The organism is Mesorhizobium sp. M0663 (assembly GCF_040320585.1).
Taxonomy (GTDB): Bacteria; Pseudomonadota; Alphaproteobacteria; order Rhizobiales; family Rhizobiaceae; genus Mesorhizobium.
The window spans coordinates 53,854-111,524 of the sequence record NZ_JAMYPX010000009.1 but is presented as its reverse complement, the minus strand read 5'-3'; the positions used below and the strand labels follow the sequence as shown (position 1 = coordinate 111,524).

Below are 57,671 nucleotides of genomic sequence, written 5' to 3'. Positions count from 1 at the left end.
TTACCGACCGGCTCACATTCTCTGTCTTCGGCTCGGCTGTAAACGAGGTCCAGCGCCTCCAGACCCTGACCAAGAAATATCCGCACAGCGTTCTCGCCAGCAAAGACTTCGCCAGCTATTGCGGCGCCAACAACTGGCTGGCGCTCGGCATGGAGGAACTGGCGGGCATCAGGCAGAAGCTAACGGTGCTTTCACCCGATTTGTCGGGTGCTCTCTCGCTCGACGAAGACGGTGCGCTGGAGCCGATTTACGACCGCATATCGGACGCCGAGCAGGTCATGCTGCTTCATCGCAATGCCGCGCGGCCGTCCGCGGGCGACCCGAGGAAGCTCCAGTAACCGCCACGCTCTGATCCGAACGCGTTTGGTATGCAGTCCGGTCGCCGGTTCCGCCAGGGAACTGGCGACTGTTCGAATCCAAGTTGCTCTAGGCTGGCAATGCGATAGTCTCGCCTTCTGGACCTGCCAGAGTGGGGGCTGGTGTGAGAATGAATTTGGGCGTTGATCTGCTGCGGATCGAGGATGTTGGCATCTCTTTTGCCATTATAGGGGGACCGTTGCATGCCGTCAGGCGTGCAAATCTTCGCGTCCTGCCCGGCAAGGTTACCGCGCTTGTGGGCGAGTCCGGTTCCGGAAAATCGGTTCTCAGCCAGGCAGTGATGGGCATTTTGCCGAACACAGCCCATGTTCGCGGCCGTATCCTGTTTTCCGATCCTGAAAAGCCCGGCACGACGCAGGATATCCTGCAGATGCCGCGTGACGGACCCGAAATCCGGGCGTTGAGAGGCAGCCGCATCGGCAAAATATTTCAGGAGCCGATGACATCACTGTCGCCGCTGCATACGATCGGCAATCAGGTGAGCGAATCCCTGCAGATTCATACGCCCATGGCTTGGGTGGAGCGCAAGGCGCGGACCGAGGAAATGCTCGGACTTGTCGGCTTTCCCAACCCCAAGCGCGCCTATGACATGTATCCCTTTGAACTTTCGGGAGGATTGCGTCAACGCGCCATGATCGCCATGGCGCTTATCTGCCGGCCCGCGCTGTTGATCGCCGACGAGCCGACGACGGCGTTGGACGTCACCATCCAGGCGCAAATCCTGCAATTGCTGCGCGAGCTTCAGACGAAGCTGAACATGGCGATGCTGCTGATCACGCACGACCTTGGCGTAGTCGCCAACGTCGCCGACGAGGTGGTGGTCATGTACCATGGCGAGATCATGGAAGCGGGACCTGTGGAGGCGATATTCCGCCGGCCGGGCCACCCTTACCTGAAGGGCCTGATGGCAGCCGTTCCGCATTTCGACCTGAAGCCCGGCGAAAGGCTAAAGGCGCTCCGCGAGGTGCCGGTGAATGTCGGGAACCTGCTCGGCAAGCAGACGGCGCCGGCATCGAAGGGGCCGGACGACATCCTGCTGTCGGTCAGGGATCTGACAAAGACCTTCACGATCCGCAAGTCCGGATGGTTCGGCGGAGATCATCAAACCTCTGTTCGCGCCGTGGACGGCGTGAGCTTTGATATCAGGCGGGGTGAGTGCCTGGGTCTTGTCGGCGAAAGCGGCTCCGGCAAAACCACCGTCAGCAAGATCCTCATGCGGGCTGTCACCCCTAGCGGCGGCTCTGTGATCTTCAATGGCCGCGATGGTCCGATCGACGTCTTGGAAGCCGAGGGAGACGCCCTGCGCATGCTGCGCGCGAAAATCCAGATGGTCTTCCAGGATCCGGTTTCGTCGCTTTCACCCCGCATGACGGTGGAGAACATTTTGAGCGAGCCGCTGGAAATCCATCGACGTGGCAATGCCGCGTCCCGACTCGCCACGGTCAAGAGCCTGATGCAGGCAATCGGGCTCGACCCGCGCTTCATAAAGCGTTATCCGCATAGTTTCTCCGGCGGGCAGCGTCAGCGTATCGGCATCGCGCGCGCGTTGGCGTTGGGGCCTGAACTCCTGATCTGCGACGAGCCGGTTTCGGCACTCGATGTCTCTGTCCAGGCGCAGATCCTGAACCTTCTGAAGGACCTGCAGAAGGAACTGGGCCTGACCTACCTGTTCATATCCCACAACCTGGCGGTGGTGGACTACATGGCAGACCGCATCGCGGTGATGTGCGGCGGGCGTATCGTCGAGCTCGCGCCGCGCGAAATTCTGCTTAGGAAACCGGTCCACCCCTACACGCGCTCACTGGTCGCCGCAGTACCTTTCCCCGATCTCGACAGGCCGATGGATTTCAAGACGCTGAAACTCAGCGGCGCTTCCGACACCAGCGCATGGGGACCGCAATTCCGCGACGAGGGCGACGAGGACATGCTGTCGCCGCTCGATCTTGGCGGCGGCCACCTCGTGCTGGCCCGAAGTTCGGCCGATGTCAGCGAGCTACGCCATTGATCAGCCGGCGCACCGTCCTTGGACTCATGGCTTCGGCATTTCTGCCGGGCACGTTGCGCGCCGGCGATCTGGAGCCGGAATTTCTTGAGCCGCAGCTGAAGGCCAGAGCGCTGCCGGCACTCGCCGAACGCCTGCCCAAGCGCCCGCGCGCGTTGAATCTCGCTGCGATGGGCCGGCAGCCCGGCCAATATGGCGGCACGCTGCGCACGATCATCGGCAGCCAGAAAGATATCCGGATGATGACGATCTACGGGTACGCTCGCCTGGTCGGCTATGACGAAAAGCTTAACCTGCAAGCCGACATTCTCGAAAGTTTCGATGTAGCGGATGATCGTGTCTTCACTTTCAAGATACGAGAAGGACATAAATGGTCTGACGGTAGCCTGCTGACGTCGGAGGATTTTCGCTATTGCTGGGAAGATGTCTGGCTGAACGATGAGCTTTCGCAAGGCGGGCTTGCCCCGGCCCTGCTGGCGGACGGCAAGCCGCCACGCTTCGAGATCGTCGATCCGTTGACGGTCCGCTATAGTTGGGATGCGCCCAATCCCGACTTCCTGCCCAAGCTCGCCGCTGCTTCGCCCCTATCGCTTGTTCTGCCGGCCGCCTATCTCAAGCAGTTCCACAAGAAATACCAGGATCCATTCCGGCTCGCCGGCCTAATGAAGGAGAACCGGGCCCAGAAATGGACGCTCTTGCATATCCGCATGTCGCGGCAGTATCGCCCGGAGAACCCGGAACTGCCGACGCTCGATCCCTGGCAGAACCGGACCAAGCCGCCGGCTGAGCAGTTCGTCTTCGAGCGGAACCCGTTCTTTCATCGAATAGACGAGAATGGCCGGCAACTGCCCTATGTCGACCGGATTGTCATGAATGTCAGCTCGTCGGCGATCATTTCCGCCAAGACCGGTGCGGGCGAGAGCGACCTGCAAGGCATGGGAATTGACTTCACCGATTACTCCTTCCTGAAGGATGCGGAGAAGCGCTACCCGGTGAAGATGCATCTCTGGAAACGCACACAAGGTTCGCGGCTGGCGCTGCTGCCCAATCTGAATTGTGCCGACCAGGTGTGGCGTGGCCTTTTTCGTGACGTGCGCGTGCGCCGCGCACTTTCGCTCGCTGTGGACAGGCGCGAGATCAATTTGGCTGTGTTCTACGGATTGGCGCAGGAAAGTGCCGATACGGTCCTGCCGGAGAGCCCGCTCTACCGGCCGGAATTCGCGAAAGCCTGGGTCGCCCATGATCCCGACCAGGCCAATGCCCTGCTCGACGAGGTCGGGCTTCGGGCGCGTGACGATGACGGCCTGCGGATACTTCCCGACGGACGCTCGGCGCAGCTCGTAGTGGAAACGGCCGGCGAAAGCACGCTGGAAACCGACGCGCTCGAGCTCATCACCGATCACTGGCGCAAGATCGGCATCGCCCTGTTCATCCGGACTTCGCAGCGCGACATCTTCCGCAGCCGCGCGCTTGGTGGCCAGATCATGATGTCGATGTGGTCGGGCATCGACAATGGCGTGCCGACCGCCGACATGAACCCCTACCAACTGGCCCCAACCGTCGATGACCAGCTGCAATGGCCGCTCTGGGGTGCTCACTACTTGTCCCGTGGCAAGGTCGGCGAAGCGCCCGATCTTCCGCCCGTGGTCGAGTTGATGGCTTTACTCAAGCGCTGGAACGCATCGACCGAAGCCACGGAGCGCGCCGATATCTGGAATTCAATGCTGTCGATCTATACCGATCAGGTGTTTTCGATCGGCACGGTAAACGGAACGCATCAGCCGGTTCTGGCATCCTCGCGGCTGCGCAATCTGCCTGACAAGGCGCTCTACGGCTACGACCCGACCGCCTATTTCGGTGTCTATATGCCGGATACATTCTGGCTTGGAGAGTCCTGAGCGTGCTTCGATATTTTGTCTGGCGCATCGCCGTGATGGTTCCAACGCTGCTGGTCATATCGGCACTGGTGTTCACGATCATCGAACTTCCCCCAGGCGACTATTTCGACAGCTATGTTGCCGAGCTTCGGGCTCAGGGCGAAGCGGTGGATTCCGATCGCATCGAGATGATGCGCAAGGAATATGGTTTCGACAAGCCACCGGTCATTCGCTACTTCTACTGGGTCGGCGGGATGCTGCACGGCGATTTCGGCTATTCCTTCGAATATGAGCTGCCGGTTCGCGACGTCGTCGGGGACCGAATGTGGCTGACGGTGCTGGTTTCCTTCGTCACGATCATCTTTACCTGGCTCATCGCCTTTCCGATCGGCATGTACTCCGCCACGCATCAATACAGCTGGGGCGACTACGGCCTGACTTTCTTCGGCCTTCTCGGCCTTGCGATTCCGAACTTCATGCTGGCGCTGATCCTGATGTATTTCGCCAACATCTGGTTCGGCACGTCTATCGGCCATCTCATGGACCAGCAATATCTCGGCGAGCCGATGAGCTGGGCCAAGGCGAAGTCGATCCTCGCCCATCTCTGGATTCCGGTCTTGATCATCGGCACCGGGGGCACGGCAAGCATGATCCGGCGACTGCGCGCCAATCTGCTCGATGAGCTACATAAGCAATATGTCGTGACCGCGCGCGCCAAAGGCCTTCATCCCTTCAGGGCGCTGGTCAAATATCCGCTGCGCATGGCGCTCAATTTCTTCATTTCAGATATCGGCTCTATCCTGCCGGCCATCATCTCCGGCGCCGAAATCACGGCAATCGTGCTGTCTTTGGAGACGACCGGGCCGATGCTGATCAAGGCGCTGCAAAGCCAGGACATGTATCTGGCAGGGTCGTTCCTGATGTTCCTCGCCTTCCTGACGGTCATCGGCGTCCTGATTTCCGACCTGGCGCTGGCGCTACTTGATCCGCGAATTCGTTTGCAAGGCGGCAGCACCAAATGAACACGCAATCGCCGCTGCCCGCTCCGGGCGCCCCACTGCAACACTACGTTTCCATCGCGCCCTTTGACCTGCAGTCGGTCGAGGCGATGACGCCGGAGCAGTCGAAGGTCTTTCAGGCGTCGCAGCTGCGGCTGATGTGGTGGAAATTCCGTCGGCACAGGCTTGCCCTTGTATCCGGCATATTCCTGGCAGCGCTTTATTGCGGGATACTGATCTGCGAGTTCCTGGCGCCCTACGATCTGCACACGCGCAACATGGACTACATCTATTCGCCGCCGCAGCGGGTGCACCTGTTCCACAACGGCCAGTTCGTCGGGCCGTTCGTCTATGGCCGCCAGATGACGCTGGATATGGACACGCTCAAGCGGAACTACGTCGAGAAACAGGATGATGTTCAGCGGATCCGTTTCTTCTGCAAGGGCGACAGTTACCGGTTCTGGGGCCTTATCGAAGGTGACAGGCATTTTGTCTGCCCCGCCGAAAACGGCCAGCTCTTTCTGGCCGGCACTGACAGGCTGGGGCGCGATGTGCTCTCGCGCATCATCTATGGCGCACGCATTTCACTGACAATCGGCCTCGTCGGCATCAGTTTCAGCTTCCTGCTCGGCATTGTCATCGGCGGACTGGCCGGCTATCACGGCGGTATCTTCGACCTGATCGTCCAACGGATAATCGAAGTTCTGCAATCGATCCCCAGCATTCCGCTATGGCTGGCTCTGGCGGCGATCATGCCGATAACCTGGAGTCCGATCCTGATCTATTTCGGCATCACCGTCATCCTCGGGCTGCTCGACTGGACCGGACTGGCGCGGGCCGTGCGTTCAAAGCTTCTAGCCTTGCGCGAGGAGGATTACGTTCTGGCCGCGCAATTGATGGGCGCCAGAAGCAGCCGCATCATCGGGCGGCATCTCATTCCCGGCTTCATGTCGCATCTGATCGCGACGGCGACGATCTCCATACCCGGCATGATCCTGGGCGAGACGGCGCTGAGCTTCCTCGGGCTCGGCCTGAGGGCACCGATAACCAGCTGGGGCATCCTGCTCACCGAGGCGCGCAGCGTCAGCGTGATCGCGTTCTATCCATGGCTGCTTTTGCCGATGCTCCCCGTCGTTCTCGTCATCTTGGCGTTCAACTTCCTCGGCGACGGGTTGCGGGACGCCGCGGACCCGTACAAGTGACAGCGCTATTCCGCCGCGCGCAGTGCCGCCGACTCCACCCGTATGATCCTTGTCGGCAACTGTTCGCTTGTTGCAGTGTTCATCGTCCGCCTCTACACGCGGCAAGACTCGATCGGGGTTTAATACGTCGGCCTCGGGTTTCAGCCGCGAAACGCTCTGGTCGGGGGCAGTTGATTTCGTGAACTGGTTCTGGACATACAATCGCACATGAGTCGCCTTGACAGTTTCATCCGGAGGATGACCGCACAGCGCGACATACTTGATCATGTCTGCGCCGAGGTGGCGAAGATGGAGGGGCCTGTGCTCGAGCTCGGCCTCGGCAATGGCCGGACGTTCCACCATCTGCGCGAGCGCCTGCCCGGACGCCGGATCGTAGCGTTCGACCGCGCACTTGCCGCACACGCCAGCTCAATTCCCGAAGCTGAAAACCTCGTGCTCGGCGAAATACGCGAGACGGCGAGCAGGTTCATTGGCATCGACGCCGCTCTTGTTCATGCCGACATCGGCACCGGCTATGAAGATTGCGATGCAGTGACCTCTACCTGGCTTCCCGATCTGACCGCGCGCCTGCTTCGCGTCGGCGGCATCGCGGTCAGCGGCACGCCGCTAGATCACCCGCAGTTGCAACGCCTCCCGCCGCCACCTTCGGTTCCCGCCGATCGTTATTTTATCTGTAGGCGCGTGTGAGGGGCCGGGACGAGCCAAATCTTCAGGGGCCAAGCCTTCAGGGGATCGTGTATACTGCTATCTCCCGGCCAATGCCGCGCAGCGAGACCTCGTGGGGCACGGGCGTCAGCGCGTTCCTGTGTAAGAGATCGGCGGTGAGATTGTCGTCGACCACCGCTCGAGTGGCGAAGATCGCCTGTGCGTTGGCAAGGTTCTGGACCCGCGAAGCAATGTTGACCGTCTGGCCGAAATAGTCCTGTCGCTCATTCATAGACACGGCGATGCAGGGGCCGGCATGGACTCCGATCTTGAGCAGCAGATCCTCGCGCCCGCTCTTGTCGTTGAGCGTACGCATGGCATCGCGCATCCTGAGGGCTGCAGCAATCGCACGATCAGGCGTCGCGAAGGTCGCCATCACCGCATCACCGATCGTCTTCACCACCGCGCCTGCCTCCGCCGTGACGATCTCGTGCAGAACCTGGAAATGCTCGCGCACGAGATCGAAGGCTGAAAGGTCGCCCACCCGCTCGTAAAGCTCGGTCGATCCGCGCAGGTCGGTGAACAGGAACGTCAGGCTGGTGATCTTCAGGCGCTGGTTGATGTCGAGTGTATCCGTGCGATAGAGATCGCGGAACGTCTGGTTGGTGAGCAGGCGCTTGGCGGTCAGGAAGGGCCGGCGTTTTCCCAGGAAATCATGCAATGCCTGGCCGGCGATGAAGACCGTCGGCAGCACGCGGGTGTCGGTCCGGTTTTCCAGCGAAATGCGCAACGGGCCGGGTTGCATCTCCAGCGTCTGGTTCTGGACATGGTCGCGGTCGAAGGCCAAAGAGAGGCTCCGGCGCTCCTTTGTTGGTTCGCCCTTCCCGTCGATGAACTGCGCTGAATGGGTGACCGGCTCGAAGACGATGATGAATTCGGACGGAAGCTGTATGGGCAGAACCGCCTTTTCACCGGGCGCAAGCTCGATATCCTCCAGCGAGAACGCTTCTAGCTTTTTCGCGAAATCCTCTTCCGGCAGATCGACGCCGGACGCCCAGTAGATTTGGCGGAAATATTCCGCCACCGGCAGTTCGTGTGGATTGTGGGCGGCAATCCTGCGCACGCGGGGACTGACGGTGAATGTCACCTCGACCATCTCGTCGAGGGTCGGTGAATAGCCCTCGGAGCACAGCGCGCAGGTGTATTCGTCCTTTTGCAGGGTTTTCAGCGTGGCGTTGGTGTCGAGCACGCCGCCACAGCCGGGGCACAGTACATTCCAGGAAATGTCGAAGATACCCACCCGCGCCGCATGGAGAAAGGCGCTTATTGCGCGCTCCTCGTCGAGGCCATGCTTGCTGGCGAAGGCTGGCGCATTGATGCGGCAAAGTTCGCGGTCCTCGCCCTCCGCGATGGTTCGCTTGATCGCGTCGATCGCCTGCGGATCGACATCGGCCGATTGTCGCAGAAGTGAGAACAGATCCTGAGCTTCGTTCATCGTGCAGGCTCCGGAAAATGCACCCCGAGGCGTTTTGACCGGACCGGTCTTTGGTCCGAGTGCTCCATCTTACTTCGAAACGGACCGTACGGCCATTCGAATGGATAAGCCTGGTGACCGTTCAATTTCCATTCGGCGGATTTTAACCGGCCGCAAGCAGCACTATGATGGTCCATGGAGCATTCATCTTTGGGATTTTCTCCCATGCCGACATCCGACAATCCGCCATTTCCCGCGGCCCTGCGCCTTTTTTCTGCGGTGGTCATCATCGTCCTGATCGTAGGCGCCGGCCTGTTTTTCATGCCTGCGCTGGTGAAACCGGGCTGGCCTTGGGCCGTCACGCCGTTCAATGCGCGCTTCCTCGGTGGCTTCTACACCGCCGAAATGGTCGTGATGGCGGCACTGCTGGTCTGGAATCGCTGGTCGCCCGGCAGGCTCGTGCTCGTCATGGCCTTCATCTTCACCGTCATCGTGTCGGTGGCTTCGTTCATCAATCTCGGCTATTTCAACTTCGAGCGCAAAGCACCCTGGCTGTGGTTTTTGGTCTATCTTGCTTCGGTCGCGGTATCCGGGCTGTTCCTGTGGCGGGCCAGGGCCCGTCCTTCTGCAAAAGGCGTGACCTTAAATCCCGCATGGAGCGGCTACATGCCGGCGGAATCCGCGATCCTTGGGCTCTATGGCGTCGGCCTGTTGCTGTTTCCCCTGACATTCAGTGGCATCTGGCCATGGCCGATCGATGCCTTCCACGCTCAGGTCTACAGCGCCATCTTCCTCGCCGGTGCGGGCGGTATATATCTCGTCTGGAGAAGCGCGCCGCGCGAGGAACTGCTGGTGCTCGGGTTGGCGCAGTTTCTGGTTGGCCTGCTTGCCATCCTCGGCGTCGTCATCACCGACGCTGCTGTGCACCGGATCGACTGGACGGCGACCGGGACATTGTGCTGGCTCGCCCTTTTCGGCTGGATAGGCATCAGCGGCGTCTTCAAACTCTACGCCGCCTCCCGGTATTTTTAGCTCGCAATCGGCATCATAGGTCAGAGACGGCTGGATTTTCAGGTGGCGTCCGGTGCATCGTACCGGGCCGATTGCCTTCGCCGGGAACGCCATGACCAGCACGACCTCGCCACCCTCCGAGAAAATCCAGCCGCTGCTGCGGTCCGTCCGGCCAAGCGATGCGGAGGCGCTTTGCGCTATCTTCAACATGCCGGGCTTCCGCTGGGGCACGTTCAGGATGCCTTTCGAGATGGTGGAGCAGGTGGCGCGGCGCATTGCCAAGTCCGGCCAGGAAACCACCTGGATCGTTGCCGAGCTGGACGGCAAGGTCGTCGGCCATGGCAGCCTGGTCGTGCAGGGTTCACCGCGCCGTTCGCATATCGGCGAGATCAATGTTGGCCTTGACGATGCCTTTGTCGGCAAAGGTATCGGCTCTGCCATACTTGGCGCGCTGCTTGACGTGGCCGACAACTGGCGCGCCCTGAAGCGGGTCGAATTGACCGTCTATGCCGACAACGAACCGGCCCTCCGTCTCTACAAGAGCCACGGCTTTGAGATCGAAGGCCGGCATGTGAAGGCCGGCTTTACCGACGGGCAGTACCACGACCTCCTGAGCATGGCCCGGCTGCGGTTCTAAGATCCGCTGTTTGGCGTTAGCTGTTTAGCCAGTCTGACAATTCGTGCGGAGCGAACAGGTGATTGCTCATGGAGAGCTGCGTAGGATACGGCCATTTCGTCTCACGCCATCTTAATCGAGTTGACGATCTATGTGTGGGCCGGCCGCATCCAGCAAGTCTGGTCTCGCTTGGCGTTTGCACCGCAAGCGGCTAGACGGGACCAATGACCGCCGTCTTTGACCCAAGCCCTACCCCTCCGGTGGAAATTCTGGCTGTGCTGTCGCTGCTCTGCCCGGAGGTCGTGCGCGACATCGAGCAGAACTGGAATGCACCGGTTTCCGACTACGCCCGCCATCTTTGGCGGCCGGTGGCAAGGCCTGCATCGGGCCCGGCGATCGCTGCCCGCTCGATCCTGCGCGAAGTCCTGCATCAGCGCCTCGGTAGGATCATGCAGCCTGACGAGATCGGCAAAGCCCTCGACGAGTTCGAGCACAGACCGGTGATTCAGTCCGGCCTGCACTGCCTGCTTCTGATGGACCGGATCACCTTCGATGCCCTCCTGCTTGCCTGGCTCGGCGCGGTCGAAAACGGGCTGTCGGCCTTCGTCGGCTTCATGGGAACGACAATGACCATGGAGACAGTTGGCCGGGAGGGGCCGGGATGGCTCGACGTCGGCGACGACAAGATCAACCTGTTTGGCATGGGGCGCCACAAACTGTGCCGCAAAAGCGCCTGCGTGGCCGGTCCCGTCTCCCTCAACAAGCGCGCGCTCGAAGCGGTGGGCGACGAAACGGATGCCAGCCGCTGGCTGGGCACACTGCTTGCCAGCCAGGACAAGGTGTTTGAAACCGCCGCCGATGCGCTGACTGCCCTGAACCAGGATCTGGTCGCCAATTGGGATCGTGCCGGCATGGCCCTGCCGGTTTTCATCGATGATCGGGCCGCCGCGGCTGCCATGGCGCGGCATCTGGAATATGACGGCAGCCTTCTTTCCAGGCTGCTCATTGAACCCGCAAGACGCCAGCGTCTCGAACATGCCTGGCAAGAGGCCGCATCGAGCCCATTTGGCAGATTCCTGCCCAATGCCACGGACTATTTCTGGGGAATCCGCGAGGAGCGCGTGCGCAAGCTCGTTCTCGAGAACGGGCACCTGATCGAGCCTGACAGGCCGCAAGGTCTTTCCATCCCGTTCGAGCGGCCACATCTCAGGCGGGCGCTGCTGGAAGGCGTGCTGCTGCCGAACTTGTTCCTGACGTTCCTCGTCCTTGCCATATTGCCGCGCGTGCGGGTCGTGGGCGGCCTGAGACAGATTGGCTACGTAGCGCTTTTCCACTCGATCCTTCTGGCCGTGCTGGACGAAAACGCGCCGGAAGAGCGCGATCTGGCCGCGGAGCTGCAGGTTCGGGAAAATGCCTGGGGCATGCGGGTCATCGATGAAAAGATCTCAGTCCGCGAGCAGCTTGCCGGCCTGCCGGAAGTGGCGCTCTTCCCAAACCTGCTCCGGCAATACCGATTGCGGACATTTGCCGAGACGACCGACGACCTGAAACTGGTTCGCGAAAACGCCAGATGGCGCAAGATCGGCCAGGCAGAGATCAAGCCGACCTGAGACTAGTGCGCAACCGCAAGCGACGGCGATCTATCGGGGAGCCTCTAGCGTCTGATCCGGCCGCCTAGGCCTCACCTGTCATTGCACCGCACCGCCCCTTGCGGAGCCCATCCACCACGTGTTCGAAATCGACCGGTTCTTGTAGGGCAAGACTTTGCGACGGTATTCCAACGAATAGTCGGGATTGACGCGAAGCACCTCCTGCCATGCCGCGCGGGCTTCGGCGAAACGGCCCAGATGGCCGTAGCTGCGGGCCGGAAGCGCGCGAGACGTCGGTGACAGCGTTGCGAGTCAGCCCGTTGCATCAAGAGGTCAACGGCCTCTCATCTTCATGATAGCAGGAAGACGGAGGGTAAGAGGGAACTTTCGCAGACGACGGCCACGCAGCCGCCCGAATGGGCAGCGCTCTGCCACCGGACCCACACGGATCGCTCGCTGCCGCTTGCCCGTCGACGACTATCGGTGCATCCTTGTGAATAGTCTGGCCGTGAAGTGCGGGCGAGATCACGCCGTCACGGCCACTAGTGAGGTCTTGTTCGATGGACTGCTCGGGCTGCGGTTTCGAGATTGAGGGCGGTTACGCCTTCTGTCCGAGGTGTGGCAGGCGCCAGCCCGTGCCATGCGCCAGTTGCGGCTACACCTGCGCACCTGATTTCGAGTTCTGTCCGAAATGTGGGGCAAGCGTCGGTGCGCCCGCAAAAGCCGTCGAACGGCCTGCTCCGGCACCAAGCCGGACCATTGTGCCGCCTTCTCGAACTCCGTCGCTGCTTCCGAACATCGAAAGCGAAGAAGGGCTGCATCCCGTCTCTGACGCCGATCGCCGGACGGTAACGGTCCTGTTCGCCGACCTTTGCGGCTTTACGACACTCAGCGAGCAGCTCGACCCCGAGGTCATGCAAGCGCTGCAGAACAAACTGTTCAAGGAATTGACGGCGGCCGTGCGAAACTTTGGTGGTTTCGTCGACAAATTCATCGGCGATGCACTGCTCGCTTTGTTCGGTGCGCCGGTCGCGCATGAGGACGATCCGGAACGTGCGCTTCGCGCCGCTCTCGACATGATCGCCCGGACGGCGCGGCTCGGCGAAAGCACCCCCCACTCCGGCTCGCCTCTGTTACTCCACATCGGCATAAACACTGGTCCGGTCGTTACTGGCGGATTGGGCATCGGCACCGCCAGATCCTATTCCGTGACCGGCGACACAGTGAATACGGCGCAACGCCTGCAATCGCTGGCCGCACCGGGTGAGGTGCTGGTAGGCGAGCTCACTCACAGGCTGACCCGGCATGCCTTCTCTTACGAGTCGCTGGGTGATGTCGTGTTTCGCGGCAAGGCTGGCAGCGTGCTCGTTCATCGACTGGACGCACCGCTAGCGGTGCCGCGTGCAGCGCGCGGGCTCGAGGCGCTCGGCCTCAGTGCGCCGCTAATAGGTCGTGGTGCGGAGCTCAATAGAATGATGGCGAGCCTTGACCAGGCGTGCGGCGGCTCGGCCCAACTTGTCCGCCTCGTCGGAGAAGCCGGCATCGGGAAATCGCGGCTGATGAAGGAGTTCGTCGCCCGCGTCGGCGACGAGGAGCGTTTTCGCAACGTTGCCGTGCGGCAGGCCACGTGCTCACCGCGGGGTGAACAATCTTTTGGCGCCTTGGGCGCAGTGGTGCGCAGCGCTGCCGGGATGATGCAAAACGACAATGGGGACGAAATGCGGGGGAAGCTCGCAGGCTTGCTTGCCGATCTCGGCCTGCAGGGCGAGGAGGCGAAGCGGCTGATGCCTTTGCTCTACCATGTGCTTGGCCTTGGCGACCCCGATGCCACCTTGCAGCATGTCGAGCCCGAGCAGCTGCGGCGGCAAATTCTCTACGCAGTCCGCACAATCATCGAACGGCGGCTTGCGTTGTCGCCGCTATTGATTGTCGTCGAAGACCTGCACTGGGCCGACGCCGTGTCGCTCGAGGCACTACGTTTCGTGATGGACAGATTGGAACGCACGCGGTTGATGTTGCTGGTCACGCATCGTCCGGCGCCGGACAACGACCAGCTCGACTCAAGTCGGGTCAGTCACACAGCGCTCAGGCTTCCGCCACTCAACAATGATGACGGACGCAGCCTGCTGGCAGCGCTTTTCGGCGAGAGTTGGGTAAGCTCCGCGGGAGGGCTTGTCGACCAGATCCTCGAGCGCGCGGGCGGCAACCCCCTTTTTGTAGAGGAAATCGTTCGCGGCCTTATCGATCGCGGTGTACTGATGCGAGAGGGCCAGCGATGGCGGACTGTGGCAGGCGAAGTCGCAACCGGCATCCCCGCCACTATCCAGGCAATGTTGCTTGCCCGCGTCGACCGGCTGCCCCAAGAGGTGCGCCGGTTGGCCCAGGAGGCCGCGGTAATCGGCCCGCGCTTCGATGCCACACTTCTGAAAACCGTGACAGCCGATCCCGGCCGGCTCGAAGCCGGCTGCGAACTGCTTTGCGATGCGGAAATCATCGAGGAAGTTGCCGGATCAGGCTCGGTCTCGTCTCAAAGCTACCGCTTTACGCAAACATTGCTGCAGGACGTGATCTACCAGAATCTGCTCCTGCAACGCCGGACCGAAATCCACGGGCGGATCGGTGCTGCCTTGGAGCAACTGGGCGGCGACGAGCCGGAACGGCTCGAGGATTTGACCGTGCTCGGTCATCATTTTGCACAGAGCGCCGAGCGGGAGAAGGGCGCGCATTACCTGCAGGCGGCAGGCGATCGCGCTCGCATGATATATGCCAACGACGACGCCCTTCGTTTCTACGAGCGAGCACTGACTGCGTTGGGCGCGATCGGGCAAACACCGCTCAAACTGGCAATTGCAGAGCGCATTGCCGATTTGAGCGGCCCGGCAGGCCGCCGCGAGATCGCGCACCACCACTACGAGACGGTGTTGCAGGCATACCGCGAGTCGGCCAATCGCGTCGCCTCGGCGCGAGTTTTGCGTAAGATCGGTCGGCTACTCTGGGATGTCGGCAAGCGGGACAAGGCAGAACCCCGCTATGCTGAGGCGGCAGCGCTCCTCGATGGAGCGGATGCCCCGATCGAGCAGGCGCATCTGTGGCAAGAACGTGGCCGACAGGCGTTCCGTAGCGGAGATCACGCTCTCGCGGCAAAATGGGCAGACGCGGCGCTGGATTGCGTAGGCACACTGACAACGGAGCATGTCTCCGAGGTAAGGTGTGATGCCACTCTTGTGACCGCCGAGGCACTCAATACCAAGGCTGTCGCGCTGGCTCGCCTTGGGCGAAACCGTGAGGCCGTGCGTCAGGTTGAGCGTAGCATTGAATTGGCCGAAGCCGCCGGTCTGCTGGGCGCGGCCTGCCGCGGCTACACCAATCTCGGCGTGCTTTACACGACCATCGATCCCGCAAAGGCGATGGAGGTCTGTCGGCGCGGTCTTGAAGTGGCGCGCCGTATTGGTGATTTGGGTTTCCAGGCGCGCCTCCTCGCCAATCTGGCGGTCGCTTGTTGTACTTTCACGGATCGCTGTCCAACGGAGGGCGTGCCTGCTGCCGAGAAGGCCATCGAGATCGACCGGGCGCTCGACCAGCGCGAGCACCTGCCGGTGCCGTTGATCGTGCTTGGGCAGATCCACCAGTGCAACGGCCGTCCGGACCTGGCGGTTGGGTTGTTCCACGAAGCACTGGACGTAGCTCGCGAAACGGGCGAACCCCAACTGCTGTTTCCGTGTTATGATGGTCTTGCAACGCTTAATCTCGACCTCGACAATCTGGCCGAGGCCGAACGCTACTTTTCCCTGGCGCAGGGTATATGCGCCCAGCACGGGCTCGACCCGGAAGCGCTTGTGGTGCTGCCTTTTCTCGACTAGCCGGGGTTGGAGGTTGGAAATGTCCGCGCGTAGTGACTTGGTGCCGCTTCAACCGGGCGACCGTGCGCCAAACGTGGTACTCGACGCCATTACCCAGGAAGGCAAGATCGCGCTTGACGATTTTCGCGGCCAAAAACCGGTGCTGGTCGGCCTGTTTCGAGGTCTGCATTGCGCGTTTTGCCGGCGCCATATCGCCGCCCAGGCGCGGCTTGATCCGGAGCTGCGCGAAAAGGGCGTGGAGAGCCTGACGGTGGTCAACACGCCGATCGAACGGGCGCGTCTCTATTTCCGCTACCATCCGATGCCGAATCTGCTTGCGGCCTCCGATCCTGAACGCGCTTCACATCGTGCTTTTGGACTGCCCAATCTCGAATTCACCCAAAACGAGACGAACTGGCCGTACAAGGTCTCGATGGCAGCGGCAAAGGATATGCGGGTCGACATACCAGGCGAGTTGCCCGGTCCTATGGATCCTCTTGCGGCCAGCGAAATCCTCAACAAGAGGGACCATTACGAGCTGACCGAAGCCGACGAGCAGATGCTAGCAACGGGACACGGACAATTGGTCGGTCAGTTCCTGCTGGACCGGCAGGGGATCGTCCGCTGGAGCTTCACGGAGGTTCCAGAGGGTGGGCGATACATGTTTGGGGCGCCAAGCCCGCAGGAGCTGATGTCAGCCGTATCCCAAGTCGCCCAATAGACTTGCGAACGAGGTAAGCGGGCGGGACACCGAATAAAAAGCGGAACCAATTTGTTACAAATCTAGATACTGACAAGTTCACCGTTCATGCGAGCACGGCCTCGACTTTGCCAACAAAGTCATCGAGCAAGTGATCTCCGCGAATCTCGATGCGCGGAAGGTCGATGGGATCGCAATCGAGGTCCGCCGGCCCGTGTCTGCCGCCGAAGCCGATTCGATAGCCGCACTCCTTGGCCAGCCTGCCAAGCCGTCGGTCGGTGACAGAGAAGGGTGCCGCGAACGCCGTGGTTGGCCGACCGGTCCATCGTTCGATGAACATACGAGAGCGCAGGAGCTCGGCGGCCAAGTCAGAGCTCGACAGACCATCGATCGCGCGATGCGTCGCCAGATGGCTTCCGAAGAACGCACCTTCGCCGGCGAGGCGTCGCACCGTCCCGGCGTCCATAAGCTGCGTCGGCGGGCCGCTGTAGGCGTCCCATTGTGCGCTTTCACCCACCAGGTCCGTCACCAGGAACACTTCCGCGGTCAGGTCGTTCGTGCGCAAGGCCGGCCAGGCATGGTCGGCAAAGTTCTGGAAGCCGTCATCGAACGTGATGAGCACTGGGCGGCCAACGAAAGGCTGACGGTTGACGATGAACCATTCCAGCTGCTCGGACCTAATCGCGTGAAAGCCATTGGCGCGCAGCCATGCCATTTGGCTGGCGAATGCGGCGGGCGCGAGCCGAAAACGGGCGAGCGCGGCCGGACCATCATCGGCGACGCTGTGATACATGAGGACGGGGATACGCTGCCGCCGCTCGCTACGTGCCACGTCGCGACGCAAGGCCCGCGCCCCGCCCCAGACGATATTTCGCGCGACCCCGATTTCAACGGGTGCGCGGATTGGCACATGATCTACCATCGGTTCCGTCGCCACGTCGCCTGGTGACAAGCGGCGGAAGCGGTCTATGCGGTAGAGCTCGGTCTGGATCGATTGCTCGAGGACGAGGCCGTCGGTCGCTGCCAGCGTCTCTGAGATCGCTTGTGCACCGAATGTGTTCCAGTCGAAGCCCGTCCTTCCAACATTGTCTCGTAGCACGAATGCGTGTGCGCTGATGAAACTGCCGCCAGGCGCCAACGCCTCAATGAGTTTTTTGGCGATGCGCCGCACATCGGCGAGATCATCCAGGTAGTAGAGCACTTCCGAACACACGATCAGATCCATTTCGCCCGGCAGCGTGTCCGCAGAGAAATCCAGTACGCCGAACTCAACATTCGGCTGATCGCTGCATCGCGCGCGCGCCCGTCCGACGGCTACGGCGGAGATGTCAGTTGCGGTCAAATGGCCCACGCGCGGCGCCAGCTGCCGCGTGAAGTGGCCCTCCGCGCAGGCCAGCTCAAGCGCCCGTCCGATGGGACCGGCAGGCAGAATTTCGAGCTGCCGCTCATATTTTTCCTGCTCATAGGGCGAACCGTAGTTCCAGGGATCCTCGGTCGCGAAATGGCGATTCCAGAAAGATGTGCGATCATTGTCGCGCCCATCCGCGGCCCGTGCACGGCGCGGCGCTGTAAAAGGCTCTTTAGTTTCGGCGCTCGACCGAACCAGCGCCTGCGCTTCCGCGGCCAATCCCGCGAGTTTGCCGAAATGGCTGTCCCGATCAGACCGGCGTCCCGCCATGGACAACAATACCTCGGCTGCAAACATGTTTGACTTGTCGGCACCGGCGCCCTTTTGCGGTGCATCTACAGGCGATCGCCTCGCAAGTCGCGCGGCACTGTGCATAGGCCGCTCAGGGGGCACGAAATTCAGGATCAATTCAATCCAATGACGCCTTGTCACTCTCCCGAGTACGCCGAACTGCACGAGAGCCTCGATCTGGCCATCCATCATCAGATGGGCATAGATTTGATCGATTCCTTCCGGCACTTCGATCGAGGCCGGATTTCGCGCGTCGACACGAATTCCAAGTGTCCGCGCCAGCCTGCGCGGCGCGGCAAGATCGTCGACATCGAGCAGCATTTGCTCAAAGTGATACTGCACGCGGCGAGCCGCGTCGGGATTATTCCAGACCTTGCCGAGTTCGATGATCAACTCGGTGAGGGAGCCGCCGAACCTGTCCCACCTGGCAGCCAATTGCGCTGGCACCGACAGGCTTCCTACCATAAGGCCATCGACGGCCACCTTGGCGATCTCACGCGCCCACTTACGTCCTGCCGGGAGCGTGCGCAGGGACTGCGGGTTGATCGAGCGCGAGCCGCAGCCGCAATCCGATGCGGCGTTCCACAACGCGAACCACGCGAGTGCTTCTGAAGCGGTGTGGCCGTTCGCGTCGGTCGCTCCATTGGCGTGAGCCGATGCCGGGTGTTTGACCCTGGGATCGGCGGAAAAGCCGCGGGCGATCACGATTTCCGCATCTGCCAGCACCTGCGTCGAATTGCGGCTGAGCGAGTTGGGGCTGACCCGATAAAAAGCGAGCGGCTCGTCGACCATCACCCAATTTTTGCCTAGACGTGCGAGGCGCTGCCACAGATCCCAGTCCTCGCAGGTGCGCAGCGACACGTCGAAACCGCCCAACTCGACAATTATCTCCCGATCGACCAGCAGCGCGTGAGTGCGGACGGCACACCGGCGGGCGAATGTTTCGAAGGGCTGGATCGCAACCTCCGTCGCGATGCTCGACGCCGTGAGTTCGCCATCGGGCATCACGCGTCGGGAACCGCAATAGGCAGCCACTGCATCGGGAGCGGATTTCAGTGCGGCCAGCATTTTGGCAAGGAAGCTGGCACCCACCCAATCGTCCGCATCCAGAAACATGAGCCAGTGGCCGCGCGCTGTCGACATCCCGCTATTGCGCGCGCCAGCGGCGCTATACGCGCAAGAGCTCAATGTCCGAAACCGGGCATCGTGCTCCACATAACCGGCGATGATCGCGGGGGTGCGGTCCGTGGAGGCGTCGTCGACGATGATCGCCTCCCAATCCACTATTTCCTGATCGAGAAGGCAATCGAGTGCGCGCGCCAGCGTTACCTCCGCGTTGTGCGCAGGAACCACGATTGAAACCAAGGGATTATGCGCCACGCCGTGTAACCCGCGCGTTGGTTCGAAGGTAGAACAAGAGTCCCGAAACATAGCCGGCGATTTCCTGCCAAAGGAAACGGTCCTCAGGGACGCTGCGTCCAAACAGTCTCCTGCGAACTCTTCCGAGCCGCCGCGACGCCGCCATTTGGCTGCAGAGCGAGCTTGCTCCTGTCGTGCTACCGAAGTTGGAAGCCTGGCGCAGCATTCGCATCCGTGCCGCCGAGCTTGGGCGCCAGCTGTCGCAGATGCACGTCAAAGCCAAGCATGCCGCATACTCATGTCGATCCCCGGAGTCGGCGCCATGACCACAGGCGGCGGTCCCGGGCACCGTATGAGTGCAATAGCTATGGCAACCTGACGTCTTTTGCAATTGGGGGCGCAACAAATGCCGCCCACTGAAGCTTTGGTGTGAATGACTGCAGTTATTGGGACTGTCGCTCCCCTCCTATCGACCGAAACGCCTCGATTCCGAGGTGCATTCTCGAACAGCCATTCTCCGTGCGAAAGAAGACCTTCCTTCTACCGTTGGGGCCCGCATCGGAAGCTGATCGTCGCAGTATACAGCCGGGTGCGAGACGGTACGTGCACCGCCAGACCAGCTACTTTAGACACTTCTAATGAGTCTGCGCTACTTAATTGCGCTCCAGTAGCTATAGCCTGACATTGTATTACTCATTTCGATAGTAGATTGCGTCCAATGATCGATTAGATTAGCCGGTTATGGCTGCTATCACAAAGAGATGCGAGAGCGACATCAATCGGAACTCGTGCATTTGCTGCTAGTCCAAGAGATGTAAAAGGGAGGCACGAATTGGCTTAAGCCAAGAAGATTCCGGCTTGCGAGCCGGGTATTTTGCTGGCATGCTTGCTGGTTTCTGAGTGGTGCACTGTGGCAATTGTTCAAAGAAGGGGGCATAAAGATGGCCAAGGAATCTTCGAATACCGCTTCTTCAGCAAATAAAGCGGACGCAAATCTGATAAGTAATGCAGACGGAAGCGGGCTGACCTTCATGGCGGGCCAGGCTCGCGAGAGCGGGGCCCCCGGCGACGCTGTAGGTGTCGACAAGATACGTGATCTGCTGTTCGGCAACCAGATGCAGGACTATGACCGCCGCTTTTCCAAGCTTGAAGAACGGGTCTTGCAGCGCTTCAAGGATGTCGAATCCGAGGCCAAGCGCAATCTTGAAATGTACGAGTCAAATGCGAAGAAGCAGGTCGACTCGCTTGCGGCGCAATTGCGGAACGAAAAAGACGCGCGAGCCGACGCCGATAAGGAGATTGACCGGAATCTTCGCGAGCAAAATCAGGCGCTCGAAAAGCAGGTGCGCGCGTTGTCGGATCAGTTGAGCGAGCTTGAGCGGGAAGTTGCGGACCGGATAAATCGAAACGATCATTTGCTGCGTGAGGAAATCAAGCAAAAGAATGAAAGCATTCAGATGCTGATGGAGAAAATGTTTTCCGATCTTGGCAATGTCAAGACCGACCGAAATCTTTTGGCTGGCCTGTTTGTCGAGGTTGCAAAATGTCTAAATCAGGATCCCGTCGGCAGCAAGAACAACTCGGAGCGTACCTGGAAAGTGAGTTGATCGGAACTTGACGTCGACTGTCGACCCAATCAGCCTCCCTCAAAGAGCAGCTTCGAACGATACAGAGATTGATCGCGAGGCTCTGGCTCGCCTTTTGATCGAAATTGCCCGGAACGTTGATCCGGACTATCGTGCGCGTCTCGACGGAATCCCAACCACCGACCCTCGCATGGAAACGCTGCGCCAGTTGCTGGTCGGCCGCGAAATTTCGGAGCTTTCACGAGTTACGCACCTGCTCGACGAACCCGAGCAGCTTGCGGCTGCAGTGGGGAGCGTTCTCCCCCGTGCAGCCGCACGTGCGCCTCATGCGCAACTCGGAGAGGCCCTTGCGCCAGCTGTCGAGAGGGCCGTGCAACGGTCCATCCAGAAGAGCCCGCGTACGCTGACGGATATATTGTACCCGGTGTTTCTGCCGGCTATTCGCAAGTCGATCGGCGAAAAGATCGACCAGACCTTTCAATCGCTGAATGAAACTTTAAGACATATATTTACCTGGCATGGGCTCAAGTGGAGACTTGAAGCTTGGAGGACAGGAGCAAGCTTCTCAGAAGTTGTTCTTAAGCATTCTCTTGTCTATCGTGTGGAACATGTGTTTCTCATCAACCGCAATTCCGGGCTTTTGATAGCGCATGTAACTGCCGATAATGCAACTAGCGAAGACCCTCAACTCATTTCTTCTATGCTTAGTGCAATTCAAGATTTTGTAAAAGACTCATTTAACGAGAAAGAACAGAGTGGCCTGGACACTATTCGTTTCGGAGAGCTTCGTCTCTGGTCGGAAGTTGGACCGTTTGCGACCTTGGTTGCGGTGATCCGGGGAAATCCGCCGGAGGAATTACATGAAATAATTCGCGATGTATTGCTTCGCATCCATGATGAATGCTCACAGGCTCTAGAGCAGTTTGACGGCGACAGTTCGCAGTTGGCCGGCGTAGAGACGCAGTTGCAGACCTGCGTTGAACTGAAGCAGGAGGAATCAAACCAGGGATTTCCGTGGCTGGTAGTCGCTGCAGTCCTGCTGGTTTTGATTCCGGCAGGCGGTTGGTTCTTTCTTTCTTGGCAATCCGGGCAGCGCTGGCAGGCCTATGTGTCGCGACTGGGGACCCAGCCGGGCATCATCGTTGCCGAACAAAAGGTGCGCGATGGCCAATTCTATATTGCCGGCCTGAGAGACCCGCTTGCCGCCGACCCGCAGGCTCTGTTGGCCGGAACGCAGGTCGATCCCGCCCGCGTTCATTCGCAGTGGCAATTCTATCAGAGTCTTGATCCGGAGTTCGTGTTGAAGCGGCTAACGGCGTCGCTGGTTCCGCCGGATTCAGTACGACTTTCGATCGTCAATGATCGCATCGTTGCCGAGGGTGAGGCTCCCGACACCTGGATAGATCGGGCGCGCGCAGCGGCCCAACAACTTTCGGCAGGCGGACCGGAATTCGATATCTCCAGGGTTCGTGATGTGAGCCCCGAAGCACGCGCGGCGGAGCGCTGGCAGGCCTATGTGTCGCGACTGGAGGCCCAACCGGGAATCATCGTCGCCCAACAAACGGCGAGGGGCGGACATTTCTATATTTCCGGCCTGAGAGACCCGGAGGCCGCCGACCCGAAGGCTCTGCTGTCCGGAACAGGGGTCGATCCTGCTCGCGTTCATTCACAGTGGCAATTCTATCAGAGCCTTGATCCGAAGTTCGTCCTGAAGCGGCTGGTGGTGTCGCTGACCCCGCCGAAATCGGTTCGGCTTTCGATCGTCAATGATCGCATCGTTGCCGAGGGTGAGGCTCCCGACACCTGGATAGATCTCGCACGCGCAGCGGCCCGACAGCTTTCGGCAGGCGGACCGGAATTCGACATCTCCAAGGTTCGTGATGTGAGCCCCGAAGCACGCGCGGCGGAGCACTGGCAGACTTATGTGTCGCGACTGGAGGCCCAAGCGGGAATCATCGTCGCCCAACAAACGGCGAGGGGCGGACATTTCTATATTTCCGGCCTGAGAGACCCGCAGGCCGCCGACCCGAAGGCTCTGCTGTCCGGAACAGGGGTCGATCCTGCTCGCGTTCATTCACAGTGGCAATTCTATCAAAGCCTTGATCCGAAGTTCGTGGTGAAGCGGCTGATGGCGTCGCTGACTCCGCCGGATTCAGTACGGCTTTCGATCATCAAGGATCGCATCGTTGCCCAGGGTGAAGCTCCTGCCGCCTGGATAGATCGGGCGCGGGTCGCCGCCCAACAGCTGTCCGCGGACGGACTCTCTCTAGAAATCTCCGAGCTGCGTGAGTTGACCCCTCCGCAACTCACTCATTTGAGGGAGGCTATTCAAGCGGTCGACATTTTGTTCGATTCTGGCAAGGCTGTACCGGGACCAGAGCAACTGCCGGTTCTCGACAAATTGGCGAATCAGTTGAAGGAATTGGCCAAGGCCGCCCGCAAGGCAGGCGTAACAGCACAGTTCATGTTGACCGGCCATTCGGACGAGACGGGCCGTGAAACGGCCAAGTTGTCGATCAGCGCCGCGCGCGCGGAAACAGTTCGTGCGCTTCTCAAGAAGCGCGGCGTCGATCCGGAGTTGCTCTTGGTTCGCGGCGCGGGCACCTTTGAGCCAGCGGAGATTGAAAATAGCCGAACCGGGAACTCCGCCAACCGCAGAGTTTCGGTTACGGTAAACTTCCACTAGGCGGAGCCCAGGATATTGCAAAAGAAGATCTGCATGTTGGGCGGGTTCGCTGTCGGAAAGACCAGTCTGGTTCGCAGGTTTGTGCAAAGCATCTTTTCAGAAACCTACTTGACCACGGTGGGAGTGAAAATCGACAAGAAGAGCGTCGCATTCCCGGACAAAACCGTGGATCTGATTTTGTGGGATTTGGCCGGCGAAGACGATATCGGCTCATTCCGCGTCAGCTATGTGCGAGGTGCGAGTGGGCTCGTGCTTGTCGTCGATGGAACACGCGCTGCTACTCTTGCCGTGGCGCTCACGTTGCGCGAGCGGGCCGAGGCTGAATTCGGCGCTATGCCGTTTGTATTGCTGTTCAACAAATCCGATCTGGCCGATCGGTGGGCAATATCGGATAGTGAAATTGACGAACTGAGGCAACTTGGATGGCAAGTCTATCTAACAAGTGCGCTTTCGGGTGAGCATGTTGATGATGCGTTTCGTCAACTTGCTTCGATGGTCAGCAAATAAACCATGCACGTCTTGCCAAGAGAAGTTAAAAGCTGGATTTACGATTTCTTCTACAACGAGCGCTCGGTCGCATATCTGAAAATCGACGCCCAGCTTTGCATAGCTGCGAAGGGCGGTAACGTTAAACATTACGGACTCTCGTCAGTTCGCATAGGTAAGCCTGTTGCCGAGCAGCTTGAATTCATGGAAGGTTTGTTGCCCTGCCCGGAGCTTCCATATGATATGGCCATGGTCGAACTTCCCAGCGGGCGTGTCGCGGACCTCCATCTTTTTGCTGACAATGCCTGCGTGTGGCTGCTCTTTCTTGACGCCACTGCCGAACGCGACAATAGGCAGCGACTTCAACAGAAGGCTTATGAAATGACGCTCCTGCAAGAGAGGGAGCGTCAACTCAACGAGAAATTACAATCGATGAACGAGGCGTTGAGGGCGAGCCAAGAGGGATTGTCGCGTGAATACCAGCGCGCCGAAGCCCTGCTCCTCAACATTCTTCCGGCGTCTATCGCGGAGCGGCTAAAAGCGCACGAAGAAATTGCAGACAACTACGCAGAGGTGAGTGTGCTTTTTGCCGACATCGTCGGTTTTACGGAACGAGCGCGGAACGTCGGAGCCGTGACGACGCTCGCTATTTTAAATTACTTCTTCAAAGCGGCGGATCTGCTCTCGGAGCGATACGGCTGCGAAAAGATCAAGACAATCGGCGATTGTGTGATGGTGGTCGCTGGCCTGCCCGCCGCGCGATCCGATCATGCGGAAGCCCTTGCGCACTATGCGCTTGAACTGCGGAAGGCGGTTAAGCTCGAACGCTTCGCAGGAGAACCGATAAGACTCAGAATTGGAATTCACTCAGGACCAATCGTGGCGGGCGTCATAGGCAAAAGGCGGTTTGCCTATGACCTATGGGGCGACACCGTTAATCTCGCCGCACGTATCCAAACGTCCGCGGAGCCCGATGAAATCCGTATTTCGGATGCAACTCATCAACTGCTTGGACCAAATTTTGCTTGCGACCCGCTCGAGGAAACGGAATTGCGTGGTACAGGTCGTGTGCGAATGTGGCGGCTCCCGGCCTGATTTGCCGCATGGCAGTGCCGACCCGGAAGCGCATTGCATCTCAAGCAACATCATGGTTTCGAATGTCCGCAGCGGTGCGCGAAGCAGTTGACCACCGAGCGACCGCCAAAGGTCTGTCCTGGTCAACTCAGGAAATCAGTTCCTGAGATTTAACGTCGATGCCCAGTTCATAGAACGGCCGGAGGCCTGGGCCGAGGTCGGAATGCCCTGCCCCCGCGGCTAAATAAACACCGCCAAGTACCCGGCGCAACGGTCTGGCTCGGAACGATGACGTCTTGCACCGCAACATCGGTTTCTTCAAGGTAGGGCAACAACGGACATAGATGTCGTTGCTCGCCGATCTGACCGGAAGGTTAACAGCACGATGCCACTCATGACTCGACGATTGGGAGCCAGGAACCTGGCGCGCCCGGCACGGCGTCTCGGAGACCTGACTGCGATGTTTGCCCTGATTGCCAGGCCGCTCGTCTTTGGGATCGCCCTTTTGTTGGCTGGTCAGGCGCAGGCGCAGGCGCCGGCGACCGTCCCGCCTGAAAGGGTCAAACAGTTGTTCGAGCTTCTCGACGATCCGTCAGTGAAGGCCTGGGTGGCCGAACAGCGAAATCAGGACGCCGGGTCAACGGGAGCGCCCGCCGAGAGAGGGGCTTCGCCGACCGACGCATCGTCCGGCGCCGTGGCCGCACCAGGCCAGATGAATACGATGGCATCCTCGACGCTCGATGGGATCAGGCATCATATCGAAAGAATCGTGCGAACTTTGCCCTTGCTGCCAGGCCAGTTCGCGCGCGTTCGGGCAGAGACGATGGAGGATATGTCCAGCAAGGGGCCTGCCGGCGTATTTGTGCTGATTGCAATGTTCATCGCTGCCGGCCTGGCACTCACTTGGGCAACGTTCAAGCTCACCCGTCCATTTCGTCTTTGGATTATCGCGCAACCGAAGGATACGCCCGTTGGGCGAGCCAAGAAGATTGGTGGCCGCCTGCTTTATTCCAGCATGCTGATAGTCTCTTTCGCACTGGGCAGCGCCGGCGCGTTCATGTTGTTCGACTGGCCGATGCTTATCCGCGAGATTGTACTGACATTTCTGATGGCGGCAGTCGTTACATGGGGTGTGCGCATGTACGTCATGGCGATGCTCGTCCCTTCCTTCATGAACGTCGAGAACGCCGTCGAGGTTCGTGCTTTGCCGATCACCAACGAAGCGGCTGACCATTGGTCCTATTGGCTACCCCGGATCGTCGGCGTCTTCGCCTTCTTCGGCGCCGCGTTTATCCTCTTGCCAGGTCTCGGCATCGATCAGGACGGAATGATGGTCCTGTCACTGGGCGCCGATTTCGTGCTGCTGTTGCTCCTGCTGCTCGCCATTTGGCGTCGGCCAAGAACGCAGCGAGACGGTGCGCGCCACATCGGTCACACGGAAGCGACATGGCTATTGACTGCTTATTTCGTCGTCCTGTTCCTGCAGCGTATCGCCGGCCTTTATACATACTTCTGGTTCACCTTCGCCGCATTCTTCCTGCCTTTGGCAATCGTGGTGACGCAGCGCGGGGTTAATTTCGTTCTGCGGCCAGGTTCGGAAGATGTCGGCCGGCCCACGATCCCGGCGGTGACGATCGCTGTCATCGATCGCGGAATCCGAATGATTTTCATCCTGGCGGCGGCTTACCTTCTCGCACGTGTCTGGGGTCTGGACATGCAATCCATGCGGGACAGCGATACGACGACGACGTTCATATTGCGCGGCTTGATCAATGTCGTGGTCATTGCCCTCGCCGCCGACTTCGGCTGGTCGATCATCAAAGCTTTGATCGAACGAAAGCTGGGCATCGAAACACCGCACCCTGTGATCAGCGACGAGGACGTCCCGATCCTCGATCCGCAGCAGGCACGGCTGCACACGCTCTTGCCGATCCTCCAGAATATTCTGCTCGCATCGATCATCGTGATGGCGGTGCTTATGATGCTCGCCTCGCTGGGTATCCAGATCGGCCCATTGATCGCCGGCGCTGGCGTCGTCGGCGTCGCCGTGGGCTTTGGGGCACAAACCATTGTCAAGGACGTCATTTCAGGCGTGTTTTTTCTGCTCGATGATGCGTTCCGTGTTGGCGAATACATTTCATCGGGCAATTACAAGGGTACTGTGGAAAGCTTTTCGCTGCGCTCGGTGAAGCTGCGCCACCATCGTGGTCCGCTGTTCACGATACCTTTCGGTGAACTCGGGGCAGTCCAGAACCAGAGCCGTGACTGGGTTATCGACAAATTCAACATTACCGTTGGTTATGACACCGATATCGACTTCGCTCGCAAGCTGATCAAGCGGATCGGCCTCGAACTGGCGGAAGATCCCGAGTTCAAACACTGGGTGCTCGACCCGATCAAGATGCAGGGCGTACAGGAGTTCGGCGAATACGGCATCGTATTGAGGGTCAAGGCCACAACCAAGCCGGGAGGCGCCTTCGGTATGAAACGCAAATTCTATGTACGCCTCCGCCAGGTCTTCAAGGAGCAGGGCATCGAACTCCCATTTCCGACCGTCCAGGTCCAGGGGCTACAGAACCAACATGGGGCAGAGAATGCACCGTTGGAGATCACGCCCGAGTTGAAAATGGCCGTCGCGCAGTCGCACACTATTCGGCGCAGAAAAAAAGCTAGCACAACGGAATAGAAAAGCTGCGACACCTGCTGGTCACAGCGCGGCTTTCCGCGCATCGCTCATGGCAGGCAGGGACACTCTTTTCGCCACGTAAGCAAAAGGCGCCCCGAAAGGCGCCTCTTAATCGCTTGATTCCCCTCAAGGAAACTGGAGCGGGTGAAGCGATTCGAACGCTCGACCCCAACCTTGGCAAGGTTGTGCTCTACCCCTGAGCTACACCCGCTCGCGCGGCTTTTGGGCCGCAAGCCGCGCCTATATGGCTGAAGAGCGCGGCGATTGCAACAGGGAATTCGCAGGCTTTTTGCTTCGTCGGCAATGCGGACAAGCCTCCTGCGAGACGTCGCAAGGCAATCGCCCCGCGTTGCGCGACGGGCTTGTCTTGGCAGCATCATTGGCCGTAAACGGCGTTAGCCGAACAAGCCGTTGAAAGCGACCATCAGAAGAAAGACCGATGCCGAAGACCGAAGCCGAACTTTTCGCCTTTCTCGCCGGACTCGGGATCGAGGTATCGACGCGGCGGCATCCGCCGCTGTTCACGGTCGCCGATTCGCAGGCGCTGCGCGGCGAGATCGCCGGCGGCCACACCAAGAACCTGTTCCTCAAGGACAAGAAGGACAATTTCTTCCTGGTCAGCGTCGACGAGGAGGCGGTGGTCGATCTCAAGCAGATCCACCATCTGATCGGCGCTGCCGGGCGCGTGTCTTTCGGCCGGCCGGAGATGCTGATGGAGCTTCTCGGCGTCGTCCCGGGCGCGGTCACGATGTTCGGGCTGATCAACGACACCGAGCGAAGGGTCAAGGTCGTTTTGGACCAGGAGCTGATGAGCCATGCGGTGGTCAATGCCCACCCGCTGACCAATGAAGCGACGACTTCCATCGCTGCCGCGGACCTGGTCAAATTCGTCGAGGCAACCGGACATGATGCTGTTATCTTGAAAGTCTCGGCATGATCGCCACATGGGTGACTGAAACCGGGTTCTAAAGAAGGATTTTGCGCCCGTCCCTTGGCCGGCGGCGCGACCGAAAGGCGACAAGATGAGCGATAGCAACCCCTTTGGCGGCCCATTTGGCAGCAATGGCGGCCGGTATGCCACCACCGTGCAATATGGCGGCACCGATGCCGCGCGTGAGAAGGTCGCGCTTGCGGAGGCGCCGGCCGACGTCATCAAGGACACAACGACCGCTGGATTTGCCGCCGACGTGATCCAGGAATCGCGTCACCAGCCGGTGCTGGTCGATTTCTGGGCGCCGTGGTGCGGCCCTTGCAAGCAATTGACGCCGCTGCTGGAGAAGGCGGTGAAAGCCGCCGGTGGCAAGGTCAAGCTGGTCAAGATGAATATCGACGACCATCCATCGATCGCCGGCCAGCTTGGCATCCAGTCGATACCGGCGGTCATTGCCTTCAAGGACGGCCAGCCGGTCGACGGCTTCATGGGCGCCATTCCCGAGAGCCAGATCACGCAATTCATCCAGAAGGTCGGCGGCAAGAACGGCGGTGCGCCGCAAGTTGCCGAGGCGCTGGCCGCGGCCGCCGAAGCGCGCGACGCCGGGGACGTGCAGACGGCGGCCGACATTTACGATGCCATCCTGGAACAGGCGCCGGAGACGATCGAGGCGATCGCTGGCTTGGGCGATCTGCTGTTCGAGGCCGGCGATGCCGAAGGTGCCGAGGCGGTGCTGGCGCGGGCGCCGGAAGCAAAGAAGGATGCGCCCCAGCTCGCCGCGCTGCGGGCCAAGATGGCGCTCGCCGCGCAAGCAGCAGTGCTCGGCAATCCGGCGGAACTGGAACGGCGGCTGGCCGAAAATCCCGGGGATCACCAGGCACGGTTCGAGCTTGCCATGATCCAGAACGCCAAGGGTGATCGCATGGCGGCGGCCGACAATCTGCTGGCGATCATCAAGGCCGACCGCTCGTGGAACGACGACGGCGCCAGAACCCAGTTGCTGCAGCTCTTCGAGGCATGGGGCATGACCGACGAAGCAACGCTGTCGGCACGGCGCAAACTGTCGTCGCTGCTGTTTTCCTGAGCCGGCGCAGACTGTTTTGTCGCGCGGGCTTGCGGTGGGCCGCGGCTGCGCCAGATTAGGTTTTCGGACGGCGTTCGATTTCAGGTTTCCGGTGTTGCGCCTTGTGCCGGCCGGGAGGAGACGGATTTGGTGCGCTTCCTGACAAAGCGATCGGAGGATTGAGGTGCAGGCGGGAAACGCGCATTACCGGCTCGCTGCGGACTTACCGTCGACCATGCCGATCTTTCCGCTTGAGGGCGCATTGCTGCTGCCGGGAGGCCGCATGCCGCTCAACATCTTCGAGCCGCGCTATCTGCAGATGGTCGACGAGGCGATCGCCGGGCCGCGGCTGATCGGCATGATCCAGCCCAGCCTTGACGGTGCGCTGCGTCCCGACGGCGAGCCGGAGCTCTGCAATGTCGGCTGCGCCGGGCGCATCATTGCGCTGTCCGAGAGCGGCGACGGCCGTTACCTGATTTCGCTGCAGGGCGTGTGCCGGTTCCGTATTGTCCAGGAGCTCACGGTCAAAACACCGTTCCGGCAGTGCCGGTTGGCACCCTTTCTCGCCGATCTCGACGAGGAGCAGGCAGACGCCGAGATCGACCGGCCGGCGCTGCTCAAAGCGTTTCGCGCCTATCTGCAGGCTAACGATCTGGAGGCCGACTGGGAAAGCGTCAGCCGCGCCGAAAACGCCATGCTGGTCAACGCACTGTCGATGATGGCGCCCTACGGGCCGGCCGAGAAACAGGCGCTGCTCGAAGCGGCCGATCTGAAGACACGCGCCGAGACCCTGATCGCCATCACCGAAATGGCGCTGGCGCGCGACAATGAGGATTTCGGTTCGAGTTTGCAGTAGGTTCTTGCCTTCTCCCCTTGTGGGAGAAGGTGGATCGGCGCGCAGCGCCGAGACGGTTGAGGGGTACTGGACGGAGTGCCGTCGGTGCCAAGCTGGAACACCCCTCATCCGACCGAGCTTCGCTCGGCCACCTTCTCCCACAAGGGGAGAAGGAAGTTCGCGCTCGAAACCTTAACCCGATTTGCCCAGATAAGGACAAACCAAATGGCGGATGGACGTGACGGGAACAGGACTGTCGACCCCAAGCTGCTGGAACTCTTGGCCTGCCCGCTGACCAAGGGGCCGCTTGCCTGGGATCCGGAGCGCGGCGAGCTTATCTCGCGGGTGGCAAAGCTTGCCTATCCGGTGCGGGACGGCATTCCGATCATGCTGCCATCGGAAGCGCGTGTCATCACCATAGATGATGCCATGCCACCGCCGCCGCGCCTGGGTGGAACGCCCTGAGCGCTGCGGTTCAGAGCCGCTCCGTCGCGATCTTTCGCGCCTCTATTGAAAATTGCGCCCTTTGGGCATGACCTTCTCTGCCTTTCCCAGTAGTTCCGTTTGCGCGATGCTGCCAGGCTGAGCCTCGTCTGCACTGCTCGACAGTCTGTCCGCAGGCCTTGCCTGCTCAAGCAGCACCGACAGCCACGGCGTCAGATCCTCGACCTTCTCGGCGACGATATGGATGACGTCCGATTCCGATTGCAACTTGCCGGTGACGCGGATGAGACGCGCGCCCATGACGATGGGGCGGAAGCGGTCAAAAGTCCTTTCCCAGAAAATAATGTTGGCGACCGCATTCTCGTCTTCCAGCGTCAGGAAAATCGCCTTGCCATTGCCCGGCCGCTGCCGCACCAGCACGAGGCCGGCGACCGAAACGCGCCGGCCGTCCCGCACCTGGCCGAGCCGCACATTGGGCGTGACGCCGGAACGATCCAGCCTTTGACGCAGGAAGGCGACCGGGTGCGCCTTCAGCGACAGGCCAAGCGAGCGGTAGTCGTGGACGACGTGCTCGCCGAGCGGCATTGTCGGGAGCCTGGTTGCAGGCTCCAGATCGCGCAAGCGGATCGCCGGCTGGTCGAACAGCGGCAGCTTTTCGGCGGCACTCTTGCCGTCGAGCGCGCGGACCGCCCATAGAGCGTCGCGACGGTTCAATCCAAGCGACCGGAAAGCGTCGGCCTGCGCCAGTTTTTCGATCTCGTCGACGTTGAGGCCCGAGCGCAGCCAGACGTCGCGTACGGATGCATAGCCGGCGCCGCGCCTCGACACAAACGCTTCCATGCGCTCCTTCGACAGGCCCTTGACCTGGCGAAAGCCGAGCCGGACGGCATGGCTGGTCCGGATGACGCCGCGCATCTGGGCATGGCGGTCAAGGATACGATCCGGATCGAAAGGCGATTTCTCCAAGGCGCAATCCCAGCCGGAAAAATTGACGTCGACCTCGCGGATCTCGACGCCGTGGTCATGCGCGTCGCGGACAAGCTGGGCCGGCTGGTAAAACCCCATCGGCTGGGAATTCAGGATCGCGGCGCAGAACACGTCGGGATAGAAGGTCTTGAACCAGCAGGAGGCATAGACCAGCAGGGCGAAGGAGGCGGCGTGGCTCTCGGGAAAGCCGTATTCGCCAAAACCCTCGATCTGCTTGAAGCAGCGCTCGGCGAAGTCTTTTTCGTAGCCCTTGGCGACCATGCCGTCGACCATTCTCTTGCGGTAATTGCCGATCGTGCCGGTGCGCTTGAATGTCGCCATGGCGCGGCGCAGTTCATCGGCCTCGCCCGGCCTGAAGCCGCCAGCAACGATGGCGATCTTCATCGCCTGCTCCTGGAACAGCGGCACGCCCAGCGTCCTGCCGAGTATTTTTTCCAGTTCCGGCTTGGGATATTCGGGTTTTTCCTTGCCTTGCCGGCGGCGCAGATAAGGGTGGACCATGTCGCCTTGGATCGGGCCGGGCCGCACGATCGCCACCTCGATGACGAGGTCGTAAAAGCTTTTCGGCCGCAGCCGCGGCAGCATCGACATCTGCGCGCGCGATTCGATCTGGAAGACGCCGATCGTGTCGGCACGGCAGATCATGTCGTAGACATGCTTGTCCTCGGCAGGCAGAGTGGCCAGCACATAGGGCAGGCCGTACTCGTCCCGCGCCTGCGGATAATGATCCTGGAGCAGGGTGAAAGCGCGCTGCAGACAGGTCAGCATGCCGAGCGCCAGCACGTCCACTTTAAGGATTTTCACCGCGTCGAGATCGTCCTTGTCCCACTCGACCATCTTGCGCTCGTCCATCGCCGTCTTGACGATGGGCACGATCTCGTCGAGCCGGTCCCGGGTGATGACGAAACCGCCGACATGCTGCGACAAATGACGAGGAAAGCCCATGATCTCGTTGGCGCATTCGATCACATGCCTTGTCGATGGATCGGTCTGATCGAGGCCGCCGGCCTTTGTCTCCTTTTCGCCGAGCTCCGAGGTCGACCAGCCCCAGATCGAACTGGACAGCGCGCCCCGGACGTCGTCCGACAGGCCCATCGCCTTGGCCACTTCGCGCATCGCCGAGCGGCCCCGGTAGCTGACGACGGCGGCGGCCAGCGCGGTGCGCTTGGTGCTGTATTTGGAATAGATGTACTGGATGACCTCCTCGCGCTTTTCATGCTCGAAATCGACGTCGATGTCGGGCGGCTCGTTTCTTTCCTCGGAAATGAAGCGTTCGAAAAGCGTTTCGATCTTGTCCGGGCCGACTTCGGTGATGCCAATGCAGAAGCAGATGATCGAGTTGGCGGCAGAGCCGCGCCCCTGGCAGAGAATGTTCTGGCTGCGGGCGAATTTGACGATGTCGTGGACAGTCAGGAAATAGCGCGCGTAGTTCAGGCGCTCGATCAGAGCGAGCTCCTCCTCGATGCGCTGCGTCACAAAAGCGGGCACGCCCGAGGGGTAGCGGATGGCGGCTCCCTCCTTGGCCAGCCTTTCCAGTTCGGCCTGCGGCCCAAGACCCGATTCCGTCGGCTCGTCGGGATAGTTGTATTGCAGGTCACTGAGCGAGAAGGTCAGCTCGCCGGCAAAACGCAGCGTTTCCGCCAGCGCTTGCGGATGCCTGCGGAAAAGCCGTGCCATCTCCAGCGGCGGCTTTAAGTGACGCTCGGCATTGGCCGCCAGCTCCAGGCCCACCTCGGCGACGGGCACATTGAGGCGGATCGCCGTCAGCACGTCCTGCAGCGGGCGCCGTTCCGACGTATGGTAGAGAACATCGTTGGTCGCCATCAACGGGATGCCGGCCAGCTCCGCCATCGCCGCCGCCTGCTCGATACGGAAGCGGTCGTTGCCGCGGTAATCCGGCGAAACCGCAAGCCGCAGGTTTTCACCGAAACGATCCGTGAGCCGGCTAAGGAGTGCGAGGCTGGTTTCCGCGTCCGCCGACACATCCGGCAGTATGGCGAGCGACAGGAGATCGCCCCATTCGAGAAGATCGCTCTGTTTGAGGAGCGTCGCCCCTTTTTCGTTCTCGTCACGCAGATTGGCCTGCGTCAGCATGCGGCAGAGATGCCCCCAGCCCTTGCGATCCTGCGGGTAGGCGAGGATGTCCGGCGTGCCGTCGCAAAAAACCAGGCGGCAGCCGGGATGATAGGAAGCACCCTCCACCTTGGCCTGCTGCCAGGCGCGCACCACGCCCGCCACCGTGTTGCGGTCGGCGAGACCGATCGCCGAAAACCCCAGGAATTTTGCCGCGACCACCAGCTCCTCCGGTTTCGAGGCACCGCGCAGAAACGAGAAGTTCGACTGGATGCCGAATTCGGCATAGGGGTTGGCCGTCAGCGCATTCATGCGAAGATCCCATGCATGAACCAGCGCGGCGAGGGCTGCGAGGCGCTGTAAAGGCCCTGGCGATAGAGCCAGTAACGGCGGCCGTCGGCATCCTCGATGCGGAAATAATCCCGGGTCGGGGCATCTTCTCGTCCCGCCGCCCCTCGCCACCATTCCGGCGCGATGCGCTCCGGCCCTTCGGCGCGCGCGACCCGATAGAGCGCGCGCCGCCAGCGGAAGTTCAAAGGCGGGCCTTCCGGCATTTCGGTGGCCGGCACCTCGATCGGCTCGGGCGAACGGAAAAGCCGGATCGGCCGTTCCGGCTGGAAGACGGTCGAGGGAGCGTCCTTCGCCTTGTCCGGCTGCTTCGGCGGCGAGCTTCTCTGCGGCGCCTCCGTGAAGGGAAGGGTGGCGACGGCGCGCTCCGGCAAATGGCTCTCGACGGCGACCGGCTTCAAGACCGCGCCTTCGCCGAGCCGGGCGCGAATGCGGTCGGCAAAAAGCGCGATATCGGCACCGTCGTCGCTCGTCTCGCCGGCAAGGTCGGCCTGCTGCATGTCGAAGGCGGCGGCGGTCAGCACCGAAAGGCGCACGAGATCGAAGCCATAGCCGGCGTCGATATCCTGTTCGAGCGCGGCAAGCCTTTCGTGGAACAATTTCTGGATCAGCCGCGGCTCGCGCAGAGGCCGCGAGGTGCCGACGGCGATGCGGCTGACGCCGCCATCGACGCGGAAAAGCAGCAGCGCCAGCCGCCTTGCGCCCTCGCCGCGACGCTCGAGGTCGCTCTTCAAGGTGGTCGCCAGCATGCCGGTCAGCCGCTCGATGTCCTCGGTCAGCATGATCGGCTCGGCAAGGTGACGCTCGACCGAAAGCGGTGCCACCGGCAGGCGCGGCGACACGGCCTCCTCGAGGCGGCCAAGCGCCTGGTCGAGACGCAAGAGCAGCGATGCGCCGAAGCGGCGGGCCAGCGGCGCGCGCGGTGCCGCCATGACGGCGCCCGCCGTGCGCAGGCCGACGCTTTCGAGGCTGGCGCGTACCTCCGGGTCGATGCGCAGCGCCGCCAGCGGCAAGGGCGCGAGAAGCGCTTCCTCCTCACCATCGGGCACGATGCGGTCGCCAGCAAACCGCGCCGCCGCCCAGGCAGCACCAGGCGTGGCGGCAAGCCCGGCGCGGACATCGAAGCCCTGATGGAAAAAACGCGACAGGATATCGTCCAGCATCGAGCGTTCGCCGCCGAAAAGATGGGTGCAGCCGGTGACGTCGAGATAGAGGCCGTCGGTCCCGTCAAGCGCCACCAGCGGGGTATAGCGGTCGCACCAGTCGGCGAGGCCTTCGAGCAGGCGCCGGTCGGCCTCCGGATCGGCCTCCACGATGTCGATCGAGGGATGCATGGCGCGTGCGTCGGCTATGCCCATGCCGCGCTTCAGATTAAGCGCCTCGGCCCGCTCGTCGAGGGCGGCGATGCGCTGGGCGTTCCGGTCGCGGTGACTGATCACCAGCGGCAGGTGATCCGACGGCCGGGAACGCCAGGACCGCCCCAGACGCTGCCGCAGGATCCTCTCGGCGGCGAGATGCGGAAACCACAGGGATAGGAGTCTTTGGCCGTTCTGGGGCCCATTCCTGAGACCTTCCTTGCTCGCCCCGTCTTTCTTCGAATATGCGTTCATCGGGGTTCCACTCCAGTGTGAATTTTCCGGGCAAGGCCGTGCAGCTCTTGCCGATGGCGACGGTGAAGGCGGGCCGGCCGATCGAGCCGGCGAGCGGCCCGGCAAGCGTCTTACGCGTTGCCGCCGGTGCCGCCGACAGGATGAGGCGGACGGGCGCTGCCGTCGGTTCGGGCTCGCCGGCCTGGCGCAGCAGGAACAGCGGCCGGCCCGCACTCTGCGCGCGGGCGTGCAGCCGCCGCGTCGCGGTGAGGTCAAGCCGCTGCGGGCTGCCGCGGATTTCGAGGATGACGGCGGCCAGCGCCGTCATCCGGGCAGCCTCCTCGGCGATCCACAGCGCATCGAGCAGCCTTGGCGCCTCGGAAAACAGCAATTGCTCCGGCTCGATGCCGAAGAAGGCGTGAAGCCCCCTGGCATAGGGAAAGCCGGCCTCGCGGAAAACCTCTGATGTGCCGATCCACAGCACCGGCAATCGCGGCCCCTGGCTTAGGATCAGGCTGACGAGCGACAAGGCAAAACCGGCAACGGCCCCGGCATCGCGGGTCGCGGCGCCATGAAACTCGCTCACCGCCGCCTTCGGCAGGCCGCCGCTCAGCGCAGCATCGAGGCGCTCGGCGCCGGTGCGCAAAAACGCATCGGGCGGCGCCACGGCAAGGCCGCGCCGGACAATGGTCAGATTCCGAGCGGGTGTCGGATGCCGAGAGGGTGTCAGACTCTGACGAGGGACATCCGCGTCAAACGACGAACTGGCCGGCGCCTCCAGGCGCTCGGGCAAGGTCCCTTCGATCTTCGCGATCTGGCGGCGCAGGGCAAAAACAGTCTCCCGCGCCACGGCGCTTGTCGCCATGACGGTCAGCTTCCACTCACAATTGTTCCTGCTATGTTCCCTAGGATTCCAGAGGCCGCCCGAAGAGTCAAGCGGAGTCATGGGGAATTTATTCCTGTAGTGGGGGCATGACACGGGCACTCCAGCCCGACCATTTGCCGAGTCCGGCCTGAAAGCCTATATGCCGGGATCAAAGGACAAAGCATGGCTCGCATCTACCAAACACGCATCTGGCACGACCAGCTTTCGCCAACGATGGAGGAAATCGAGCTCCTGGCGCTGGAGGCCTATGCCCATCTGCCGGAGGACTTTCGCAAGCTGACCGGCGAGATCGTCATTCAGATCGCCGAATTCCCGACCGACGAGATCATGGACGACCTTTCGCTGGAAACGCCCTTCGACCTGCTCGGCCTGTTCGAGGGGCGCGGCATCGCCGAGCGCTGGAATCCGCAGACCGGCGAGGGGCCGAACCGCATCACGCTCTATCGTCGCGCCATCCTCGACTACTGGGCCGAGAACGAGGAAACGCTGGGCGACATCGTCACCCATGTGCTGATCCACGAGATCGGCCACCATTTCGGCCTGTCGGACGACGATATGGAGAAGATCGAAGAGGCAGCGGAGTAGGATGTGCTGATATTCAGGTGATGCCGGCCTGCGAACGGCGGCTTCCCGCACTTCCGGTGTTAACGTCCCCAAAAGTACGCTCCGCTCCGGTTCTCGGAAACCACCCAGTCTGGTCGCTTCGCGCCCGTCTTCGACTCCGGCGCGGCCTGACCTGAATCTCAACACACCCTGCTTCGGCGCTTTTGCAAAGCCTACCAATCGCTGAGCTTGGTGTCGGGGCCGTATTCCTGGCCCTCGATGTCCTTCACCACGGCCTGGCCGCAGCGCATGGTCTTGGCCTCCTTGTCATAGGCATAGGTCGGCGAGCCGAACAGGTGCCAGCCCTTGTTCAGCGCCGCCGTCACCTTGTGGCAGAAGCTGGCATCGTCCGGGCCGGACAGAAAGCGGTAGAGTTTCATTCTTCAATCCTGTCGTCAGTTACGTTAGTCATGCGCGAACAGCGGCGGCCTTCGCCAGCAGTTTTTCGGCCTGCGCCAGATGCAGCCGCTCGACCATCTTGCCGTTCAGCGCAACTACCGCCCTACCGGTATTTTCGGCGAACGCGAAGGCATCCTTGACCGCGCGCGCCTCGGCTATTGCTTCGGGCGACGGTGCAAAGGCGCGGTTCGCGGCTTCGATCTGAGCTGGGTGGATCAGCGACTTGCCGTCAAAACCCATGGCGGCCGCTTCCGTGCACTCGCGCGCAAACCCGTCCATATCGCGAAAATCATTGAAGACGCCATCGAGCAGGTCGAGGCCGCCGGCACGCGCCGCGAGCACCATTTGCATCAGCCATGGCACGAGATAGCGCCGATCGGGCGTGGCGAGAATGCCGGTGTCCTTGATCAGGTCGTTCGTTCCGGCAACGAAACAAACCAGGCGAGAGGCTGGGTCGCGGCCGAGCTCGGCGATCGGCCCGATATTGAGCAGCGCCTTGGGCGTCTCGATCATCGCCCACAGCTTGACCTCGTCCGCGATAAAATTGTCGTCGAGCACGTCGCCGGCCTCGAGGATGTCGCGCGGCGTGTCGACCTTGGGCAGCAGGATGGCGTCGGGCGTGCATTTTGCCGCGGCCGGCAGATCGTCGGCGCCCCATTCGCTCGACAGCGCATTGATGCGCACCACCATCTCGCAGCGCCGGTTGGAATGGCCGGCGAAAATCGCCGCCAGCTTTTCGCGCGCGGAAGGCTTGTCGGCCGGGGCGACGGCGTCCTCGAGATCGATGACGACGGTATCGCAGGCCAGCGATTGGATCTTGGCCAGCGCCTTGTCGTTCGAAGCCGGGACGTAAAGCACCGAGCGGCGCGGGCGGTAGCTTTCGGTGGTCATCTCCGATCTATGCCGTCTGCAGCCGGCCGAGGCAAGCCGTGCATAAAAACTGCGCGCAATTTCGGAAAATCTCCTCGTCTCCGCCCCGCTTGCCACCCGACCGGATGCGACAAGGGCGGCATGCAAGAGCGAACGAACTCCCGTTGGTCCCTGCCATACCGGCTTCGCCGCGAAAGCTGGTGGCTCGTCGATCCGCCCCGGACTTCGGTAAACCTCCTCCCTTTCGTCCGGAAATCCCCGCCCACCGGCCGCATCAAAGCCGCCGAGAAAGCCCGATCATGATAGTATTCCTCTCGGCGGCGCCGAGCTATTGCAACCGCTTCGGCGTTGCCGTCCTGCTCGTCGCGCTGGCCGATTTTTTCTTCTATGGCCAACCGGCGGGCATCACGCTTTTCCTGTTCGGCGTTGCGATTGCAGCGGCGAGCATGGCTCTCCATCCTCTCGGCGCCTTCAAGGATGGCAGGTTCTGGTTCAAGCCGGTTGCGCTGTTTATGGCGCTGCTGCCGCTTGTGGAAAATGTCAGCGCACTGTCCGTCTCCATCGCGCTGGCGGCGACGGCCATCTTCGCGCTTTCACTGGCCGGACGGTTGCGGCGCGGCCTTGCCCGTATTGCCGGCCAACTCTCGCTGTTCCTGCTTGCAACGCCATTTCGGCTCGTCCTTGATTTCTTCCGCTGGCGCATGGCGGCGCGGCGGCTTGGCCGGCGGCGCGTGCGCCTTGCGGCGATCGCCGTCTGGGTCATGCCGCTGGGCCTCGGCGCAGTGTTCCTCGCGCTGTTCGGCGCCGCCAATCCGGTCATCGAATATTGGTTCTCGCTGATCGACCTGATGGCACTGCTCGACCTCGTCCAGCTGCCACGTCTCGCCTTCTGGCTGTTCGTGCTTGCCTGCGTCTGGGCCTTTCTGCGGCCGCGCCTGCCGCGCTTTCTCCGCCGCCGCAGGGTGTCGCCAGCCAGCGCACCGGCGACGCCGGCCACCAGGACCACCATCGAGGACATCGTCTTCGGCAAGGCCGCTATCCTCCGCGCGCTCGTCGTCTTCAACATCCTGTTCGCGGTGCAGAGCGCACTCGACGCCACCTATCTGTGGGGCGGCATCGCGCTTCCCGACGGGCTGACCTATGCCGCCTACGCGCATCGCGGCGCGTATCCGCTGATCGTCACGGCGCTGCTGGCCGCCGGCTTCGTGCTGGCGGCGCTGCGGCCGGGAAGTGCGACCTCCGGCGATCCGCTCATCCGCCGGCTGGTTTATGCCTGGGTGGCGCAGAACATCCTCCTGGTGATCTCGTCGATCCTGCGGCTCGATCTCTATATCGGTATCTATGCGCTGACCTATTGGCGTGTCGCTGCGTTCGTCTGGATGGGGCTGGTGGCGGCGGGCCTTGTCCTGATCATAGCCCGCATCGCGCGCGAAAAGTCCAACGAATGGCTGCTTTCCGCCAATCTTCTGACGCTATCGGCGACGCTCTATGCCTGCTCGTTCATCAACTTTGCCGCGCTGATCGCCAACTACAATGTCGACCATTGCTTCGAAATGACCGGCCAAGGCACCCAGCTCGACGTCTGGTACCTGCGCTCGCTCGGGCCCGGCGCCTTGCCGGCGCTCGATCGCTTCGTCCAGCACCAGAGCAGGACGGTTTCCGCAGAGGATGCCTCCATCCGCGAACTCGCCGGCTGGTATGCACAGGACGAAGCACGCTTCCGCGCCGGCCAGGAAAACTGGCGGGGCTGGAGCTTTCGTGACTGGCGGCTCAACCGCGCCCTCGACAGGCGTGGCCCGTTCGTGGTTCCTCCGATGTCCGAACCCTTCATGCCGGGCCGCTGATTTGATGCCGCACCACATACTGGTCGCCGACGACGACCCGCACATTCGCGAAATCATCTGCTTCGCGCTGGAAAAGGCCGGCATGAAAACGCTGGCGGTGCCGGACGGCGCGGCTGCCTTGCAGGCGATAGAGCGCCATGAGCCCGATCTCGTCGTGCTCGACATCGGCATGCCGGAAATGGACGGGCTGGAAGTGTGCCGGCGGCTGCGCCACACATCCGACCTGCCGGTGCTGTTCCTGTCCGCGCGGGATGAAGAGATCGACCGCGTCCTCGGGCTGGAGATGGGCGGCGATGATTATGTCACCAAGCCGTTCAGCCCGCGCGAGCTGGTCGCCCGCGTCAACGTCATTCTGCGCCGCGCCCGGCCCACGCCGGAACAAGCCGACGACCGGCAATTCTCGCATGGCAGACTGTTGCTGGTTCCGGCAAGCCATACAGCCAGCTTCGACGGCAAGCCGCTGGCGCTGACGTCGATCGAATTCGCGATCCTGAAAGGCTTTTTGGCGCGGCCGGCGCATGTGCTTGGCCGCGACATGGTGATGGCCAACGCCTATGCGGCCAATATCCATGTCGCAGACCGCACCGTCGACAGCCATATCCGCAATATCCGCGCCAAGCTGGCGGCCGTCGGCTGCGTCGATGCGATCGAGACGGTGCACGGCGTCGGTTTTCGGCTGGGCGGATGCGGCGCGTGAGCGCCCAAGAACTGATTGGCAGCAAATGGCGGCCTCGCCTCGCCACGGTCGTCATCGCCATCCTGATCATGGTGATGGCGCTGCCGCTGGCTGGCCTGTTTTTCTTCCGGCTCTACGAGAACCAGCTGATCAGGCAGACCGAGGCCGAGCTGATCGCCCAAGGCGCCGCCCTTGGCGCGATCTATGCGCAAGAGGTTCGTGAGGCCGGCCTTGCCCCGGAAAAGCTCGGCGCACCCGTGCCTTCACCCAACACCAGCGATCGGGCTTCTCCCTACCAGCCAATCGAACCGCGCCTCGATCTTGCGTCCGACAGGATCCTGCCGACCCGGCCCGCGGCCACCGCGGCCATCGCCGATCCCGCCTTCGCTGCAATCGGCGCACGCCTGTCGGGCATTCTTGCCGAGACGCAGAAGACCACGCTCGCCGGTTTCCGGCTGCTCGATCCCAGAGGCGTGGTCATCGCCGGCCGTGAGGAGGCCGGCCTGTCGCTCGCGGCTGTCGACGAGGTTCGCGCAGCGCTTGCCGCCCGCTACGCCAGCGCGCTCAGGCTGCGGGTTCCCGACCAGCCGTCGCCGCCGCTCTATTCGGTCAGCCGCGGCACCAAGGTTCGCGTCTTCGTGGCCATGCCGGTTGCGGTCTCCGGCAAGGTCGCCGGCGTCGTCTATCTGTCGCGGACGCCGAACAACATCGTCAAGCATCTCTATGGCGAGCGCGGCAAGGTGGCGCTGGCGGCAATCGCCATCCTCGGCGGCGCGCTGCTGATCGGGCTGGTCTTCCTGCGCGCCGTCAGCCGTCCGATCTATGCGCTGATGGAACGCACGAAACGCATCGCCGCCGGCGACCGCGCGGCGATCAGGCCGCTCGATCACCACGGCACGCGCGAAATGGGTGAACTCTCTGCTGCTTTCCTCGACATGGCCGAAAAGCTGCACGCACGCTCCGACGGCATCCAGACCTTTGCCACCCACGTCTCGCACGAGCTCAAATCGCCGCTGACGGCGATCCAGGGGGCCGCCGAACTGCTGCGCGATTCGGGCAGCGCGATGGACGAGGCCGAGCGGCGGCGGTTTTCGGACAATATCGTCACCGATGCCGGCCGGCTCAACCTTCTGGTGCGCCGCCTGCTCGACCTGGCGCGCGCCGAAAATCTCGAGCCGAGCGGCGAAAGCACGTCGCTCGGTGCGGCACTGGCGCTGCTGCCGGCCGACGACAGGCTGGCGGTGCGCGTCGAGGCGGGCACCGAGATCGGGCTGCGCATATCGGCCGAAAACGCTGCGATCGTGCTGGCCAATCTCATCGACAATTCGGCGCGGCACGGCGCGACGCTGGTATCGGTCACAGCCGCAAAAGCGGACGGCAAGGCCACCATCGTGGTCGCTGACGACGGCGCCGGCGTTTCGCCCAGCAACCGAGGCCGCATCTTCGAGCCGTTCTTCACCACGCGCCGCGATTCCGGCGGCACCGGCATGGGCCTCGGCATCGTGCTGGCCCTCCTGAAAGCGCATGATGGCACGATCCGGCTGGTTGACTCGGCGAGCGGCACGCGCTTCGAAATCATCCTGCCGGCGGCGTGACTCGGCGGTTCAGATCGGAAGGGCCAAAAGGTGCATTACGACATCGTCATCATCGGCGGAGCCATCGTCGGCTCCTCGGTCGCCTATTATCTGCGCGAGGAAGGGTTTTCGGGCTCGATCGCGCTTGTCGAGCGCGACCCGCAATTTTCCCGCGCCGCGACCACGCTGTCCTGCGCCTCCATCCGCCAGCAGTTCTCGATCCCGGAAAACATCCGGCTGTCGCAATTCACGCTGAAACTGTTCCGGCGGCTCAGGGAAGAGTTTGGCGCGGACGCCGATATCGGCTTTCGCGAAGGCGGCTACCTCATCCTTGCCGGCGAGAACGGGCTGCCGATCCTGCGGGCCAACCACGAGGCGCAGATGGCCGAGGGCGCCGACATCGTGCTCGAGGATGCCGAGGCGCTCGTCCGCCGCTTTCCGTGGCTGTCGGTCGAGGGCATTTCCGCCGGCGCCTATGGCCGCAGCGGCGAAGGCTGGTTCGACGCGCATGCTATGCTGATGCTGTTCCGCAAGGCACTGCGAAGCAAGAACATCGATTTCATCACAGCGTCGGTGACCGGTATCGAGCGGCAGGGGAAGCGCGTCGCCGGTGTGACCCTCGACAATGGCGAGCGGCTCGAGGTCGGCACCGTCGTTAACGCCGCCGGGCCGAATGCCGGCAAGGTGGCAGCAATGGCCGGGCTGGCGCTGCCGGTGGAGCCGCGCAAGCGCAATGTCTTCGTCTTCGAGGCGCGCGAAAAATATGACGACATGCCGCTGCTGGTCGACCCGAGCGGCATCTATGTCCGGCCGGAGGGCTCGGTCTACATCACCGGCGGCGCCGAGCCGGAAGAGGGCGAAGGACCGGCCGACCCCGCCGACTTCGACCCCGACTGGCCGCTGTTCGAAGAGGTGATCTGGCCGGTGCTGGCGACCCGCATTCCGGCCTTCGAGGCGATCAAGCCGACGCGCGCCTGGGTCGGCCATTACGACTACAACACGCTCGACCAGAACGCGGTGATCGGCCCGCATCCCGAGGTCGGCAATTTCCTCTTCGCCAACGGTTTTTCCGGCCACGGCTTGCAGCAGGCTCCGGCGGTCGGCAAGGCGCTGGCCGAACTGATCGTGCATGGCGGCTATCGCACGGTGGATTGCTCGGCGTTCGGGTACAGCCGGATCGCCGATGGGCGGCCGTTTCGGGAATTGAATGTAATCTGAGAAGTCCGCGGCAGGCGTCAGCGCTTGCGGCCGAACCAGAATGCGTTGGGCATGCGCTCCATGCCGATACGCTCATAGAAGCCGACGGCGTCGGGTATGGAGATCAGGCTGATGGCAACGGAAGGTCCGAGTTGCCGGCGTGCCTCATCCATCAGGCCCTTGCCGATACCCAGCCCTTGCGCCGATGCAGAAACAGCGAGCTCGGAGATATAGCAGACCCAGGAAAAGTCGGTGATGCCGCGAGCGACACCAACCAGTGGCTTGCCCGGTGCATCGATGCGCGCGGTGAGCACCAGGTCGGCACTGGCAAGCATCGCCTTCAAACGGGCATGATCATCGACGGGCCGTGTCTCGCCGAGGCCGGATTCCACCAGAACGCGGCGGAACTCGGCGATGCCGAGGCCCGGTTCGCTGGCGTAAAGGATCGTGGATCGCGTTGTCATGTCGACAAAAGTGCACCATGGGCCGGTGGTTTTGAAGCTGTTTTGTACCGATTTTGTGTTTCGATCGACGACGGAAGTCCAAAAACAGCCGTCTTTTATTTGCCCGCGGCATTGTGTAAACCGGGCGCCAGCAATTCCCCGCAACGAGAAGAAGACGGGCAAGAACCATGGAAAAATTCACCAAGCTCACCGGTGTCGCCGCGCCGATGCCGATCGTCAATGTCGACACCGACATGATCATCCCCAAGGATTATCTCAAGACGATCAAGCGCACGGGGCTCGGCACCGGCCTGTTCGCCGAAATGCGTTACAAGGACGACGGCTCGGAAAACCCGGACTTCGTGCTCAACAAGCCGGCCTACCGCAAGGCGCAGATCCTGGTCGCCGGCGACAATTTCGGCTGCGGCTCGAGCCGGGAACATGCGCCGTGGGCGCTGCTCGATTTCGGCATCCGCTGCGTCATCTCGACCTCGTTCGCCGACATTTTCTACAACAACTGCTTCAAGAATGGCATCTTGCCGATCACCGTCAGCCCGGAAGACCTGGAGAAGCTGATGGACGATGCCTCGCGCGGTTCCAACGCGACGCTGTCGGTTGATCTCGAAGCCAAGGAAATACGCGGGCCGGACGGCGGCGTGGTCAAGTTCGACCTCGACGAATTCAAGCGCCACTGCCTCTTGAACGGCCTCGACGATATCGGCCTGACCATGGAGAAGGCCGGCGCCATCGCTTCGTTCGAGAAGAAGAACGCCGAGCTGCGGCCCTGGGCCTGAGCGGTAGGATGACCTGGCCGCGACAGGCCGGGTTCGTGGCGGCTGAACGGAGGGGACAGTCATGACACGTTCGCTTCTTGCCGGGGCCTGCGCGCTGGCGTGGATTCTGATGCCGGTGGCAGGGGCGCATGCACAGACCGACATGGTGCTCGTGCCGGCTGACGATTCGTCCGGCGGGGCCGCCGACCAGGGCGCGTTGAGCAATGCGGCCCTAGCCGACAATGACAAACAGGCGCCGATCCCGTTCGAGGGCGGCCAGCTGACCATCACTCAGGAGGAAGAGTACGGGGAACGGGTACTCGCCTTCGACGGCAAGGAACTGGCGCGCAATTACGACGTCTTCTTCGACAAGATCGTCGAGGTCGGCGGCGTCAAGGTGGCGCTGGTCGATGTCGGCGACGGCGGCAATCAATGCGGCCCAGCCAAGGTGATCGTTTGGAAGCCGGAAGGCGGCACGATCCAGACGGTCACGGTCGAGCAGGATGAATGCGGCGCGCCGCCGGCCGCGATCTCCGACAGCGCCGTCTATTTCGTACCCTATCTTTTGCCGGGCGATTCCAAGCCGGCGCTGCAATGGTCGCCGACGGCCGGACTGACGATTTCCGGCAATCTGACCTACATGCCGGAGCCGGGCACCGACTGGAAGGACGTCGATCCGTCGAAATACGACAACATCATCGACGCCTTCCACAATGAAGCGGTCTACAAACTAGCCGAGACACTGCTTGGCAGGGACATGCCCGACATGGCGACCAGCCTGCTGGTCGGCGGCGGCACGGAAAAAACCGCGTCGGGCGCCTTTTTTGCCAGCGGCTGCGTGCCGCATGATTGCGGCGGCAATGACGGCTTCATGGCGGTCGACCCGGTCAACCAGAAGCTCTATTTCGCCCGCCGCGGCGACAAGCCCGAGCCGGACGCGTGGCCGGCGGTGGGTACATGGCCGGCCGACGTCAAGGAAGCGCTGGACAAGGCGCTGGGGTCGGCGAATTAGAAATCGTTCTGCCGCGATCTTTCGCGCGCCCCGGACATCTCCCCACTTGGGGGGAGATCGGCCGTCACCGCCGCTTTCGCCAAACCGCCTACGCTGCAAAAAAGGAGGACACCATGCGAAAACTGATCTCCACCGGTTCGCCCTTCGAGAACACCGCCGGCTATTCGCGCGCCGTGGTGCAGGGCGACTGGTGTTTCGTGTCCGGAACGACCGGCTACGATTATGCGACCATGTCGATGCCGGAGACCGTAGAGGCACAAACGCGCAATTGCTTGGCGACGATCGCCAAGGCGCTCGGGGACGGCGGTTTCGACGTGGCCGATGTGGTGCGGGCACATTACTATATCACCGATGCGGCTTTCGTGGATGTGGTGTTCCCGATCCTCGGCGAGGCCTTTGGCGAGATCAGGCCGGCGGCAACGATGATCGTGTGCCAGCTCAACAAGCCGGAGATGAAGATCGAGATCGAGGTGACGGCGCTGCGGCGCACAGCCTGATGCCTGTCACGGTTGCGAAAACGACACGGTTAGCACGAGGATCGGCCCATGGTGAAGGTCAGGCGCATCGTTGCAAACATAGACACGCAGGATATCGCGGCGGCAAAACCCTTCTATCAGGATGTGCTCGGCCTCGATCTCAAGATGGATATGGGCTGGATCTCTACCTATGGCTCGCAAGAGACGATGTCCGTGCAGGTCAGTTTCATGGCCGAAGGGGGATCAGGAACGCCGGTGCCGGACATCTCTATCGAAGTCGACGACGTCGATGCCGCGCTTGAAAGCATGAGGACGGCCGGCTTTGCCATCGAATACGGTCCGGCGGACGAACCCTGGGGCGTGCGGCGCTTCTTCGTACGCGACCCGTTCGGCAGGCTGGTCAATATCCTTTCGCATCTGTAGGCGTTTTGTCTTGAGCATCGGATTCTCCCAAACCGGTTTCCACCTTTGGGTCCGATGCTCTGAACCGCGGGCTTGCGCGCCGGCTGCTTGGCGTTTAGCAAGGCCGCGTTCATGCGCTAAACGATTGGAACGGTTCTCATGGCTTCGAAAAATCTTCTCCTGCTTGCCGGCGACGGCATCGGCCCCGAGGCGATGGCCGAGGTGAAGAAGCTGATTTCCGCCATGAACGACAAGCTCGGCAGCGATTTCGTCACCGATGAGGGCCTTGTCGGCGGCTGCGCTTATGACGCGCATGGCGCGGCGATTTCCGATGCCGACATGGCCAAGGCAATGGCGTCGGACGCGGTGCTGTTCGGCGCCGTCGGCGGACCGAAATGGGATGCGGTGCCTTACGAGGTGCGCCCGGAGGCGGGTCTGCTGCGGCTGCGCAAGGACATGGAGCTGTTTGCCAATCTCAGGCCGGCCATCTGCTATCCGGCGCTGGCGGCGTCCTCCTCGCTCAAGCAGGAGGTGGTCGAAGGGCTCGATATCCTGATCGTGCGCGAGCTCACCGGCGGCGTCTATTTCGGCGAGCCTAAGCAGATCATCGACCTCGGCAACGGCCAGAAGCGCGGCATCGACACCCAAATATACGATACGTTCGAGATCGAGCGCATTTCGGGCGTTGCCTTCGAATTGGCGCGCACGCGCAAGAACCACGTCACCTCGATGGAAAAGCGCAATGTGATGAAGTCGGGCGTGCTGTGGAACGAGGTCGTCACCCAGACGCACAAGGCCAGGTATGCCGACGTCAAGCTCGATCACATGTTGGCCGATGCTGGCGGCATGCAGCTGGTGCGCTGGCCGAAGCAGTTCGACGTCATCGTCACCGACAATCTGTTCGGCGACATGCTGTCCGACATCGCCGCCATGCTGACCGGCTCGATCGGCATGCTGCCGTCGGCCTCGCTCGGCGCGCCGGATGCGAAGACAAAAAAGCGCAAGGCGCTCTACGAGCCGGTGCACGGCTCGGCGCCCGACATCGCCGGCAAGGGCATCGCCAATCCGATCGCCATGATCGCCTCCTTCGCCATGTGCATGCGCTATTCCTTCGGCATGGTTGAAGAGGCCGACCGGCTGGAAGGCGCGATCGCCGCCGTGCTCGATCAGGGCTTGCGCACCAGGGATATTCATTCGCCGGGGATGACCGAGGTCGGCACCGCTGAGATGGGCGACGCGATCATCGCCAAGTTCCTGGGCTGATCCTATGGCGGTCGACGTCCGCTGGGCGACGACTGGGGATGCGGCGGCACTCGCCACCGTGCTTTGCGAAATGGCGGTGCATTACCGGCAACCGCCATTCGACGCCAGCCAGGTTTTGTCGGCGGCGCAGAAATGGCTTGGCGACGAAAGCCCATCCTATCCGCATTTTGCGCTCGCCTTCGTCGATGGCGAAGTTTGCGGGCTGGCCTCGGTTGCGATCGCGCATCCCGGCATCGATCTCGAGCGGCTGCTGTTCCTCAAGGACCTGTTCGTGCGCGATACCGCCCGCGATGACTGTGTCGGTCGAGCGCTGATGGCATTCCTCGCCGGCAATTGCATGCGCGAAGGCATCGGCCGTATCGATCTGACCACGGAGGACTGGAACGAAGGCGCGCTGCGCTTCTACGTCGGACTCGGCGCGGAGCGCCAGGGCCAGAAGGTCTTCCTCAGGCTTTCGAGCGAGGTGCTGAAGGCGATCGCTAAACCCTGACGCCCGCCGGCACCGGACCCCACTTGTTCTCGCGCGGCTGGGTCGGGATCAGCGCAAAGATCAGGATGATCACGGTGCCGAAGGTCGGGATCAGGAAAAGCAGGAAGAGCCAGCCGGTCAGGCCGATGTCGTGCAGGCGACGCACGTTCAGCCCGAACCATGGCAGGGCTGTCGCCAGCAGAAAGAGGCCGAAAAGGCCGACCGTCACTGCCGGCAGTTCAGCGGTATTGCCCATTGCGCCATCGATAAAGACACCGATGCCTATGACCACGAGCAGTGCGATCGTCCAGAACAGGCAATAGCCCCAATACTCTTTGCGGCGGGCACGGCCGGCGAAGTTGAAGTAATTCTCGGTCAGACCCAGCCAGAAGTAGCTCCACAGGCCGGCCGATTCGGCCGGACTTTGTTCAGCGGAACGGCCGAAATGTTGCGGCTGACGTGCCGCTGGCGCATTGCCGGCCTGAGACGGCGCGGCGGTTGCAGTGGAGGCGTCGGTGGGCGCGCTGGCAGGTTGGGCGCGGATCGAAAAAACATCGCGTGCCCGTCCGCCAGCCGGCTGGAATTCGACGGTCGTACCTCCGGCAACCGATGCTTCGCGGCGCAAATCTTCGCGCGCCAAAGTGTAGCGGTTGCCGTCGGCTCCGGTGATGAAGCCGAAACCCTGGTCTTCGTCGTAATGAAGAACTTCGCCGCGCATGTCCTGCCCACCCCCATTTCCCCGCCCCAGACTGTGCAAAGTTCCGGCAGACCGCAAGGGGCGTGCGGAAATGGAGAGTGCTGGCTATTTACCCCGGCCGTTTCTTCGATTTCTTGTGTTTCGCAGGTCCGCCTTCGAACTTCGCCTTGGCCGGTTTCCCGGCCCAGGGCTTCGCCTCGAATGGCGGGCGCTGGTCGGCCGGTGCGCGCTTCTCGAATTTGGGCGTGTTCTGATCGAAGGTGCGCTTGCCGCGGTGCGGCTTCTTGTCGGGCCGTGGTTCCTGATAGCCGGCCCGCGACAAATCCGGCGTGCCGTCCAGCCGCTTGACCGCAATGTTGCCCTGCAGCTTCCGGTCGGGGCCGATCGCAGCGAGGAAACGCTCGGCCCAGTCCGCCGCGATCTGCACGAAGGTTTCTTCCGGCTGCATCTTGATGGCGCCGATCTCGCGCTTGGAAATGCCGCCTGTCCGGCACAGCATCGGGATCAGCCAGCGCGGCTCGGCATTCTGCCGGCGTCCGACCGACAGCGAGAACCAGACGCTGTCGCCGAAATCGTCGCGGCGGCTCGGTGTCTCGTCCCGGCGCGCAAATTTTTCGCCCGACGGCGTGAACGCTGCCACGTCGAGAAGATCCTCCGGCGCCGAGTGGCTGGAGCGGCACATCCGCACGAAGGCGGCGGCAACCTGTTCGGGCCCGTGCTGATCGAGAAGCGCCTCGACGAAGCCGCGCTCCTCATCCTTCATAGGCTCGCTGAAGACCGGATCGGCGAGAATGCGCTCGTCGTCGCGCCGTATCACGTCGTCGGCCGACGGCGGGCTCGCCCACGTTGCCGCAAGGCCGGCACTTTGCAGCAGCCGCTCGGTGCGCCTGCGGGCACTATTGGGCACGATCAGCGCGCTGACGCCCTTGCGTCCCGCACGACCCGTGCGTCCGCTTCGGTGCAGGAGCGTTTCCGGGTTGGTCGGCAGGTCGGCATGGATCACCAGCTCGAGATTGGGCAGGTCGATGCCGCGTGCCGCGACGTCGGTGGCGATGCAGACCTTGGCGCGGCCGTCGCGCATCGCCTGTAGCGCGTGGCTGCGCTCGTTCTGGCTAAGCTCGCCGGACAGCGCCACGACGGAAAAGTTGCGATTGTTGAAGCGCGCCGTCAAATGGTTGACGGCGGCGCGCGTGTTGCAGAACACCAGCGCGTTCTTGGCCTCGTAAAAGCGCAGCACGTTGATGATGGCGTTTTCGCGATCCGCCTGGGCGACGCTCAGCGCCCGGTATTCGATGTCGAGATGCTGCTTTTCCTCACCGGAGGCCGAGATGCGTACCGCATCGCGCTGGTAGCCTTTGGCCAGCGTGGCGATGGAGCGCGGCACGGTCGCGGAAAACATCAGCGTGCGGCGATCGGCGGGTGCGGCATCGAGGATGAATTCCAGATCCTCGCGAAAGCCGAGATCGAGCATCTCGTCGGCCTCGTCGAGCACCACTGCCTTGAGCGCCGACATGTCGAGCGAATTGCGGGTGATGTGGTCGCGTAGGCGGCCGGGCGTGCCCACGACGATATGGGCGCCGCGCTCCAGCGCGCGCCGTTCGGTGCGCATGTCCATGCCGCCGACGCAGGACGCCACCGTGGCGCCGGTCAGTTCGTAGAGCCATTCCAGCTCGCGCGTTACCTGCAGGGCCAGCTCCCGCGTCGGCGCCACGGCCAGCGCCAGGGGTGCCGCCGCGTGGGAAAAGCGCTCCGCGCCATCGAGAAGGGTCGGCGCCAAAGCCAGACCGAAGGCGACGGTCTTGCCGGAGCCGGTCTGGGCCGAAACCAGCGCATCGGCCTGGCCAAGCTCGAGAACGGCCTTCTGCACCGGCGTCAGCTCGACATAGCCGCGTTTTTCCAGCGCCTTTGCCAGCGCGGGAACAATAGCTTCGAAATTGGACATCTTGCTCTTTCGAAATTCGGATTCTGAATACCCGGCGACGGGTCAAATGTCGGCAAGCGCCACAGACGGGCGCCACGAGCCAGACGATGCTCGTTCGTACTTGGTGCCGCCGTCATTGTACAGGGCGGGCGGGTCGGCCTGCTTGCCATTGACTCTAGACGTAAACCGCGTAAAAGCCGGCACCGAACGGGATAGTTTTCGATGCGCGGCCTTTTGATGGCGCTTTCTGCCTTCGACATCCCCGGCCCCAATGCGAACCATTGGGCCGGGCGCGTCGCTGCGTCTCCTCATTCCAGCAAAATCACGTTCTTGCTCAAAAAAACCGGCAAAACGACCACCAAAACGGTCTGATTCCCTTGGCCTAACCACCCTCTCCCGGGTCCGGCCCGGGGGTTGAAACCCGCATCGGCCGGCGGGTTTTCTCCAGAAACCGAGCGGAGAGGGACAGGAGATTTCGATGAGTTTCAAGGTTGCGATCGTCGGCGCCACGGGCAATGTGGGCCGGGAAATGCTCAACATACTGGAGGAACGCGGCTTTCCGGTGAGCGAGGTGGTGGCGCTGGCCTCGCGGCGCAGCCAGGGCACGGAAGTGTCGTTCGGCGACCGCACGCTGAAGGTCAGGGCGCTCGACCAATATGATTTTTCAGACACCGACATCTGCATCATGTCGGCCGGCGGCAACGTCTCCAAGGAATGGTCGCCGAAGATCGGCAAGCAGGGCTGCGTCGTCATCGACAATTCGTCGGCCTTCCGTTACGACCAGGACGTGCCGCTGATCGTTCCGGAAGTGAACCCGGATGCGATCTCGCTGTTCACGCGCAAGAACATCATCGCCAACCCGAACTGCTCGACGGCGCAGCTGGTCGTGGCGCTGAAGCCGCTGCATGATGCGGCCACCATCAAGCGCGTCGTCGTCGCCACCTACCAGTCGGTCTCCGGCGCCGGCAAGGAAGGCATGGACGAATTGTTCACGCAGACGCGCGCGGTGTTTGTCGCCGACCAGGTCGACGTCAAGAAGTTCACCAAGCGTATCGCCTTCAACGTCATCCCGCATATCGACGTCTTCCTCGACGACGGCTTCACCAAGGAAGAGTGGAAGATGGTGGCCGAGACCAAGAAGATGCTCGACCCGAAGATCAAGCTGACGGCGACCTGCGTGCGCGTACCGGTGTTCATCGGCCATTCGGAAGCGGTCAACATCGAGTTCGAGAAGCCGATCACCGCAGATGAGGCGCGCGAGATCCTGCGCGAGGCGCCGGGCTGCCAGGTCATCGACAAGCGCGAGGACGGCGGCTACATCACGCCGCTGGAATCGGCCGGCGAGGACGCCACCTTCATCTCGCGTATCCGCGAGGATTCGACCATCGACAACGGCCTGTCGATGTGGATCGTCTCCGACAATCTGCGCAAGGGCGCGGCACTCAATGCGGTGCAGATCGCCGAGCTGCTGGTCGAGCGCGGGCTGATCCAGCCGAAGAAGAAGGCGGCATAGTTCGCTCACGGCCGTATCGCTGCTGTCGCGGCTGGCCCTCCGCGGGGGCGCCGGACGACCGGCGGCCTGCGGTCGCAGGCTCGGCCTTCGGCGGTTGTTTCGCTCACGGCCGTATCGCCGCTACGCGGCTGGCCTCCGCGGGGGCGCCGGAAGGCCGGCGGCCCGCAGTCGCGGGCTCGGCCTTCGGCCGTTAGCGCCCTTCTCCCCGTTCACGGGGAGAAGGTGCCGGCAGGCGGATGAGGGGTACAGGCGTCTCAAATAGGCAGCAAGGCGACGGCGTCACAGCCGGTTCTCCTCCGCTAGGTCCAACAGCAACTCCAGCGCCTCCTCCGCCCGGTCGGCGGGCACGAACAGATGATCGTGGTAGAAGGCCGAGACCGGATTGACGCCGATGCCGGCGGTGGCCAGCCGCGCGGTGATGGCGGCGAGGAAGCCGACCGCTTCCAGCGACGAATGGATGTTCAGCGTCAGCATCCGGCAGCGGAACACGGTTTTCAGTCCAGCGGCCTTGGCATGGTCTTCAAGCACGATCAGCGTCGTGCCCTCGCGCTCGCGAAATAGCATCACCGGGTGGAGCCTGTCGGGAACGGGCGCATCGGGTGGCAACGTGGTGAAGACATGAACGCCGGCAAGCAATTCCGGCGTCATTGCCGCCAGCAACTTTTTCAGGTCGGTCTCTCCGGCCATCGGTTGCTTTCATTGTGCGATCAGGCGGTGGTTGCCGTCGAGCGCTCGGAAGACACCTCTACGGATTTTCAATAACGCCCTCCACCTCACCCCGCAAGGTGGACTTGGCCAGGTTCGTTGCTGACTGAACTTGCACATCCAAGGTCGCCGTCCCCCGGAGCTGAAAAAGAGCTGGAGGCGTGTCGGATCGCCGTCATGGGCCGCGTCCTTGGTTCGAGCTGGCGAAGGAGCCAGTGCTCACAACGACCGGAGGAACATCAATGACCATGTCTCGGGCAACACCCGTCTCACCGCGTGCCCTGTGGGCCGGCCGCGTGCTCAGCGCCGTCATCGTGCTGTTCATGATCTTCGACGGCGTCATCAAGCTACCGCCGCTCGAAATCGTCACCCAGACCATGGTGCAGCTCGGCTGGCCGGCCGATGCCAATGTCTCGCGCATGCTCGGCACCATTGGATTGGTCTCGACAGCGCTTTACGCGCTGCCACGCACCTCGGTGCTCGGCGCCATCCTGCTCACCGCCTATCTCGGCGGCGCCGTCGCCACGCATGTGCGTATCGGCAGCCCCTTGTTCTCGCACATACTGTTCGGCGTCTATCTCGGCGCCGTCCTCTGGGGTGGCCTGTATCTGCGCGATCCAAGGGTGCGCGCGTTGTTCCCGTTCAGCCAATAGCGGCGACATCGAAAGCCGTTCGATGGTGGCCACGCCGCCAGAGCGGGCGCGGTCTGCCGCCGCCTTTCTACTCTTTGGATCAAATTGAGCGCCGCCGGGCGGCAGCCGATCTTCTTCTTTGGATCAAATCGCCTGGTTGCGAGTTAGGCGGTGCAGCGGCGAGGACGGCACCCTGTTGGAGAGGAACGACAATGAAAAAGGTGATAATCTTGATGGCCTTGCTGGTCCCGCTCGGTGCCTGCTCCCGTACTGAGCAAGGCGCGGCAGTTGGTGGCCTGGGCGGTGCGGCGGTCGGCGCTGCTGTGGCCGGCAACCCGACCAAGGGCGCGGTGATCGGCGGTGCGGCCGGCGCTTTGGCCGGTGCACTGATCGGCCGTGCCAGCGAAAGCGGCCAATGCCGTTATCGCGATCGTAACGGTCGTGTCTACGTTGCGAGTTGCCCGGAAGGCTATTGATCGGGCCGCATCATATGGATGCAATAGCAAAACGGCGGGCAGGGCCCGCCGTTTCGTGGTTGTGGAGATGATTTATTCGGCGCTGGCGGCTTCCGCCTCGGCCGGCGCGGCTGCGGCGGCGGCAGCGGCCGCGGCGGCATCTTCCTGCGCCTTCTTCAGCAAGGCTGCGCGCTCCTGCGCCTTCTTGCCGGGCTCGGCCTTTTTCGGGTTGGCGCGCGCTTCGCGCTTGGCGATGCCGGCTTCATCGAGGAAGCGCAGCACGCGGTCGGTCGGCTGGGCGCCATGCGACAGCCAATGCTTGACGCGCTCGGCGTCGACCTTGACGCGTTCGCCGTCCTTGGGCAGCAGCGGATTCCATGAGCCGAGCGACTCGATGAAACGGCCGTCGCGCGGCGAACGCGCGTCGGCGACGACGACATGGTAATAGGGACGCTTCTTCGAGCCCGCACGGGCCAATCGGATTTTCAGTGGCATTTCTTTTCTCCTAAAAGCTCTGATTTGGTTGATCGGTTGGTGGCTGGTCCTCAGCCGGTTTTCGCTACGCCGTTGGATGCGGCGATCTGCTCGTGATGGCGGATCACTTCGCGGACGACGAAGTTCAGGAATTTCTCCGCGAAATCCGGGTCGAGATGGGCGTCCTTCGCCAGTTGGCGAAGACGGGCGATCTGCTCCTGCTCGCGCGCCGGGTCGGCAGGCGGCAGGCCATGTTCCGCCTTCAGCACGCCGACTGCCTTGGTGCAGCGGAAGCGCTCGGCCAGCATGTGGATCAGCGCCGCGTCGATATTGTCGATCGAGGCGCGATAATTGGCCAGTGCCGCACGCGCGTCCGCTATGTCCTTCTCTTCGTTCATGGCGCCCTCACTTCTTCTTGCCGAGGCCATTCTTGCCAAGCATTGGCAGCCCGCCACCGCCCGGCAGGCCGGGAAGTTTCATGCCGCCGGGCAGCCCAGGCAGACCACCGCCACCGGGAAGACCACCGGGCAGGCCCTTCATGCCGCCGAGCCCGGCCGCCTGCGCCTGCTTCTGCAAGGCGTCGAGCTGCTTGGGGTCCATCTTGGAGAGATCCGGCATGCCGCCGCCCATCATGCCGCCTGCGCCGCCAGGCATCATGCCGCCGAGCCCCATCTTGGAAGCGAGGCCGCCCATCATGCCGCGCATCAGGCCGCCGCCTTTGCCCTTGCCGCCCATCGCCTTCATCATGTCGGCCATGCCGCGATGCATCTTCAACAGTTTGTTGATTTCGGCCGCGTCAGTACCCGAGCCGGCGGCGATGCGCTTCTTGCGCGAGTGCTTCAGAATATCGGGGTTGGCGCGCTCGGCCTTGGTCATCGACGAGATGATGGCGAGCTGGCGACCGAACATCTTGTCGTCGAGCCCGGCGGCGGCCATCTGGTCCTTCATCTTGCCCATGCCGGGCATCATGCCCATGATGCCACCCATGCCACCCATTTTCGACATTTGCTGAAGCTGGCCGGCGAGGTCGTTCAGGTCGAACTTGCCCGACTGCATCTTCCTGGCCATCGCCGCGGCCTGTTCGGCGTCGATGTTCTCGGCCGCCTTTTCGACGAGGCTGACGATGTCGCCCATGCCGAGGATGCGGTCGGCGATGCGCTTGGGGTGGAATTCCTCCAGCGCGTCCATTTTTTCGCCGGTGCCGATCAGCTTGATCGGCTTACCGGTGACGGCGCGCATCGAGAGCGCCGCACCACCGCGGCCGTCGCCGTCCATGCGGGTCAGCACGAGGCCGGTGATGCCGACGCGCTCGTCGAAGCTTTTTGCCAGATTGACGGCGTCCTGGCCGGTCAGCGAATCGGCGACCAGCAGGATCTCGTGCGGCGACGACATCTTCTTGATGTCGGCCATCTCGACCATCAACGGCTCGTCGATATGGGTGCGGCCGGCGGTGTCGAGGATGACGACGTCATGGCCGCCGAGCTTGGCCGCCTGCACGGCGCGGCGGGCGATATCGACCGGCGTCTGGCCGGCGACGATCGGCAATGTGGCGACCTTGACCTGCTCGCCGAGCTGGCGGAGCTGCTCTTGCGCGGCGGGACGCCGCGTGTCGAGCGAGGCCATCAAGACTTTCTTGTTTTGACGGTCGGCGAGGCGCCTGGCGATCTTGGCCGAGGTCGTCGTCTTGCCGGAACCCTGCAAGCCGACCATCATGATGACGACCGGAGCCGGTGCATTGAGGTCGATGGCGACGCCCTCGGCGCCGAGCATCTCGACCAGCTCGTCATGGACGATCTTGACGACCATCTGGCCGGGCTTGATCGACTTGACCACGGCGGCGCCGACGGCCTTCTCGCGCACCTTGTCGGTGAAGGAACGCACCACTTCCAGCGCCACGTCGGCCTCAAGCAACGCACGGCGCACCTCGCGCAGCGCCGCCGAGACATCAGCCTCCGACAAGGCGCCGCGGCCGGTGAGGCCGTTCAGGATCGAACCAAGACGTTCCTGTAGCGATTCAAACATTCTTTTTCCTTTTCCCTGGCACCCGGATGATGCCCGAGAGGTAATGCGTTCGCGCCAACTGTCCAAGCAAAAGCCGGTCTGGGCAAAGCCCAAAGCCAAAAAGCACCCGGGGGCGCACAGCGCTGCCGGGTGTTGGCCTCCGGGATCGATTTACAGCACTTCACCTCAAAGAGGTTTCGGCGTCCCGG

At 62.2% G+C, this 57,671-nt stretch carries 49 protein-coding genes, 1 tRNA gene and 2 pseudogenes (1 of these 52 running past the window's edge); 36 read left to right on the top strand and 16 right to left on the bottom strand.

Features of this window, described 5'->3' with window-relative positions; genetic code table 11:
- From NKI54_RS18105 to NKI54_RS18080, 6 genes are all read left to right on the top strand, one after another.
- On the top strand, positions 1–338 hold the end of the coding sequence (locus NKI54_RS18105; protein WP_352636481.1) for an adenylate/guanylate cyclase domain-containing protein. 1,003 nt of this gene lie to the left of the window's left edge; the window shows 338 of its 1,341 coding nt (coding positions 1,004–1,341); its start codon lies off the left edge, out of view; its stop codon occupies positions 336–338.
- Positions 339–487: 149 nt separating this feature from the next.
- Positions 488–2,383, top strand: coding sequence for an ABC transporter ATP-binding protein (locus NKI54_RS18100; RefSeq protein WP_352577375.1), 1,896 nt, complete (start codon positions 488–490; stop codon positions 2,381–2,383).
- Complete coding sequence (locus NKI54_RS18095; RefSeq protein WP_352692091.1) at positions 2,380–4,278, top strand: ABC transporter substrate-binding protein; 1,899 nt, start codon at positions 2,380–2,382, stop codon at positions 4,276–4,278. The genes NKI54_RS18100 and NKI54_RS18095 overlap by 4 nt, the downstream gene beginning before the upstream one ends.
- Before the next feature lie 2 nt (positions 4,279–4,280).
- Positions 4,281–5,279, top strand: coding sequence for an ABC transporter permease (locus NKI54_RS18090; RefSeq protein ID WP_352570080.1), 999 nt, complete (start codon positions 4,281–4,283; stop codon positions 5,277–5,279).
- Complete coding sequence (locus NKI54_RS18085) at positions 5,276–6,457, top strand: ABC transporter permease (protein WP_352577336.1); 1,182 nt, start codon at positions 5,276–5,278, stop codon at positions 6,455–6,457. The genes NKI54_RS18090 and NKI54_RS18085 overlap by 4 nt, the downstream gene beginning before the upstream one ends.
- Positions 6,458–6,664: 207 nt before the next feature.
- On the top strand, positions 6,665–7,144 hold the full coding sequence (locus NKI54_RS18080; RefSeq protein ID WP_023675968.1) for a class I SAM-dependent methyltransferase: 480 nt from the start codon (positions 6,665–6,667) through the stop codon (positions 7,142–7,144).
- Positions 7,145–7,181: 37 nt separating this feature from the next.
- On the opposite strand, the gene NKI54_RS18075 is transcribed toward NKI54_RS18080, so the two are convergent.
- The gene (locus NKI54_RS18075; RefSeq protein ID WP_023675969.1) at positions 7,182–8,597 is read right to left on the bottom strand and encodes an adenylate/guanylate cyclase domain-containing protein; all 1,416 of its coding nucleotides are present in this window, start codon (positions 8,595–8,597) and stop codon (positions 7,182–7,184) included.
- A 204-nt stretch (positions 8,598–8,801) separates the two neighbouring features.
- On the opposite strand from NKI54_RS18075, the gene NKI54_RS18070 reads away from it, so the two are divergent.
- The 3 genes from NKI54_RS18070 to NKI54_RS18060 all read left to right on the top strand — a co-directional run bounded on the left by NKI54_RS18070 (position 8,802) and on the right by NKI54_RS18060 (position 11,813).
- On the top strand, positions 8,802–9,608 hold the full coding sequence (locus NKI54_RS18070; RefSeq protein ID WP_352577334.1) for a hypothetical protein: 807 nt from the start codon (positions 8,802–8,804) through the stop codon (positions 9,606–9,608).
- A gap of 91 nt (positions 9,609–9,699) precedes the next feature.
- A complete protein-coding gene (locus NKI54_RS18065) occupies positions 9,700–10,224 on the top strand; it encodes a GNAT family N-acetyltransferase (protein WP_023675972.1) in 525 nt (174 codons plus the stop codon).
- 203 nt (positions 10,225–10,427) lie between these two features.
- On the top strand, positions 10,428–11,813 hold the full coding sequence (locus tag NKI54_RS18060) for a hypothetical protein (RefSeq protein ID WP_023675973.1): 1,386 nt from the start codon (positions 10,428–10,430) through the stop codon (positions 11,811–11,813).
- Between the two features lie 64 nt (positions 11,814–11,877).
- On the opposite strand, the pseudogene NKI54_RS18055 reads toward NKI54_RS18060, so the two are convergent.
- Positions 11,878–12,136 (bottom strand): annotated as a pseudogene (locus tag NKI54_RS18055) (tetratricopeptide repeat protein); the annotation flags it as partial.
- Between the two features lie 216 nt (positions 12,137–12,352).
- Here NKI54_RS18055 and NKI54_RS18050 point away from each other — a divergent pair.
- Both NKI54_RS18050 and NKI54_RS18045 read left to right on the top strand, forming a co-directional pair.
- A complete protein-coding gene (locus NKI54_RS18050; protein ID WP_352692090.1) occupies positions 12,353–15,652 on the top strand; it encodes an adenylate/guanylate cyclase domain-containing protein in 3,300 nt (1,099 codons plus the stop codon).
- A 19-nt stretch (positions 15,653–15,671) separates the two neighbouring features.
- Positions 15,672–16,352: a redoxin domain-containing protein gene (locus tag NKI54_RS18045; RefSeq protein ID WP_023675975.1), complete on the top strand. Its 681-nt coding sequence runs from the start codon at positions 15,672–15,674 to the stop codon at positions 16,350–16,352.
- An 85-nt stretch (positions 16,353–16,437) separates the two neighbouring features.
- Here the strand turns inward: NKI54_RS18045 and NKI54_RS18040 are convergent, their stop codons facing one another.
- Complete coding sequence (locus NKI54_RS18040) at positions 16,438–19,410, bottom strand: trifunctional glycosyltransferase/class I SAM-dependent methyltransferase/polysaccharide deacetylase (RefSeq protein ID WP_352594341.1); 2,973 nt, start codon at positions 19,408–19,410, stop codon at positions 16,438–16,440.
- A 161-nt stretch (positions 19,411–19,571) separates the two neighbouring features.
- Between NKI54_RS18040 and NKI54_RS18035 the strand changes: the two are divergent.
- The 6 genes and pseudogenes from NKI54_RS18035 to NKI54_RS18010 form a co-directional block, all read left to right on the top strand.
- Positions 19,572–19,717 (top strand): annotated as a pseudogene (locus NKI54_RS18035) (IS110 family transposase); the annotation flags it as partial.
- 613 nt (positions 19,718–20,330) lie between these two features.
- On the top strand, positions 20,331–20,996 hold the full coding sequence (locus NKI54_RS18030) for a DUF3450 domain-containing protein (RefSeq protein ID WP_031211579.1): 666 nt from the start codon (positions 20,331–20,333) through the stop codon (positions 20,994–20,996).
- Positions 20,997–21,090: 94 nt separating this feature from the next.
- Entirely contained in the window at positions 21,091–23,661 is a 2,571-nt protein-coding gene (locus NKI54_RS18025) for an OmpA family protein (RefSeq protein WP_352594342.1), read from the top strand.
- Between the two features lie 15 nt (positions 23,662–23,676).
- Complete coding sequence (locus NKI54_RS18020) at positions 23,677–24,168, top strand: Rab family GTPase (RefSeq protein WP_245274668.1); 492 nt, start codon at positions 23,677–23,679, stop codon at positions 24,166–24,168.
- A gap of 3 nt (positions 24,169–24,171) precedes the next feature.
- Positions 24,172–25,242, top strand: coding sequence for an adenylate/guanylate cyclase domain-containing protein (locus NKI54_RS18015; protein WP_352636478.1), 1,071 nt, complete (start codon positions 24,172–24,174; stop codon positions 25,240–25,242).
- Positions 25,243–25,681: 439 nt separating this feature from the next.
- Positions 25,682–27,907 (top strand): mechanosensitive ion channel family protein, encoded by a 2,226-nt coding sequence (locus NKI54_RS18010; RefSeq protein ID WP_023675982.1) that lies wholly within the window; start codon positions 25,682–25,684, stop codon positions 27,905–27,907.
- Positions 27,908–28,043: 136 nt separating this feature from the next.
- Here NKI54_RS18010 and NKI54_RS18005 read toward each other — a convergent pair.
- A tRNA-Gly gene (locus NKI54_RS18005) sits at positions 28,044–28,118 on the bottom strand.
- A 228-nt stretch (positions 28,119–28,346) separates the two neighbouring features.
- Between NKI54_RS18005 and NKI54_RS18000 the strand changes: the two genes are divergently transcribed.
- From NKI54_RS18000 to NKI54_RS17985, 4 genes are all read left to right on the top strand, one after another.
- Entirely contained in the window at positions 28,347–28,844 is a 498-nt protein-coding gene (locus tag NKI54_RS18000) for a prolyl-tRNA synthetase associated domain-containing protein (protein WP_352636477.1), read from the top strand.
- An 85-nt stretch (positions 28,845–28,929) separates the two neighbouring features.
- The gene (trxA, locus tag NKI54_RS17995; RefSeq protein ID WP_352458335.1) at positions 28,930–29,922 is read left to right on the top strand and encodes a thioredoxin; all 993 of its coding nucleotides are present in this window, start codon (positions 28,930–28,932) and stop codon (positions 29,920–29,922) included.
- A gap of 163 nt (positions 29,923–30,085) precedes the next feature.
- On the top strand, positions 30,086–30,757 hold the full coding sequence (locus NKI54_RS17990) for an LON peptidase substrate-binding domain-containing protein (RefSeq protein WP_023675985.1): 672 nt from the start codon (positions 30,086–30,088) through the stop codon (positions 30,755–30,757).
- Between the two features lie 204 nt (positions 30,758–30,961).
- Positions 30,962–31,201, top strand: coding sequence for a Trm112 family protein (locus NKI54_RS17985; RefSeq protein WP_023675986.1), 240 nt, complete (start codon positions 30,962–30,964; stop codon positions 31,199–31,201).
- A 42-nt stretch (positions 31,202–31,243) separates the two neighbouring features.
- Here NKI54_RS17985 and NKI54_RS17980 read toward each other — a convergent pair whose 3' ends face one another.
- From NKI54_RS17980 to NKI54_RS17970, 3 genes are read right to left on the bottom strand one after another with little or no spacing between them, the layout of a single operon-like run.
- On the bottom strand, positions 31,244–34,552 hold the full coding sequence (locus NKI54_RS17980) for an error-prone DNA polymerase (protein WP_352636476.1): 3,309 nt from the start codon (positions 34,550–34,552) through the stop codon (positions 31,244–31,246).
- On the bottom strand, positions 34,549–36,027 hold the full coding sequence (locus NKI54_RS17975; RefSeq protein WP_352636475.1) for a DUF6504 family protein: 1,479 nt from the start codon (positions 36,025–36,027) through the stop codon (positions 34,549–34,551). Before NKI54_RS17975 ends, NKI54_RS17980 begins: the two co-directional genes overlap by 4 nt.
- Positions 35,960–37,042: an ImuA family protein gene (locus NKI54_RS17970; RefSeq protein WP_352636474.1), complete on the bottom strand. Its 1,083-nt coding sequence runs from the start codon at positions 37,040–37,042 to the stop codon at positions 35,960–35,962. Before NKI54_RS17970 ends, NKI54_RS17975 begins: the two co-directional genes overlap by 68 nt.
- 183 nt (positions 37,043–37,225) lie before the next feature.
- Between NKI54_RS17970 and NKI54_RS17965 the strand changes: the two genes are divergently transcribed.
- On the top strand, positions 37,226–37,648 hold the full coding sequence (locus NKI54_RS17965) for a metallopeptidase family protein (RefSeq protein ID WP_023680515.1): 423 nt from the start codon (positions 37,226–37,228) through the stop codon (positions 37,646–37,648).
- A 191-nt stretch (positions 37,649–37,839) separates the two neighbouring features.
- On the opposite strand, the gene NKI54_RS17960 is transcribed toward NKI54_RS17965, so the two are convergent.
- The gene (locus NKI54_RS17960) at positions 37,840–38,046 is read right to left on the bottom strand and encodes a DUF1737 domain-containing protein (RefSeq protein ID WP_352458330.1); all 207 of its coding nucleotides are present in this window, start codon (positions 38,044–38,046) and stop codon (positions 37,840–37,842) included.
- A gap of 28 nt (positions 38,047–38,074) precedes the next feature.
- Entirely contained in the window at positions 38,075–38,956 is an 882-nt protein-coding gene (locus tag NKI54_RS17955; RefSeq protein ID WP_352636473.1) for an HpcH/HpaI aldolase/citrate lyase family protein, read from the bottom strand.
- A 278-nt stretch (positions 38,957–39,234) separates the two neighbouring features.
- Here NKI54_RS17955 and NKI54_RS17950 point away from each other — a divergent pair, with 278 nt between their 5' ends.
- From NKI54_RS17950 to NKI54_RS17935, 4 genes are read left to right on the top strand one after another with little or no spacing between them, the layout of a single operon-like run.
- The gene (locus NKI54_RS17950) at positions 39,235–40,779 is read left to right on the top strand and encodes a DUF4153 domain-containing protein (RefSeq protein ID WP_352577309.1); all 1,545 of its coding nucleotides are present in this window, start codon (positions 39,235–39,237) and stop codon (positions 40,777–40,779) included.
- A 4-nt stretch (positions 40,780–40,783) separates the two neighbouring features.
- Positions 40,784–41,476, top strand: a complete 693-nt coding sequence (locus NKI54_RS17945; protein WP_352636472.1) for a response regulator transcription factor — start codon at positions 40,784–40,786, stop codon at positions 41,474–41,476.
- On the top strand, positions 41,464–43,050 hold the full coding sequence (locus NKI54_RS17940) for an ATP-binding protein (RefSeq protein ID WP_352636471.1): 1,587 nt from the start codon (positions 41,464–41,466) through the stop codon (positions 43,048–43,050). The genes NKI54_RS17945 and NKI54_RS17940 overlap by 13 nt, the downstream gene beginning before the upstream one ends.
- 30 nt (positions 43,051–43,080) lie before the next feature.
- Positions 43,081–44,247: an NAD(P)/FAD-dependent oxidoreductase gene (locus tag NKI54_RS17935; RefSeq protein ID WP_352636470.1), complete on the top strand. Its 1,167-nt coding sequence runs from the start codon at positions 43,081–43,083 to the stop codon at positions 44,245–44,247.
- A gap of 17 nt (positions 44,248–44,264) precedes the next feature.
- Here NKI54_RS17935 and NKI54_RS17930 read toward each other — a convergent pair whose 3' ends face one another.
- Positions 44,265–44,690 (bottom strand): GNAT family N-acetyltransferase, encoded by a 426-nt coding sequence (locus tag NKI54_RS17930; protein ID WP_352636469.1) that lies wholly within the window; start codon positions 44,688–44,690, stop codon positions 44,265–44,267.
- A gap of 167 nt (positions 44,691–44,857) precedes the next feature.
- Between NKI54_RS17930 and leuD the strand changes: the two genes are divergently transcribed.
- The 6 genes from leuD to NKI54_RS17900 all read left to right on the top strand — a co-directional run bounded on the left by leuD (position 44,858) and on the right by NKI54_RS17900 (position 49,085).
- Positions 44,858–45,463, top strand: coding sequence for a 3-isopropylmalate dehydratase small subunit (gene leuD, locus NKI54_RS17925; RefSeq protein WP_292663076.1), 606 nt, complete (start codon positions 44,858–44,860; stop codon positions 45,461–45,463).
- 61 nt (positions 45,464–45,524) lie between these two features.
- Positions 45,525–46,454, top strand: coding sequence for an Ivy family c-type lysozyme inhibitor (locus NKI54_RS17920; RefSeq protein WP_352636468.1), 930 nt, complete (start codon positions 45,525–45,527; stop codon positions 46,452–46,454).
- Positions 46,455–46,567: 113 nt separating this feature from the next.
- Positions 46,568–46,951 carry a RidA family protein gene (locus tag NKI54_RS17915; RefSeq protein ID WP_023680528.1) on the top strand — a complete coding sequence of 128 codons (384 nt, stop codon included), beginning with the start codon at positions 46,568–46,570 and terminating at the stop codon, positions 46,949–46,951.
- A gap of 51 nt (positions 46,952–47,002) precedes the next feature.
- Positions 47,003–47,353 (top strand): VOC family protein, encoded by a 351-nt coding sequence (locus NKI54_RS17910; protein WP_031213189.1) that lies wholly within the window; start codon positions 47,003–47,005, stop codon positions 47,351–47,353.
- 138 nt (positions 47,354–47,491) lie between these two features.
- On the top strand, positions 47,492–48,595 hold the full coding sequence (leuB, locus tag NKI54_RS17905; protein WP_352636466.1) for a 3-isopropylmalate dehydrogenase: 1,104 nt from the start codon (positions 47,492–47,494) through the stop codon (positions 48,593–48,595).
- Positions 48,596–48,599: 4 nt separating this feature from the next.
- Complete coding sequence (locus tag NKI54_RS17900; RefSeq protein WP_352636465.1) at positions 48,600–49,085, top strand: GNAT family N-acetyltransferase; 486 nt, start codon at positions 48,600–48,602, stop codon at positions 49,083–49,085.
- On the opposite strand, the gene NKI54_RS17895 is transcribed toward NKI54_RS17900, so the two are convergent.
- Positions 49,075–49,782 carry a DUF805 domain-containing protein gene (locus NKI54_RS17895; RefSeq protein WP_352636464.1) on the bottom strand — a complete coding sequence of 236 codons (708 nt, stop codon included), beginning with the start codon at positions 49,780–49,782 and terminating at the stop codon, positions 49,075–49,077. The genes NKI54_RS17900 and NKI54_RS17895 overlap by 11 nt on opposite strands.
- An 88-nt stretch (positions 49,783–49,870) precedes the next feature.
- The gene (locus tag NKI54_RS17890; RefSeq protein WP_352636463.1) at positions 49,871–51,703 is read right to left on the bottom strand and encodes a DEAD/DEAH box helicase; all 1,833 of its coding nucleotides are present in this window, start codon (positions 51,701–51,703) and stop codon (positions 49,871–49,873) included.
- Between the two features lie 201 nt (positions 51,704–51,904).
- Between NKI54_RS17890 and NKI54_RS17885 the strand changes: the two genes are divergently transcribed.
- On the top strand, positions 51,905–52,054 hold the full coding sequence (locus tag NKI54_RS17885; RefSeq protein ID WP_352624814.1) for a hypothetical protein: 150 nt from the start codon (positions 51,905–51,907) through the stop codon (positions 52,052–52,054).
- Between the two features lie 106 nt (positions 52,055–52,160).
- Positions 52,161–53,195: an aspartate-semialdehyde dehydrogenase gene (locus NKI54_RS17880; RefSeq protein ID WP_023680535.1), complete on the top strand. Its 1,035-nt coding sequence runs from the start codon at positions 52,161–52,163 to the stop codon at positions 53,193–53,195.
- Positions 53,196–53,474: 279 nt separating this feature from the next.
- On the opposite strand, the gene NKI54_RS17875 is transcribed toward NKI54_RS17880, so the two are convergent.
- Positions 53,475–53,882, bottom strand: coding sequence for an ACT domain-containing protein (locus NKI54_RS17875; RefSeq protein ID WP_352577286.1), 408 nt, complete (start codon positions 53,880–53,882; stop codon positions 53,475–53,477).
- A 266-nt stretch (positions 53,883–54,148) separates the two neighbouring features.
- On the opposite strand from NKI54_RS17875, the gene NKI54_RS17870 reads away from it, so the two are divergent.
- Complete coding sequence (locus NKI54_RS17870; protein WP_502898229.1) at positions 54,149–54,553, top strand: DoxX family protein; 405 nt, start codon at positions 54,149–54,151, stop codon at positions 54,551–54,553.
- Between the two features lie 191 nt (positions 54,554–54,744).
- Entirely contained in the window at positions 54,745–55,008 is a 264-nt protein-coding gene (locus NKI54_RS17865) for a YMGG-like glycine zipper-containing protein (protein WP_352636461.1), read from the top strand.
- A 72-nt stretch (positions 55,009–55,080) separates the two neighbouring features.
- Here the strand turns inward: NKI54_RS17865 and rpsP are convergent, their stop codons facing one another.
- The 3 genes from rpsP to ffh are packed head-to-tail and all read right to left on the bottom strand — an operon-like array spanning position 55,081 to position 57,483.
- Positions 55,081–55,482: a 30S ribosomal protein S16 gene (gene rpsP, locus NKI54_RS17860; RefSeq protein ID WP_352636460.1), complete on the bottom strand. Its 402-nt coding sequence runs from the start codon at positions 55,480–55,482 to the stop codon at positions 55,081–55,083.
- Positions 55,483–55,532: 50 nt separating this feature from the next.
- Positions 55,533–55,859 (bottom strand): chorismate mutase, encoded by a 327-nt coding sequence (locus tag NKI54_RS17855; protein WP_352636459.1) that lies wholly within the window; start codon positions 55,857–55,859, stop codon positions 55,533–55,535.
- A 7-nt stretch (positions 55,860–55,866) separates the two neighbouring features.
- Entirely contained in the window at positions 55,867–57,483 is a 1,617-nt protein-coding gene (gene ffh, locus NKI54_RS17850; RefSeq protein ID WP_352458686.1) for a signal recognition particle protein, read from the bottom strand.
- Positions 57,484–57,671: the final 188 nt, after the last annotated feature.

Coding starts and splice junctions, on each gene's coding strand:
- NKI54_RS18100 (WP_352577375.1), top strand. CDS start 488: ATGAATTTGGGCGTTGATCTGCTGCGGATCGAGGATGTTGGCATCTCT.
- NKI54_RS18085 (WP_352577336.1), top strand. CDS start 5,276: ATGAACACGCAATCGCCGCTGCCCGCTCCGGGCGCCCCACTGCAACAC.
- NKI54_RS18080 (WP_023675968.1), top strand. CDS start 6,665: ATGAGTCGCCTTGACAGTTTCATCCGGAGGATGACCGCACAGCGCGAC.
- NKI54_RS18075 (WP_023675969.1), bottom strand. CDS start 8,597: ATGAACGAAGCTCAGGATCTGTTCTCACTTCTGCGACAATCGGCCGAT.
- NKI54_RS18070 (WP_352577334.1), top strand. CDS start 8,802: ATGCCGACATCCGACAATCCGCCATTTCCCGCGGCCCTGCGCCTTTTT.
- NKI54_RS18065 (WP_023675972.1), top strand. CDS start 9,700: ATGACCAGCACGACCTCGCCACCCTCCGAGAAAATCCAGCCGCTGCTG.
- NKI54_RS18060 (WP_023675973.1), top strand. CDS start 10,428: ATGACCGCCGTCTTTGACCCAAGCCCTACCCCTCCGGTGGAAATTCTG.
- NKI54_RS18050 (WP_352692090.1), top strand. CDS start 12,353: ATGGACTGCTCGGGCTGCGGTTTCGAGATTGAGGGCGGTTACGCCTTC.
- NKI54_RS18045 (WP_023675975.1), top strand. CDS start 15,672: ATGTCCGCGCGTAGTGACTTGGTGCCGCTTCAACCGGGCGACCGTGCG.
- NKI54_RS18030 (WP_031211579.1), top strand. CDS start 20,331: ATGGCCAAGGAATCTTCGAATACCGCTTCTTCAGCAAATAAAGCGGAC.
- NKI54_RS18015 (WP_352636478.1), top strand. CDS start 24,172: ATGCACGTCTTGCCAAGAGAAGTTAAAAGCTGGATTTACGATTTCTTC.
- NKI54_RS18010 (WP_023675982.1), top strand. CDS start 25,682: ATGTTTGCCCTGATTGCCAGGCCGCTCGTCTTTGGGATCGCCCTTTTG.
- NKI54_RS18000 (WP_352636477.1), top strand. CDS start 28,347: ATGCCGAAGACCGAAGCCGAACTTTTCGCCTTTCTCGCCGGACTCGGG.
- trxA (WP_352458335.1), top strand. CDS start 28,930: ATGAGCGATAGCAACCCCTTTGGCGGCCCATTTGGCAGCAATGGCGGC.
- NKI54_RS17985 (WP_023675986.1), top strand. CDS start 30,962: ATGGCGGATGGACGTGACGGGAACAGGACTGTCGACCCCAAGCTGCTG.
- NKI54_RS17980 (WP_352636476.1), bottom strand. CDS start 34,552: ATGAATGCGCTGACGGCCAACCCCTATGCCGAATTCGGCATCCAGTCG.
- NKI54_RS17970 (WP_352636474.1), bottom strand. CDS start 37,042: ATGGCGACAAGCGCCGTGGCGCGGGAGACTGTTTTTGCCCTGCGCCGC.
- NKI54_RS17965 (WP_023680515.1), top strand. CDS start 37,226: ATGGCTCGCATCTACCAAACACGCATCTGGCACGACCAGCTTTCGCCA.
- NKI54_RS17960 (WP_352458330.1), bottom strand. CDS start 38,046: ATGAAACTCTACCGCTTTCTGTCCGGCCCGGACGATGCCAGCTTCTGC.
- NKI54_RS17955 (WP_352636473.1), bottom strand. CDS start 38,956: ATGACCACCGAAAGCTACCGCCCGCGCCGCTCGGTGCTTTACGTCCCG.
- NKI54_RS17950 (WP_352577309.1), top strand. CDS start 39,235: ATGATAGTATTCCTCTCGGCGGCGCCGAGCTATTGCAACCGCTTCGGC.
- NKI54_RS17945 (WP_352636472.1), top strand. CDS start 40,784: ATGCCGCACCACATACTGGTCGCCGACGACGACCCGCACATTCGCGAA.
- NKI54_RS17940 (WP_352636471.1), top strand. CDS start 41,464: ATGCGGCGCGTGAGCGCCCAAGAACTGATTGGCAGCAAATGGCGGCCT.
- NKI54_RS17930 (WP_352636469.1), bottom strand. CDS start 44,690: ATGACAACGCGATCCACGATCCTTTACGCCAGCGAACCGGGCCTCGGC.
- leuD (WP_292663076.1), top strand. CDS start 44,858: ATGGAAAAATTCACCAAGCTCACCGGTGTCGCCGCGCCGATGCCGATC.
- NKI54_RS17920 (WP_352636468.1), top strand. CDS start 45,525: ATGACACGTTCGCTTCTTGCCGGGGCCTGCGCGCTGGCGTGGATTCTG.
- NKI54_RS17915 (WP_023680528.1), top strand. CDS start 46,568: ATGCGAAAACTGATCTCCACCGGTTCGCCCTTCGAGAACACCGCCGGC.
- leuB (WP_352636466.1), top strand. CDS start 47,492: ATGGCTTCGAAAAATCTTCTCCTGCTTGCCGGCGACGGCATCGGCCCC.
- NKI54_RS17900 (WP_352636465.1), top strand. CDS start 48,600: ATGGCGGTCGACGTCCGCTGGGCGACGACTGGGGATGCGGCGGCACTC.
- NKI54_RS17895 (WP_352636464.1), bottom strand. CDS start 49,782: ATGCGCGGCGAAGTTCTTCATTACGACGAAGACCAGGGTTTCGGCTTC.
- NKI54_RS17890 (WP_352636463.1), bottom strand. CDS start 51,703: ATGTCCAATTTCGAAGCTATTGTTCCCGCGCTGGCAAAGGCGCTGGAA.
- NKI54_RS17885 (WP_352624814.1), top strand. CDS start 51,905: ATGCGCGGCCTTTTGATGGCGCTTTCTGCCTTCGACATCCCCGGCCCC.
- NKI54_RS17880 (WP_023680535.1), top strand. CDS start 52,161: ATGAGTTTCAAGGTTGCGATCGTCGGCGCCACGGGCAATGTGGGCCGG.
- NKI54_RS17875 (WP_352577286.1), bottom strand. CDS start 53,882: ATGGCCGGAGAGACCGACCTGAAAAAGTTGCTGGCGGCAATGACGCCG.
- NKI54_RS17870 (WP_502898229.1), top strand. CDS start 54,149: ATGTCTCGGGCAACACCCGTCTCACCGCGTGCCCTGTGGGCCGGCCGC.
- NKI54_RS17865 (WP_352636461.1), top strand. CDS start 54,745: ATGAAAAAGGTGATAATCTTGATGGCCTTGCTGGTCCCGCTCGGTGCC.
- rpsP (WP_352636460.1), bottom strand. CDS start 55,482: ATGCCACTGAAAATCCGATTGGCCCGTGCGGGCTCGAAGAAGCGTCCC.
- NKI54_RS17855 (WP_352636459.1), bottom strand. CDS start 55,859: ATGAACGAAGAGAAGGACATAGCGGACGCGCGTGCGGCACTGGCCAAT.
- ffh (WP_352458686.1), bottom strand. CDS start 57,483: ATGTTTGAATCGCTACAGGAACGTCTTGGTTCGATCCTGAACGGCCTC.